Origin of the sequence: Desulfosporosinus sp. HMP52 (genome assembly GCF_000765145.1) — a bacterium.
Classification (GTDB): domain Bacteria; phylum Bacillota; class Desulfitobacteriia; order Desulfitobacteriales; family Desulfitobacteriaceae; genus Desulfosporosinus.
The window spans coordinates 57672-115342 of sequence record NZ_JMGA01000020.1 but is presented as its reverse complement, the minus strand read 5'-3'; the positions used below and the strand labels follow the sequence as shown (position 1 = coordinate 115342).

At 39.7% G+C, this 57671-nt stretch carries 54 protein-coding genes, 2 tRNA genes and 1 other RNA gene (1 of these 57 only partly in view); 10 read left to right on the top strand and 47 right to left on the bottom strand.

Going from position 1 to position 57671, the window contains the following annotated elements; all coding sequences use genetic code 11:
* Positions 1–110: 110 nt before the first annotated feature.
* Positions 111–184, top strand: a tRNA-Trp gene (locus DP73_RS09120).
* A gap of 379 nt (positions 185–563) precedes the next feature.
* Here the strand turns inward: DP73_RS09120 and DP73_RS09115 are convergent.
* The 4 genes from DP73_RS09115 to iadA all read right to left on the bottom strand — a co-directional run bounded on the left by DP73_RS09115 (position 564) and on the right by iadA (position 9129).
* Positions 564–4910 (bottom strand): 2-hydroxyacyl-CoA dehydratase, encoded by a 4347-nt coding sequence (locus DP73_RS09115; protein WP_034599004.1) that lies wholly within the window; start codon positions 4908–4910, stop codon positions 564–566.
* A gap of 57 nt (positions 4911–4967) precedes the next feature.
* Positions 4968–5543, bottom strand: a complete 576-nt coding sequence (locus tag DP73_RS09110) for a TetR/AcrR family transcriptional regulator (RefSeq protein WP_034599003.1) — start codon at positions 5541–5543, stop codon at positions 4968–4970.
* 258 nt (positions 5544–5801) lie between these two features.
* Positions 5802–7820, bottom strand: coding sequence for an elongation factor G (fusA, locus tag DP73_RS09105; RefSeq protein ID WP_034598997.1), 2019 nt, complete (start codon positions 7818–7820; stop codon positions 5802–5804).
* A gap of 142 nt (positions 7821–7962) precedes the next feature.
* Positions 7963–9129 carry a beta-aspartyl-peptidase gene (iadA, locus tag DP73_RS09100; protein ID WP_034598994.1) on the bottom strand — a complete coding sequence of 389 codons (1167 nt, stop codon included), beginning with the start codon at positions 9127–9129 and terminating at the stop codon, positions 7963–7965.
* A 193-nt stretch (positions 9130–9322) separates the two neighbouring features.
* Between iadA and DP73_RS09095 the strand changes: the two genes are divergently transcribed.
* Entirely contained in the window at positions 9323–10867 is a 1545-nt protein-coding gene (locus DP73_RS09095; RefSeq protein WP_034598988.1) for a polysaccharide biosynthesis protein, read from the top strand.
* A gap of 5 nt (positions 10868–10872) precedes the next feature.
* Here the strand turns inward: DP73_RS09095 and DP73_RS09090 are convergent, their stop codons facing one another.
* Complete coding sequence (locus DP73_RS09090; RefSeq protein WP_034598986.1) at positions 10873–11136, bottom strand: hypothetical protein; 264 nt, start codon at positions 11134–11136, stop codon at positions 10873–10875.
* 114 nt (positions 11137–11250) lie between these two features.
* Here DP73_RS09090 and DP73_RS09085 point away from each other — a divergent pair, with 114 nt between their 5' ends.
* Positions 11251–11475, top strand: a complete 225-nt coding sequence (locus tag DP73_RS09085; RefSeq protein WP_034598985.1) for an alpha/beta-type small acid-soluble spore protein — start codon at positions 11251–11253, stop codon at positions 11473–11475.
* Between the two features lie 101 nt (positions 11476–11576).
* Here the strand turns inward: DP73_RS09085 and surE are convergent, their stop codons facing one another.
* The 10 genes from surE to DP73_RS09035 form a co-directional block, all read right to left on the bottom strand.
* Positions 11577–12329 carry a 5'/3'-nucleotidase SurE gene (surE, locus tag DP73_RS09080; protein WP_034598984.1) on the bottom strand — a complete coding sequence of 251 codons (753 nt, stop codon included), beginning with the start codon at positions 12327–12329 and terminating at the stop codon, positions 11577–11579.
* Between the two features lie 13 nt (positions 12330–12342).
* A complete protein-coding gene (locus DP73_RS09075; RefSeq protein WP_034598983.1) occupies positions 12343–12534 on the bottom strand; it encodes a YpmA family protein in 192 nt (63 codons plus the stop codon).
* A 16-nt stretch (positions 12535–12550) separates the two neighbouring features.
* Entirely contained in the window at positions 12551–13123 is a 573-nt protein-coding gene (gene folE, locus DP73_RS09070) for a GTP cyclohydrolase I FolE (protein ID WP_205623376.1), read from the bottom strand.
* Between the two features lie 36 nt (positions 13124–13159).
* Positions 13160–13891 (bottom strand): 7-carboxy-7-deazaguanine synthase QueE, encoded by a 732-nt coding sequence (locus DP73_RS09065; RefSeq protein WP_034598981.1) that lies wholly within the window; start codon positions 13889–13891, stop codon positions 13160–13162.
* Positions 13892–13925: 34 nt separating this feature from the next.
* Positions 13926–14303 carry a 6-carboxytetrahydropterin synthase QueD gene (gene queD / locus DP73_RS09060; protein WP_034598979.1) on the bottom strand — a complete coding sequence of 126 codons (378 nt, stop codon included), beginning with the start codon at positions 14301–14303 and terminating at the stop codon, positions 13926–13928.
* Between the two features lie 185 nt (positions 14304–14488).
* A complete protein-coding gene (locus tag DP73_RS09055; RefSeq protein WP_034598977.1) occupies positions 14489–15655 on the bottom strand; it encodes a tetratricopeptide repeat protein in 1167 nt (388 codons plus the stop codon).
* Positions 15656–15882: 227 nt separating this feature from the next.
* Positions 15883–16332 carry a Fur family transcriptional regulator gene (locus tag DP73_RS09050; protein WP_034598976.1) on the bottom strand — a complete coding sequence of 150 codons (450 nt, stop codon included), beginning with the start codon at positions 16330–16332 and terminating at the stop codon, positions 15883–15885.
* Positions 16333–16396: 64 nt separating this feature from the next.
* A complete protein-coding gene (locus DP73_RS09045) occupies positions 16397–17674 on the bottom strand; it encodes a class I SAM-dependent rRNA methyltransferase (protein WP_034598974.1) in 1278 nt (425 codons plus the stop codon).
* A gap of 208 nt (positions 17675–17882) precedes the next feature.
* On the bottom strand, positions 17883–18122 hold the full coding sequence (locus DP73_RS09040; RefSeq protein WP_034598972.1) for a YkuS family protein: 240 nt from the start codon (positions 18120–18122) through the stop codon (positions 17883–17885).
* 65 nt (positions 18123–18187) lie between these two features.
* Positions 18188–20494, bottom strand: a complete 2307-nt coding sequence (locus DP73_RS09035) for a M28 family peptidase (RefSeq protein WP_034598971.1) — start codon at positions 20492–20494, stop codon at positions 18188–18190.
* Between the two features lie 140 nt (positions 20495–20634).
* On the opposite strand from DP73_RS09035, the gene DP73_RS09030 reads away from it, so the two are divergent.
* A complete protein-coding gene (locus DP73_RS09030) occupies positions 20635–21657 on the top strand; it encodes a phosphatidylserine/phosphatidylglycerophosphate/cardiolipin synthase family protein (protein WP_034598970.1) in 1023 nt (340 codons plus the stop codon).
* A 75-nt stretch (positions 21658–21732) separates the two neighbouring features.
* Here the strand turns inward: DP73_RS09030 and DP73_RS09025 are convergent, their stop codons facing one another.
* The 4 genes from DP73_RS09025 to panB all read right to left on the bottom strand — a co-directional run bounded on the left by DP73_RS09025 (position 21733) and on the right by panB (position 24387).
* Positions 21733–22353, bottom strand: a complete 621-nt coding sequence (locus tag DP73_RS09025) for a histidine phosphatase family protein (RefSeq protein WP_034598968.1) — start codon at positions 22351–22353, stop codon at positions 21733–21735.
* Between the two features lie 296 nt (positions 22354–22649).
* Positions 22650–22831, bottom strand: a non-coding RNA gene (gene ssrS, locus DP73_RS22470) — 6S RNA.
* Between the two features lie 51 nt (positions 22832–22882).
* On the bottom strand, positions 22883–23338 hold the full coding sequence (locus DP73_RS09020; protein WP_034598967.1) for a hypothetical protein: 456 nt from the start codon (positions 23336–23338) through the stop codon (positions 22883–22885).
* A gap of 215 nt (positions 23339–23553) precedes the next feature.
* Positions 23554–24387: a 3-methyl-2-oxobutanoate hydroxymethyltransferase gene (gene panB / locus DP73_RS09015; protein WP_034598966.1), complete on the bottom strand. Its 834-nt coding sequence runs from the start codon at positions 24385–24387 to the stop codon at positions 23554–23556.
* Positions 24388–24536: 149 nt separating this feature from the next.
* On the opposite strand from panB, the gene DP73_RS09010 reads away from it, so the two are divergent.
* Positions 24537–24908: a TIGR04086 family membrane protein gene (locus DP73_RS09010; protein ID WP_034598965.1), complete on the top strand. Its 372-nt coding sequence runs from the start codon at positions 24537–24539 to the stop codon at positions 24906–24908.
* Between the two features lie 199 nt (positions 24909–25107).
* Positions 25108–25548, top strand: coding sequence for a formylmethanofuran dehydrogenase subunit E family protein (locus DP73_RS09005; protein ID WP_034598964.1), 441 nt, complete (start codon positions 25108–25110; stop codon positions 25546–25548).
* Positions 25549–25573: 25 nt separating this feature from the next.
* Here DP73_RS09005 and lgt read toward each other — a convergent pair whose 3' ends face one another.
* The 16 genes from lgt to DP73_RS08925 form a co-directional block, all read right to left on the bottom strand.
* On the bottom strand, positions 25574–26365 hold the full coding sequence (gene lgt, locus DP73_RS09000; protein ID WP_034598963.1) for a prolipoprotein diacylglyceryl transferase: 792 nt from the start codon (positions 26363–26365) through the stop codon (positions 25574–25576).
* A gap of 192 nt (positions 26366–26557) precedes the next feature.
* The gene (locus DP73_RS08995; protein WP_014903445.1) at positions 26558–26758 is read right to left on the bottom strand and encodes a hypothetical protein; all 201 of its coding nucleotides are present in this window, start codon (positions 26756–26758) and stop codon (positions 26558–26560) included.
* A gap of 49 nt (positions 26759–26807) precedes the next feature.
* On the bottom strand, positions 26808–28943 hold the full coding sequence (locus DP73_RS08990) for an ATPase (RefSeq protein WP_034598962.1): 2136 nt from the start codon (positions 28941–28943) through the stop codon (positions 26808–26810).
* A gap of 53 nt (positions 28944–28996) precedes the next feature.
* Positions 28997–30640 carry a sensor domain-containing diguanylate cyclase gene (locus tag DP73_RS22010; protein ID WP_052090509.1) on the bottom strand — a complete coding sequence of 548 codons (1644 nt, stop codon included), beginning with the start codon at positions 30638–30640 and terminating at the stop codon, positions 28997–28999.
* Positions 30641–30902: 262 nt separating this feature from the next.
* On the bottom strand, positions 30903–32318 hold the full coding sequence (locus tag DP73_RS08980; protein WP_034598961.1) for a glucose-6-phosphate isomerase: 1416 nt from the start codon (positions 32316–32318) through the stop codon (positions 30903–30905).
* A 36-nt stretch (positions 32319–32354) separates the two neighbouring features.
* Positions 32355–33323 carry a 6-phosphofructokinase gene (pfkA, locus tag DP73_RS08975; RefSeq protein ID WP_034598959.1) on the bottom strand — a complete coding sequence of 323 codons (969 nt, stop codon included), beginning with the start codon at positions 33321–33323 and terminating at the stop codon, positions 32355–32357.
* A 53-nt stretch (positions 33324–33376) separates the two neighbouring features.
* Entirely contained in the window at positions 33377–34360 is a 984-nt protein-coding gene (locus tag DP73_RS08970; RefSeq protein ID WP_034598957.1) for a DnaA/Hda family protein, read from the bottom strand.
* 16 nt (positions 34361–34376) lie between these two features.
* Positions 34377–35273: a selenium metabolism-associated LysR family transcriptional regulator gene (locus DP73_RS08965; protein WP_034598956.1), complete on the bottom strand. Its 897-nt coding sequence runs from the start codon at positions 35271–35273 to the stop codon at positions 34377–34379.
* Between the two features lie 142 nt (positions 35274–35415).
* A complete protein-coding gene (locus DP73_RS08960; protein WP_034598954.1) occupies positions 35416–35928 on the bottom strand; it encodes a peptidylprolyl isomerase in 513 nt (170 codons plus the stop codon).
* A gap of 86 nt (positions 35929–36014) precedes the next feature.
* Complete coding sequence (locus DP73_RS08955; protein ID WP_034598950.1) at positions 36015–36629, bottom strand: DedA family protein; 615 nt, start codon at positions 36627–36629, stop codon at positions 36015–36017.
* Between the two features lie 337 nt (positions 36630–36966).
* Complete coding sequence (locus DP73_RS08950; RefSeq protein ID WP_034598949.1) at positions 36967–38430, bottom strand: SpoVR family protein; 1464 nt, start codon at positions 38428–38430, stop codon at positions 36967–36969.
* A gap of 59 nt (positions 38431–38489) precedes the next feature.
* Positions 38490–39629, bottom strand: coding sequence for a sporulation protein YhbH (gene yhbH, locus DP73_RS08945; protein WP_034598948.1), 1140 nt, complete (start codon positions 39627–39629; stop codon positions 38490–38492).
* Positions 39630–39646: 17 nt separating this feature from the next.
* Positions 39647–41548 (bottom strand): PrkA family serine protein kinase, encoded by a 1902-nt coding sequence (locus DP73_RS08940; protein ID WP_034598946.1) that lies wholly within the window; start codon positions 41546–41548, stop codon positions 39647–39649.
* Positions 41549–41698: 150 nt separating this feature from the next.
* Entirely contained in the window at positions 41699–42232 is a 534-nt protein-coding gene (gene cobO, locus DP73_RS08935) for a cob(I)yrinic acid a,c-diamide adenosyltransferase (RefSeq protein WP_034598945.1), read from the bottom strand.
* 2 nt (positions 42233–42234) lie between these two features.
* Positions 42235–42762, bottom strand: a complete 528-nt coding sequence (locus tag DP73_RS08930) for a hypothetical protein (RefSeq protein WP_034598944.1) — start codon at positions 42760–42762, stop codon at positions 42235–42237.
* 107 nt (positions 42763–42869) lie between these two features.
* A complete protein-coding gene (locus tag DP73_RS08925; protein WP_034598943.1) occupies positions 42870–44132 on the bottom strand; it encodes a tetratricopeptide repeat protein in 1263 nt (420 codons plus the stop codon).
* A gap of 288 nt (positions 44133–44420) precedes the next feature.
* On the opposite strand from DP73_RS08925, the gene DP73_RS08920 reads away from it, so the two are divergent.
* Both DP73_RS08920 and DP73_RS08915 read left to right on the top strand, forming a co-directional pair.
* Entirely contained in the window at positions 44421–44672 is a 252-nt protein-coding gene (locus DP73_RS08920) for a hypothetical protein (protein ID WP_034598941.1), read from the top strand.
* A gap of 119 nt (positions 44673–44791) precedes the next feature.
* Positions 44792–45580, top strand: coding sequence for a polysaccharide deacetylase family protein (locus tag DP73_RS08915; RefSeq protein WP_034598939.1), 789 nt, complete (start codon positions 44792–44794; stop codon positions 45578–45580).
* On the opposite strand, the gene DP73_RS08910 is transcribed toward DP73_RS08915, so the two are convergent.
* Together DP73_RS08910 and DP73_RS08905 are read right to left on the bottom strand one after the other, a co-directional pair.
* On the bottom strand, positions 45581–46591 hold the full coding sequence (locus tag DP73_RS08910; protein ID WP_034598937.1) for a hypothetical protein: 1011 nt from the start codon (positions 46589–46591) through the stop codon (positions 45581–45583).
* Between the two features lie 88 nt (positions 46592–46679).
* Positions 46680–47546 (bottom strand): YitT family protein, encoded by an 867-nt coding sequence (locus tag DP73_RS08905; RefSeq protein WP_034598934.1) that lies wholly within the window; start codon positions 47544–47546, stop codon positions 46680–46682.
* A gap of 219 nt (positions 47547–47765) precedes the next feature.
* Between DP73_RS08905 and DP73_RS08900 the strand changes: the two genes are divergently transcribed.
* A tRNA-Arg gene (locus DP73_RS08900) sits at positions 47766–47841 on the top strand.
* 54 nt (positions 47842–47895) lie between these two features.
* On the opposite strand, the gene DP73_RS08895 is transcribed toward DP73_RS08900, so the two are convergent.
* The 7 genes from DP73_RS08895 to spo0A all read right to left on the bottom strand — a co-directional run bounded on the left by DP73_RS08895 (position 47896) and on the right by spo0A (position 55209).
* Positions 47896–48927, bottom strand: a complete 1032-nt coding sequence (locus tag DP73_RS08895; protein WP_034598933.1) for a dipeptide ABC transporter ATP-binding protein — start codon at positions 48925–48927, stop codon at positions 47896–47898.
* Positions 48924–49907 (bottom strand): ABC transporter ATP-binding protein, encoded by a 984-nt coding sequence (locus tag DP73_RS08890; protein WP_034598932.1) that lies wholly within the window; start codon positions 49905–49907, stop codon positions 48924–48926. The genes DP73_RS08895 and DP73_RS08890 overlap by 4 nt, the downstream gene beginning before the upstream one ends.
* Positions 49870–50727 carry an ABC transporter permease gene (locus DP73_RS08885; protein ID WP_242865728.1) on the bottom strand — a complete coding sequence of 286 codons (858 nt, stop codon included), beginning with the start codon at positions 50725–50727 and terminating at the stop codon, positions 49870–49872. Before DP73_RS08885 ends, DP73_RS08890 begins: the two co-directional genes overlap by 38 nt.
* 23 nt (positions 50728–50750) lie before the next feature.
* Complete coding sequence (locus DP73_RS08880) at positions 50751–51683, bottom strand: ABC transporter permease (protein WP_034598930.1); 933 nt, start codon at positions 51681–51683, stop codon at positions 50751–50753.
* Between the two features lie 23 nt (positions 51684–51706).
* Positions 51707–53350, bottom strand: a complete 1644-nt coding sequence (locus tag DP73_RS08875; RefSeq protein ID WP_034598929.1) for an ABC transporter substrate-binding protein — start codon at positions 53348–53350, stop codon at positions 51707–51709.
* 29 nt (positions 53351–53379) lie between these two features.
* Positions 53380–54057: a thymidylate kinase gene (locus DP73_RS08870; protein ID WP_034598928.1), complete on the bottom strand. Its 678-nt coding sequence runs from the start codon at positions 54055–54057 to the stop codon at positions 53380–53382.
* Between the two features lie 354 nt (positions 54058–54411).
* Complete coding sequence (gene spo0A / locus DP73_RS08865) at positions 54412–55209, bottom strand: sporulation transcription factor Spo0A (RefSeq protein ID WP_014903470.1); 798 nt, start codon at positions 55207–55209, stop codon at positions 54412–54414.
* Positions 55210–55633: 424 nt separating this feature from the next.
* Here spo0A and DP73_RS08860 point away from each other — a divergent pair, with 424 nt between their 5' ends.
* Positions 55634–55822 carry a ferredoxin gene (locus tag DP73_RS08860; protein ID WP_034598927.1) on the top strand — a complete coding sequence of 63 codons (189 nt, stop codon included), beginning with the start codon at positions 55634–55636 and terminating at the stop codon, positions 55820–55822.
* Positions 55823–55892: 70 nt separating this feature from the next.
* On the opposite strand, the gene DP73_RS08855 is transcribed toward DP73_RS08860, so the two are convergent.
* The 3 genes from DP73_RS08855 to DP73_RS08850 form a co-directional block, all read right to left on the bottom strand.
* Positions 55893–56774, bottom strand: a complete 882-nt coding sequence (locus tag DP73_RS08855; RefSeq protein ID WP_034598926.1) for a DUF1858 domain-containing protein — start codon at positions 56772–56774, stop codon at positions 55893–55895.
* Positions 56775–56785: 11 nt separating this feature from the next.
* Positions 56786–56932 carry a hypothetical protein gene (locus DP73_RS23415; RefSeq protein WP_165574397.1) on the bottom strand — a complete coding sequence of 49 codons (147 nt, stop codon included), beginning with the start codon at positions 56930–56932 and terminating at the stop codon, positions 56786–56788.
* A 331-nt stretch (positions 56933–57263) separates the two neighbouring features.
* Positions 57264–57671, bottom strand: the 3' portion of a protein-coding gene (locus tag DP73_RS08850) for a hypothetical protein (protein WP_034598925.1). The gene runs 75 nt beyond the window's last position; only the last 408 of its 483 coding nucleotides appear in the window; its start codon lies beyond the right edge, outside the window — the gene reads right to left on this strand; its stop codon occupies positions 57264–57266.

Here is a 57671-nt window from a genome sequence, read left to right as displayed (position 1 = left end):
AAAATCCTGCCTACTTGTTCTATATTTAATTAATATATCTTGAAAAAAATCCGAAACGTATTGACACTTTTAACTTTTTCCGATATAATTCATTTCGTTGCAAAAAATATAGGGGATTAGTTTAATGGTAGAACAGCGGTCTCCAAAACCGTCAGTGGGAGTTCGACTCTCTCATCCCCTGCCACAAAAAAAAAGATTGACACCGCAAGTGATTGCGGTGTTTTTTAATTGCCATCACACATGTCAATGTTCAATTGGATCCCAGTTGAACTGACACATCCCAGGACATGCTGAATAGAATATACAAACCTCTCATTCTTATGCGACTCTAAATGAGGGGGTGAACTGAATGCTTTTAGGATTCTTAGGTGTTTTAGTAGCTTTATTAATAATAATCGCTCTATTATTGGTAATAATCAAAAAACTCTAAGTAGCTTAGCCACAAAGTATAGCCTGGGTTTAACCCGGGCTATCAGTCTAAACCATTTAACACAAATTTTGTAAATATCGGGTCAAAAAGCTCAACCTAAAAATAATTAGGCTGAGCTTTACATTTATTTATTTTAGTCTAGTTTACACTCAATTAAGTTTGATTCTCCACTTAAAATAGAGAGCTTAGGTTCGAGTAAATTTTTCTCTATTTCTAAGGCTGAGGGGGGCTCTTCGAGAGCTGCTTTTTTTATATTTTCCGTAGCCACTGCGAGCATAAGTTTAATTCGATTAAGTTGATTGACTTCACTTGCTCCCGGGTCATAATCAATGGCCGCAATGTTGGCCTTCGGGTAGGAGCGTCTAATTTCTCTGATCATGCCTTTGCCGGTAATATGATTGGGCAAGCAAGCAAAGGGTTGTAAACAAACGATATTGTTTACCCCACTGCGAATCAATTCAACCATCTCTCCTGTCAGGAACCATCCTTCACCACACTGATTGGCTAACGAAAGGTGTTTTTCAGCGTACTTAGCAATTTCTTCGATTGGCTTTGGAGGTTCAAAACGTTTGCTGGCTTTAAGCGCCTTCTTCATAACTTTTCGATAAGATTCAATTCGATTCACCGAAAAATAACCTGAAACCATCTGCCAAAAGCTGCCCGATAATTGCTGATATTTTATTCGGTTATCAAAGGCACCATATAATAGAAAGTCCGTTAAGTCGGGAACTACAGCCTCAGCTCCTTCAGCTTCCAACAATTCTATAATATTGTTATTGGCTGTCGGGTGAAACTTAACCAATATTTCACCTACAACACCAACCTTCGGCTTGACCAGGTCCTCATATAGTTCTAAACCATCAAAATCTGCCACAATTTGACGGATGTTCTCGGAGTGTTCTTTGCTATTTCCATTTTTTAGAGATTCTTGACACCGCTTAACCCAATAGTCATACAAGAGATTTGCAGAGCCCGGAAATTTTTCATAAGGACGCACCCTATATAATACCCTCATCAATAAATCTCCGTAAACTAGTCCTCGCATAATCCTATTAAACATTGGAATAGTAAATTTGAACCCCGGATTCGTTTCTAGGCCGGATGAATTTCCTGTATTCAAGGCTATGACTGGGACATGTTCCATGTTCGCATCTTTTAAGGCTTTTCGGATAAAGGAAATATAGTTTGTAGCTCGACAGCCTCCACCCGTTTGAGTCATGATCACCGAAGTGTTGTTTATATCATAGTCTCCGGATTTTAAGGCCTTCATTAACTGACCTACTACAATAATGGCTGGGTAACAAGCGTCATTATGAACATACCTTAAGCCTTCATCAACTGCTGATTTATCGACAGAGGGCAAAAACTCTATGCTATACCCAGAATCTTCAAAGGCCGTCTTAAAGAATTGAAAATGAATAGGCGACATTTGGGGGGCTAAAATAGTGTGTGTCTTTTTCATCTCTTTTGTAAAGACAGCTCTCTTAGGATATTGATGAAGTTTTTTAGGAATGAATTTCCTTTTATCACGTTCTTTAATTGCCGCGATTAACGAGCGCAAACGAATCCTCGCTGCTCCCAGATTATTAATCTCATCAATTTTGAGGACTGTATAAATTTTTCCGTAGGCTTCAAGAATTTCTTTTATCTGATCTGTCGTCACGGCATCTAGTCCACAACCGAATGAGTTTAGCTGAATTAATTCTAAATCTTTTTGCTGAGCTACATAACTTGCTGCATTATATTCTCTGGAATGATAGACCCACTGATCAACAACCCGTAATGGCCTTTCAACGTTACCCAAGTGTTGAATTGAATCTTCAGATAGAACTGCAAAACCATAAGAACTTATCATCTCGGGTATGCCGTGATTTATTTCAGGATCAATGTGATAAGGTCTGCCAACGAGAACAATCCCTTTGATCTTGTTTTCCCGAATATAATTTATAGTTTCTTCACCTTTTAACCTGACATCCTCTTTGTATCGATCTAATTCTGCATAGGCTTTATTAAGAGCTCGAGTAAATTCGGACTTGGGTATTCCCTCAGGTTCTAATTCTACAGAGAGTCGTTTTAGCATTCTGCTGGGCATATCTAATGGTAAGAAAGGATGATAAAAGGTCACCTGTTGCTCTCTCAGACTGTCCATATTAGCATTAATAGTTTCCGGATAAGAGGTAACTATCGGACAATTATAGTGATTGTCTGCCTCTGGATCTTCCTTTCGAGCATAAGGGATACAAGGATAGAATATCTTATTAATCCCTTTTTTAATTAAATCTATTATATGGCCATGGGCAATCTTAGCTGGGTAACAAGCAGAATCAGAAGGAATGGTATCCATCCCCATTTCATAAATCTTATTGGAAGACCGACCAGAAAGGAGAACACGATACCCTAATTCTGTGAAAAAGGTGAACCAAAATGGATAATCCTCATAAATGTTTAAAACTCTGGGAATTCCAATAGTTCCCCTCGTTGCTTCTTCATTGGTTAAAGGTTTATATTTAAAAATTCTTTGGTATTTGTACTCGTAAAGATTAGGAATATCACTTTTGCTAAGGTCTTTTCCCAATCCTCTTTCGCAGCGATTTCCTGATATATATTCATTTCCACCAGAAAAGTGTTTGATGCTTATCAAGCAGTTGTTTCCACATAATCCGCAACGTTTCATTGTGGTCTTTGTCGTGAAGTTCAACAAGTCATGCCCCTGAACCAGAGTCGTTTGACAGCCAAGCTCATGTTGATCTCTAGCGATTAAAGCGGCCCCAAAGGCTCCCATAATCCCAGCAATATCCGGTCTGACAACTTCCCTTTTAGCAATTATTTCAAGGGCCCTGAGGACAGCGTCGTTATAGAATGTTCCTCCCTGGACAACAATTTTCTGCCCCATTTCTTCTACACTTCGCAACCGGATAACTTTAAATAAGGCATTCTTGATGACTGAAATGGATATTCCTGCAGAAATATCACTAATTTCAGCACCTTCCTTTTGCGCTTGCTTTACTTTAGAGTTCATGAAAACTGTACAACGTGTTCCAAGATCCACCGGATGCCTGGATTTCTCACTTAATTGAGCAAATTCCTTAACGTCCATATTCAAGGAGTTTGCAAATGTTTCTACAAACGAACCACAGCCTGAAGAGCACGCTTCATTCAAGGTAATTGACTCAATGACTCCCTCTCGGATAACCAAACTCTTCATATCCTGTCCACCAATGTCAAGAACAAACTCTACTCCCGGTTGAAAAAAGTTTGCTGCTGTGTAATGGGCGACTGTTTCGATCTCTCCGATATCCACTCCGAGAGCTGCTTTAATAAGATGTTCCCCATAGCCAGTAACAGCGGAGTTTAGGATTTTTACACCACTGTGTAGTTTAGTGTATAAGCCTTTCAAAGCCTCTATGGTAGACTCTAAGGGTTTACCCATATTACTTCCGTAATAGGAATATAATAAGCTTCCTTCTTCATCGATAAGGGCAAGCTTAGTAGTTGTTGAGCCCGCATCAATACCCAGATAAGCAGATCCATGATAACTGTCTATAGCCACTCTTGGTACCTTATGCTCATCATGCCTCTTCTTGAAAGCATCATACTCTTCCTTAGTCGCAAATAGAATGTCTAATTCCTGGTTTTCGGAATTGTCGATTTTAAGTATTTCAGGTACTCTGCTAAACAAACTATTAACGGTGAAAGGCACCATTTCACTCGATGATAATGCTGCACCTATGGCCACAAAAAACTGGGAATTATCCGGCAATATAACATTATTTCCTTCTAGTTTAAGGGTGTCAATAAAGCGATTTCTTAGCTCTGACATAAAGTGCAAAGGCCCACCTAATAGGGCGACATTTCCACTAATGGGGCGTCCCTGGGCAAGTCCGCTTATGGTTTGGTTTACAACAGCTTGAAGAACAGAAACAGCAATGTCCTCCTTGGCGGCTCCTTCATTTAGTAAAGGCTGTATGTCTGTCTTGGCAAACACACCACACCTGGAAGCAATTGGATAAATGTGATGATAGTTTTTGGCAAGTTCATTCAATCCGGGTGCATCAGTCTGTAATAAAGATGCCATCTGATCAATAAAAGCCCCAGTACCTCCAGCACAGGTGCCATTCATCCTTTGCTCGATAGAATCTCCCAAAAAGGTTATCTTGGCATCCTCACCGCCAAGTTCAATAGCTGTGTCCGTGTTTGGAATTACAACTTTGATTGCATTCGTACAGGCAATTACTTCCTGGATAAAGGGCTTTTCTAGTTTTTGAGAAATATTATACCCGCCTGATCCTGTGACCATTAGGGTTAGTAAATGTCCATTTACAACACTTTTTGCATCTTCCAGTACGGTTATAACTGTGTTTCGGATATTGGAAAAATGCCGTAAATATCTCTTATAAAGAATGTTTTTATGATTATCTAAAACAACTATCTTAACAGTTGTAGAGCCAACATCCAAACCAATATTCAAAACTTTACTCATTCTCTTCCTCCACAATTTATGGTGAACATTCTAGTTAATAGTGTGCGTGCGACCTCATTACTTTTGAAGGCTTATGCCCTTTGTAAATATTTTAACATAATTTGAAATGCATGTCTGAAGATCCGTGTTAAATGTAAGCTTGCTCATTACTAATGATGTGAAAAATAAGCCAAAGTTAGTTGCTAAAAAGCTAACGGCTAAGGTTTCCGGGTTCTCAACTATGACACCTCTATTCCGCATTTCTTCGAAATAACTGCGCAATAGATTCTTAAACTCACTTGGAAACTTCAATAACATTTTTTCAAATTGAGGATTAAATTCATCATTCTTTAAGTGCATCAAGATGATTTTTTGGTTTTTCTTTAATACATCTTGGTAGGAAGAACATATATTGAATAGGTCTCGTTCTAAATTCCATTCTAGGTTTTCAAAAAGAGCAATAAATTTCGGGGTAAAAACAAATCTATCAAATGCTCTTTCAAATAAATTATGCTTGTTTTCGAAGTGTCTAAAGAGGGTCATTTCACTAACGCCTGCTTCTTTGGCAATTTCTTTAGTGGTTACAGCAGTATAGCCTTTTTGTGAGAAGAGGACAATTGCAGCATCAATTATTTTATCTTCAGTAGTACACATAGTGTCCTCCAATCAATGTAGTATAATGTTAGTTCTTACTAACATGTGTATTTTATCATTCTTCTAAAATAACTTCAATCCATCATCATGATGGAACTGCTTCCTATATTTGTATTCAGTTCTCTAGCTAAAAGATTATTTCCTGTCCAAAATCTTTATAAAAACGAGTATCTAATACATTTCATAAAAAGAGGAACTTCTATTTCCACACAACAATAGGGCTGGAACTTTAATTTCCAGCCCTATTGTATCTTTCTATTAATTGTTGGCGGTTTTTAATTGATTGACTAATGCCTCGCTTATCTTGCTGGGGACTTCTTCATATCTAAGAAAGCTCATGGTGAATGAACCCTTTCCTTGAGTTAAACTTCTTAAATCTATGGCATAGCGCATCATTTCAGCCTGCGGTACATGAGCTCGAATAGAAGGTGTTTTTCCACTGCTATCCATTCCTAACACTCGCCCTCTCTTCCCATTTAGGTCAGCAATTACATCTCCCATGAAAGCTTCAGGAACGCGCACTTCAATTTCAACAACCGGCTCTAGCAAGGTGGGTTTGGCTTGCTCTACACCTTTACGGAAAGCCATAATCGCCGCGAGCTTAAAGGCCATTTCCGAAGAATCTACAGCATGATATGAGCCATCACAAAGGGTAACCTTGATGTCAGTTACAGGATATCCTACCATTGCCCCTTCGGCCATTGCTTCTCTAATTCCTTTTTCTACCGCCGGAATATATTGTTTGGGAACTGCGCCGCCAAAAATCGACTCTGTAAATTCAAAGTCATTTCCTTCTAATGGCTCTAAGTTAATCCATACATGACCATATTGACCATGCCCACCCGTTTGCTTTTTATGCTTTCCTTCAACTTTAACTGCTTTACGAATCGTTTCACGATAGGGAACTCGGGGGACTTTTAACGCAACCTCTACTCCAAACTTCCTGGCAAGTTTTTCTTGGAGAATATCAATTTGCATCTCTCCTAACCCTGTCAAAATCAACTCTTTTGTTTCTGTGTTTTTAGTTTTTATTATCGTCGGATCTTCTTCAAGCAAGCGTGATAATGCACTGCTAAGCTTATCCTCGTCCCCTTTAGTTTTGGGTTGGATAGCTACCGACAGAGTAGGAATGGGAAAATCAATCCCTTCAAGCCTTAGAGGGTGTTCTTTTCCACATAAGGTATCTCCAGTTTTTACCTCTTGCAACTTTGCGATAACTGCAATGTCTCCGGCACACACGGACCCGATAGGCTCTTGGGTTTTACCTCTAAGATAGAACGGCTGTCCAATTTTTTCTTCTACATCACGACTTGAATTATAGACTAAGGACTCGGCTTTGATTTTCCCCCCATAAACACGGAAGTAAGACATCTTCCCAACATACGGATCCGTTAAGGTTTTAAAAACAAGGGCTGATGTTTCCGAGACTACTTCAGGTGCTGGAGCGTATTTTGCCAGGAAGTCCATAAGCTTTGAAATCCCAATATTCCTGCTCACAGAACCGCAGAGCACGGGAATCACAAGGTTTTGTTTTAACCCTAGCTGCAAAGCATTCTGTAAGTCTGCCTCGGTCAACCCCTCTCCTTCCAGATATTTCATTAGTAGTTCATCGTCTGCTTCTGCAACTACTTCTGTCAATTGCTCTCTTAGAAGATCAACTTCCTCCCTGTACTCATCCGGAACTTCTTTAATTGAGCACTTCCCACTGCCGTCCAAGTCATATTCATAGACTTTGTTATCCAGAATGTCTATGAGTCCCGTAAAACCGGATTCTTGCCCTAGGGGAATTTGAACAGGAACAAGTCGGGCCTGAGGATAAGCGTCTTTGAGTTGTTCCAAGACCTTGTGGTAATTAGCATTCTTACGATCTAGTTTATTAATAACAATAATCCTAGGTAATTTTTGTTCTTCCATCAGACCCCAAGCTATTTCAGCTTGAACTTCAAGCCCAGCTGTTCCGCAAAGCACCAGCACTCCACATTCCACCACGCGCAAGGCACTCTTTACTTCACCTAAAAAATCTAAATAACCTGGACTATCAAGGACATTTACTTTAACACCTTGCCACTCAAATGGAATAAGACTCGTACTTATTGACACCTTGTGTTTTACTTCTTCGGGCAGATAATCTGAGATTGTGTTTCCTTCAGAAACTTTGCCAATACGATTGATCGCACCTGAATTAAAGAGAAAGGTTTCCGCCAGGGAAGTCTTTCCTGCTCCGCCGTGCCCAACTAGACAAACATTGCGAAGTTGTTTAGTGTCATAGGTTTTCAAGACGATTCCTCCTTGATTTGTTATTTAAGAAAAAGGTCACAGCCTTTTACTCGCAACAGATAACCGGAGTTTATAATGTCTCAGATCCCAGATTAGTACTAATCTATTGATTAGAGTGGAGCAAGTATTCTCATGTTAGTTATTATAAATTGCTTTGTTCGTAAGTTCCCCATACTTGGGGTTGTTTGTCGAACACCATGCACTTTCCAAGGGCCCAGACAGCTTCAACCTCAAGGTCATTATTTAAAACTACTAGGTCAGCATCATAGCCAACGCGAATCATCCCTTTATTCTTTAGACAAAGTGTATTTGCTACATTTGCTGTAATTGTTCTTAAGGCGACATCTAAAGGAAGGCCTTCTAAAACCGCCGTCCTAATATCCCGCCATAGTACTTCTACTGATCCTACTCCCATGCCAATAAGCGCTCCTGCGTCGTTATAACGAGGCATACTTCCATTACCGTCGGATGTTACAGTGACTCGATCATTGAGCAAATAGCGCTCATGCAGCATTCTTAAAACCGCAGGCACTCGGAGGTCAGTTGAAAAATCGTCGCAGCCTGCCGTAAGATCAATATTTCCTCCCGCTAAGAGAAATTGAATCCCTTGATCTAATAAAGTGCGGGTTCTATTAATATGAGTTGGAACAAATTGAATGATAGGAATATCTGTATGCTCCAGTATCGTCCATATTGGCTTTAAGCCTTGCTTTCCCTCTCCCAGATGTATATGTACAACTCCAGCCTTGCCACCCAGCATGCCACCCACTCGGGCCTCAGCAGCTAAATGTTGGAGTTGGCTGATTTGAGGTTGAGCTGAGCGATGATCCGAAATTGCGATTTCTCCGGCTCCTATAACCTTGGCAATTAATACCAAATCTTGTTCCAGGCTTGGCAATAAAGTTCTCATAGGCACATGATAAGCCCCACTATAGATATAGGTGCTTAACCCTTCTTCCTGAAGGGCATTCGCCTTAACTAACAGTTCAGCCATAGATCGTGATATGGAATCAGTACCCAGACAACCTACGACTGTAGTAGTTCCCGCACGGGTAAGCTGCGAAAGCTGGAGTGCAGGAGTACGGGAGGCCGGCCCCGCTTCTCCTCCTCCTCCGCATATATGTACATGGGCATCGATAAAACCTGGCACTAATGCTTTTCCTTGAAGGTCGATCACTTTTCCATCTACAAAATCAGGAAGGGTTAGATCTTTTCCGATTGCAGCAATACTAGTCCCTACAATTAAGACATCAGTTTCCGCAGAAACGTTAGGACAATAAAGCTTAGCGTTTTTTAAGAGTTTCCACAAATTAATACCCCCTCCCAAGAGGTATAGTGCCCCAATGTTAGATTGATATTCTCTAAGAATTAACATTCATTAACATTTTCTTCATAATATGTTAAATTCCTTTACCTCAGAGAGGTTCTCTAGAAAAAAACCTAAGCATTTCTTTTTTTCTCTAAGCATAGTCATATATATAACTCAGATTTGGGAGGGTCATATGGCGAGAAGGACTTTTGTCTACGGAGCTGCTATTCTTTTAGTAGCCAACTTATTTAACCGCCTGTTGGGCTTCGCTTACCAATATTTGATAATGACCAATATTGGTGGGGAAGCCTATGGTTTATTTAATATGGTTTTTCCTATTTACATGCTTGCTCTTGTTATTACTACTGCAGGTATTCCTTTAGCAATTGCTAAAATGGTTTCTGAGGAAGTTTCCCTTGGTCGTCTCTCCAACGCTCAATCCATTTTACGACTATCTCTTGTACTGCTCAGTTTTTCTGGGGCAATTGTTTCAATTGTCCTCTATTTCCTTTCTCCTTATCTTGCAACAAGAATATTTTCTGATCCAAGAGTAATTAACGCTTTTCTCATCTGTACTCCCGCGATTTTTATTGTCTCTATTTCCTCAGTCTTTCGAGGCTACTTTCAAGGCTTACAGAACATGGTTCCTACAGCTGTGAGCCAGATTTTCGAACAAATTATTCGGGTAGCAATTGGTTATACAGCGGCTTTGCGACTATTACAAAATAGTGTAGAGTGGGCAGCAGCAGGTTTGGCATTAGGGATGCTTGCCGGCGAATTAGTCGGATTGCTTTCTATCGTTTTCCAATATCAACGATCGAAATCTAGAGTTTCACAGGATAACTCATCGCCAACCTATTCATCTCGCGAAATATTAAAGAGTCTCTGGAAATTAGCATACCCAGTAACCCTTGGCCGATTGCTTGCTACAGGCTTATCTTCCCTAGACGCGATTATTATTCCCCTCAGACTTCAAGCAGCCGGATATTCTGCCCGTGAAGCAGTAACCTTATTCGGTCAGCTTGGCGGATCAGCTTTTACATTATTGACCTTTCCGAGTGTTTTTACCTTTGCCTTAGCAACCTCACTAGTACCTGCCATATCAGAAGCCGCAACAAGACGCCAGCTCAATGTTGTGCGAGCTCGCAGCGCTGAAGCTATTCGCTTGACAATCCTTATTGGCATTCCTTGTCTAATTATTTTGTTCTATTTTTCTCATCCACTTACTGCGTTTTTTAAAAGTTCAGCGATAGCACCAATTCTACAGATCTTAGCCTTAGGGGGCATATGCTCCTATATACAGCAAACCACAACGGGAATTCTCCAAGGATTAGGGAAGGTTCAGCTCCCCGTGATCCATTCCATCGTTGCGGCGATTATTCGCATCCCGGCATTAATCTACCTTACAGGTCTTCCCCAATGGGGACTGCGCGGGACGGCTTGGACTTATGTACTTGGTTACTTTATCATGGCGGTTCTTAATCTTTTGGCTATTTCAAGGTATACGGGAATGCCTTTAGACCTTCAACGTTTTGTTCTCCAACCAATTTTTGCAGGAGTAGGAATGCTACTTGTATTTCAATTCTTAGATCCATTTTTCAGGGGAAATGTAATCGGATATCCTTTGGAATTTCTGGTTGGAATAGTGATCTATGGTATAATCTTGCTCTTTAATGGCGGGGTTTCCTTTAACGATCTAAGGCGACTTCCCTGGATAGGCAAATATCTACCTCTCTAGATATTTCACTTCCACCAACGGGCGATTTGAGTTCCCCATTGCCAATATGTCAAAACAAATATCACTAAAAGGGCTATTAAGGCAAAGATCTTATAAATAAAGTATACTTTGATGACCGTTAAAAACACCATACCAAGTCCCAATAGAGCAGGTATAGCTAATAGTTTAAGAACTGATTTAGAATTACAGTTATCCTTCTGTTTTAGTCCCGGATAGGAAAAAATGATTATAAACAGCACAAAGTAGAAAATAAATGTTCCAATTATCATTAAAGCTTCCTCCATTAGTAAAAACGAATTGTCTAACCATTATTTATGTACAATAAACTTCTCAACATCTGTTAATACTAATCTCGAGTTAAGATTTGAGAGGAGATGTAAAATATGAGTCGTAGAAATAATAAAAACAGCGGAATTTTGCCAGAAGCAGTCTTAGATCAATTTAAATGGGAAATTGCCGAAGAATTAGGTTTAAGCAATAAGATAAAAAGTCAAGGATGGGAGAATATGACTTCACGAGAGTGTGGTCATGTAGGAGGCAGAATTGGTGGAAGCATGGTCAAAACTATGATTCGAAGAGCTAAAGAATCTCTCAATAATAATCCTTAAAATAGATTTTATAACAATATAGATAATTAACCATAAATGGTTAAAGGAGTACAGAGAATATATCTGTACTCCTTTATTATACCCTTTTGAAGAGGAAACAGTTAATGGGTAAATAATTTTTTCCAAGACTCAAGACTCTTAAAATCTGTCAAATCGCTATGCATTGGGGTGATAGAAATATAGTTATCTTGAATCGCTCTTAGATCAGTATCTTCTTCAAGATCTCTTATTCTTTCCCCACACTGCCAATAATAAGCTCTTCCTCGAGGATCAATCCTGCGTTCAAAGACATTATCATAGACAGTCTTTCCCAGCCTGGTTACTTTTAAGCCCTGCCACTCAGACGAGGGTTTACCGGGAAAATTAATATTCATTAAACCTGCCCTATTACTCTGAATGAGGGAATCTAAGTGTTGGGCGATATAGATAGCAGAGGGCTCAAAATCTACGAACTCAAAGCTTGCTACAGAAACTGCGAATGATGGAACTCCCAAAATTACCCCTTCCATAGCTGCCGATACTGTTCCAGAATAAAAAATATCTGTTCCTAAATTTGATCCTTGGTTGATACCTGAGATCAATAGATCTGGTTTAGGAATAATCCCACCCTGAATAGCAAGCTTAACACAATCAGAAGGAGTTCCACTAATTGCATACCCTTTTTCATTGCGCTCAAGATCGTATTCCGTAATAAACAAGGGATGAAACAAGGTTATGGAGTGTCCTGTAGCCGAACGCTGACCTTCTGGAGCAACGATAGAGATTTGATGCTCTGTATGGGCGCGTAGTTTGCGATACAATGATTGAATACCATCGGCATGATATCCATCATCATTAGTCAGTAATATATGCATATGGTCCTCCCGGTCACTCAACTTCATAAACAGAAATAACCATTTTATCTTCTTTTTTTGTTAAGCCAAACATTAAACGATATCCTTTAAGGTTTTTATTAAGAAAATCTACTACTTTATAGAGCTCCCCATTGACCCCCAAGCGTTGTGAGGCAATCAGTTCAATTTTGCCTTGACGATCAGACGGGTTATTATTGTCATTCACCCAAAATTACCTCTTTCTAACATCTGTGTCCCTGAATTAATGAAAATGCTTCTGATCTCGTGATCGGGTTTGTCTTGAATATTCCTCGCACAGCAGAGGTTAAGGTTTGCGATCCTGCTTTCTTTACCCCTCTCATAGTCATACACATATGTTCAGCTTCAATGACTACTAAAACACCTAGCGGAGAAAGTTTAGCCACAATAGCGTCAGCAATGTCCGAGGTTAATCGCTCTTGCAATTGAGGTCTGCGGGCAAATCCTTCAACCACACGGGCAAACTTTGACAATCCTGTAATTTTTCCTTTTCTCGGGATATAAGCTACATGAGCCTTGCCATAGAATGGTACTAAATGATGTTCGCACATTGAATAAACAGGTATATCCTTGACAATTACCATTTCTTCATGTTCTTCAGAAAACTGCACATTTAAATGGTGACTTGGATCCTCATGTAATCCACTAAAAACTTCTGCATACATTCTCGCTACACGCTTCGGTGTATCCTTAAGCCCTTCCCGATCAGGATCTTCTCCTATGGCTTCTAGGATCATTTGAACAGCTTGCTCAATCTTATCTAAATCCATCCCCATACTTTTTTCTCCTTTTCTCTATGTGATCGTTTTTCACTATAGTTGTCCCATAAAAACATGTGTTTGAGGAATAACCCTCACATTTCTTAGTTTTTGAAGAAAAAAACTTTGCCAGTTTAGAAGTTGATAGGGTTTTGGAGTTACTATTCCACGTGTTGCTGTTACAGGCTGCAAAATTGTTTGGATTAACGGATCAACCTCCGCAATTAGGTCTCGAGCGTACTCAAGATCGACAAGCTCAGTATCTTCTTGAACAACGATTTTAACAAAGACCTCTTTTTGAAGACTTAAGCGTAAAAAAGATTTATGAACAACCCATAGATTATCATCATTAGATGGCATCTTAATATCCATACTTATTATATCAACCCAAGGCATAACTTGTAGGAGTTGCTCAGGCAAAGTCCCGTTGGTTTCAAGGTATATCTTGATACCTTTCTCTTTCAACAAAGGTAGTAATTCACTCAATTCACGAGCCCACAAAAGAGGCTCACCACCAGTTACACTAATCGAATGATGAAGAGAAAAATTATACTTCTGAAGTAACTGTGATAACGTATCAATAGAAATTGGGTTTTTAGTAACACTAAACTCTCCCGATCCTGGGTTTCTTTCCAGACGAAATTCTTGGTGGGTTGTCGTTACAGTATCACAGTAAGGACACTTTAAATTACAGCCCGGCAAGCGAAGAAAAACTTGTCTGACTCCGACATAAGGGCCCTCACCCTGTATTGAAGAGAACACCTCGGTTACTGGCAACTTTAACATTTAAAACAAACCTCTCTTACCACTGAACAACGAATTAATCTTCTCCAAAAATGGCCCAGGTATCAGGAGACTCAAATACTTTAACCCAAGCTAAGCGCTTTTCCTGAAGTGACAAGGCCTCCTTGAATTTTAAAAACAAGTAACGAGCCAGGTTCTCGGCAGTTGGATTAACTCCACTGGCACCGAAGGGAGTCAAGTCGTTTAATAAACAATGATCAAGTAATTTTACTTCTTTTCGTATTGCTTGCTTAATTTCTTTGAAATCAATCAGCATCCCTAAATGGTCTAACTTTTCACCTGATATACAAACCTCAATATCCCAACGATGACCATGTAAGTTAGAACAATCCCCGTCATAATCTCGAATAAAATGAGCAGCATCAAAGTGCGCCCGAACACATACCTGAAACATTTAGTACTCCTTATTAGACAAATTACATTTTATTTTACCATTATTATTGACAAAAGAAAATGAAATATCAAAAAATCAATTCTTTACTATTATTTATTTCTTCCACTGAAAAAGTTGATAGAACACCCACTTATCCAGTGAGTGTTCTATCTTCTGCTTAAAAGAGAAACTTTACTCCATCTCTTTTAAGCAAGTTTCAATGCCTTATTAAAGCAATCAATTGCAACATCGGACTGATCAATTTGGTCATAAATATTTCCCAGCAAGGCCCAACCTGCAGAATGGTTAGGATCAATCTTTAGTAATTTATTGATCAGTTCAATACTTTCTTGCCAGTTTCCTTTTCGAGTAAGGCAAACACTTAAATTGTAGAGAATCAAAGGATGATCCGGTGTTAGTTCTAATGCTTCTCGATAATACTCAGCCGCTTTTCGGGTACGACCCTGATGAACCAATGTAAAAGCTAGATTATTAAGCAAAATAGGATCCTTTGGGTAAATGTTTTTCGCCCGCTCCAGCAATACTAATGCTTCTTGGGAACGTCCAAGGTTTTGATAAACAGCTGCCAGATTACTTAAACTATCATAATGATCCGGTTCATATTTCAAAGTATATTTATAGTACTGAATCCCTTTTTTAGTCTCACCATTTTGAATGTAACAATAGGCTAATCTAGCCGCTAAATCAGGGGTTCCTCCATAGCGAAGCGCCTTCTCGTAACTACTGCAGGCATCTTTCAGTTGTTCTAAAAGTAAATGCATTTCAGCCTTCATTTCCCAATACAAGGATTCTCGGGGGCGAAGTTGACAACACCCTTGAAAGCATCTTAGAGCTTCATGATACTCTTCATGAAAAGCATAAATCATTCCTAATCGATAATTAGTTTCTGCATTTTGAGGGGCAGCCCTCATGGAATTATCTAAGGCTTTAATAGCATCTCGCCAATCTCCCAGCTCTAAATTACAATCAGCAAGCAAATCCCAATACTTAGCAATCTGTGGTTTTACCTTGATTGCTTGCTCAATCTTATCCTTGGCCTGGGGCAGTAAAGCTTGTCCGATATAACACTTTGCGAGAAGATAATTAATTTCTGCTAATTCTTCATCAGAGTGAATTACCAGTTGTTCTAGGTATTCTCTAGCCTCTTGTAGTGCTTGAATCTCAATTAAATAACCTACTTCTTTTAACCGTGGCTTAGAAGATTCCCGATTTAGTAGCTCCACCCACTTTTGGATGGCATCATCAGTTTTCCCTAAGCGATGATGCCATCGGGCTTGGAGAAAATTCCACAGATATGAACTTTGAAGAGAGGGTCTTTGTTGCTTGTTATTAGAGGCTATAGGTAGAGCCATAGTTTTCTCTCCTTTTTACTTATTTTTCCATATTTAGGTTCTCCTTTCACATTGTTTTCCCCTTTAATTTAGAACAAGAATCGAACGTCAAATGCCAATCAAATACGCGGTAATTCGCATTATCATCTTCCTTAACTTAGCAAACTCGTCACTTTCTGAGGATTCTAACTTCTGTTCTTTAATATATTGCATAACCTTCTCTTATAATAAAAAAATGAGAGGCGCATTTAATGCCCCTCTCCACATTCATGACAATATCCATAAAACTTCAAATCATGGTCCAAGATCTTAAATTGGTTACGCTTAATAATCACAGCTTCCAGCGACTCCAATAAATCATCATCGAATTCTGATACATTTCCACAACCCAAGCAAATTAGATGATGGTGATGATGATGTTCGTCTTTCCGGCTAAACTCATACCTGCTTCGCCCATCGCCGAAATCATTTTTTAGCAGAATTCCTATTTCCGCTAATATGTCTAAGGTGCGATAAACAGTTGCTAGTCCAATCTCTGGATTTTGGTTTTTTACTAACATGTATACCTCTTCAGCACTCAAATGTCGATCAACGTGTTCTAGAAATGTCTGTAAAATTGTTTGACGCTGAGGGGTTAACTTATAGGAGCGGTTGCGTAACAAATTGCATATGTTTTCGAAAGTTTTTACTTCCTCCATTCCCAGCCCTCCTCATACCTATTATATGGTAATAAAAATCCTTTGCAAGGGATTTTCTTGCAAATTATCGGTTAAACACCTCAAAGATTGCAAATTTTAAATAATCCGTTTCTTCGCTGCCGAGTAATACCGGGTGATCTAAACCCGCACGTTTGAATTCTACAAGTCGCAAAACTTTATGGGCATCTGCTGCAGCCTCTTGTAGCATAGAAAAAAATCTAGCTGAACTCAAATGATATGAACAGGATGCTGTTATCAAAATCCCCTGGTTTCGTACTAATTTCATTCCTTGGAGATTTATTTCTTTATATCCTCGTACTGCTCCTTCAATTGCTTGACGGTTTTTGGCGAAAGCAGGTGGATCTAAGATTACAATATCCCATTTTCTTTTGGCATTTACCTGTTCTCGTAAATAATCAAAGGCATTGGCAGCAATGAATTCTGTCCTATGTAAGAAACCGTTAAGTAAAGCATTCCCTTTTGCCATTTCAATTGCCTTGTCCGAGATATCCACACAGGTCACTTTTTTTGCTCCATAAAGACAGGAGTGCAACATAAATGAGCCGGTATGGGAAAAACAATCTAATACCTCAGCACCATTCCAAAAGGGGTTTTTGATTACTTTCCCTTTGGGATCTACAGGAAGACCTTCCTCGTTAAGTTCTATACCGTTCTTAAGTCCCCAGCCAGTAATCAGGGGTTTTAAGGCCGCTCTATTTTCCCTCTGATCGAAGAAATATCCTGTTTTTTGTCCTTCGGCGACATCCACCGAAATCTTTATTCCATTTTCTATCACTGTTGCCGTAGTATCAAAGGGCTCATTAACAAAACCTTCCCGTAATTCCAGTCCTTCAAGTTTCCTGACAGGGACATCACTTCGTTCATAAATCCCGCGTGGCTTAAAAATCTTCATCAAGGCATCATAAACCCATTGCCGCCGGATTTCTATCCCTAAGGAAAGTATTTGTACGACCAGAATATCATCATATTTATCAATAATTAACCCCGGCAGAAAATCAGCTTCGCCATGAACAACTCGACAGGATTTGGCTTCTGGAACTAACCACTGTCGCCGCTTCCATGCTTGCTCAATCTTCTGATAAAACATTTCCTGATCTATTTCTTGCTCCTCCGAGTAACTAACAACTCGAATAATAAGTTGAGACCGTGGATTATAGAACCCCTGGGCCAAAAAATGTCCTACATGATTTACAATATGTACAACATCCCCACCTTTTGGATCCCCTTCTATCTTTTCAATTTCACCTGGGAAAACCCAAGGATGACCATGTTCAAGCCGCTTTTTGCGATTTTTTTTAAGATACGCCTTCGGAACCGACAATATACTCCCTCACTTTCAATCTACCCTATAATATGACATTGGCATCCTTCAAAATATACCTCGAAAATGAAAGAAAAGAAAGCTTTTGCTTTCTTTTCTTTCATTTTAACCCAGAATTCTAATACCATCCGCGATACAGAGAAGGATATGGGGGATACGGATATTGGTACGGAATGAAAATGAGAACCCAGTGGAAATTGGTCAATAACTATGAGAGACGATCTCGAAGAAGATCGACAATTTCGTCGGCGCTTCTGCCTGAAGCATTGATTACAGGCATTTTTTCAGACCATTCACTAGCCAAAATATCCGTTCCATCTCCCTTAACTACAGCTGCCCTAACATTGTTAAAGGGCTGACCTTCTAAAGGAGTTGTTTTAAAACCAGCATTATGAAGAGCCTGAATAACATTTCCCAGACCATCTTCAACAGCAATTGTTGTATACATTTTCTCACCCTCCTCCAAATTATCTTTATAATTCCCAAATAGAATTTACCTATTCATTACTTTTCTTAAAAATCATACTTTTCCTTGAACCATATCTGATAATCTACCGATAATAATTCGTGTTGAATTTGTATTCTTGGAGAGGGGTCGGAAAACATTGCTTCTACAGAGCAACTTATTAACCCCTGGGTTTCGAGGGTCAAATGAATGTGATTTCTCTGTGGGGGGGTTCTCTGTAAAACAATTGAGTACTTACCGCTGACGTGCTGAATACCTTTTAGTTCTAGTTTTCTCGGAAGCTTAGACATTGGCAAGAACTCATCTGTTAGTACTTCAAAGGGTTGATCGCTTTCCAGTCTAATACGAGTTAAGTACGGTTCCCGGGAATAGTTTAACCTTAGAGTGATATCCAAAATTCGCTGGCCATTTTTAATTGTTTCGACCAAGGCAGATTCCATGTTCATTGGCGGCTTTTCATTGAGTATAGGTACATATATACTTTTGGATTCCTGACCCCCGAGATCTTGAATTATTTTTGCAGGTAGGGGGTCATCTGAATATACATGTACCTTTCCCTCACTCTGTCCTGACCATTCCTCCTGAACAACAGCTATCTGCGGATAAGATTTTGTGTAAACAGGAACCATTCCAAGAGCTAAGGTTAATATGGTAATGGCACCTAAAGAAGGCTTACGGACTGCGAACAAAATCTTTTTAAATAGACTTGGCTTGGGAATCCCAAGGTGGAAAAGGGACAGGAAGAAAGGAACTAGCAGAATACTGTAAATTACTAAAAACACCGGAAAATAATTATGAATTGCTTGATAAAAACTGATCCATTGGTGGGAATTGAAAAGCTCCCAGTGCATTGAAATAAGGAAATATGGGCCTATTAATATTAAGATAATGTTGGGATATAAAAACTGAAGGTTCATACACAATAACCAAAATACAAAAGGAAATGCTAAGTCAATACGTGTAAGTGCTAAGATCAAACTAATCCCTAAAAGTAAGCTCACCCCGATAATCCAGTAGAGCTGAGGATCTCGAACAATAGGTAGTTTATGTAAGTAACCAGCAATTAGCAGAAAAACCGCCAGAGCAATACCCAGTCGAGCTATTACAAAGATCAAAGGATAGGCAACATATAGAATTTTCACCTCTTTAACTAGTCCCCACAGTACCTCACCAATTCCGCTTGTAATAACCACAATAGCACTTAGTACTAATGTAACTCCTATTATCGCCAGTACTTTTTGCCAAGCATTCTTTTGCCTTTTATGATTCTTGTAAATTTTAATCAAGAGTAATACAGTTAACAAGAAGGTTAAGATTGTAATAATTCGTATTCCATAGGAGGGGACAATAATTACATGTTTTCCTAATTGAAACGGCAGATAGAATTCATCCCATTCATGGGGGCCTATAGTGTCCATCCCCACTGTAGTCAATAACCGATAGCTGAAGTCTCCGACTTTCTGAAATTCTTCCAAGGATACTTGACCAAGACCATCTTCCGGTCGATGGAAATACCCTTCTGGTCTACCATATATACCTAGACCAACTGCAGGAATGTTTTGGTCTAAAAACGGACTGTAATCACTTGTTCCTCCTTGTGAACTCTCACGAGTCATGATTATCGAATCTCGACTAAGATGAAAAGGAATATCGCTTTCGCCTGCCAAGGATACCACTTGCTTGATTAAATTCGGCGGGGTCGACTTTTTACCGGCAACATCAATTTCCAGAGGGCTTCCAACCATATCTATATTAAGCATCCAACGAACAGCGGATAAATCTGCTTGAGATGTATAGAACTGTGAACCAACAAGACCATACTCTTCAGCTCCGAAGAAGACAAGCTGATAGGTTTCTTCGTGGGACTCTTGACTAAGCACCCTGGCAAGTTCCAATAAAACACCAACACCTGAAGCATTGTCCACTGCACCAGGAGCATTTACAGTTGCCGAGTCGTAATGAGCTCCGACAATAATTGTATCGGGCCGTTTTCCAGGCAATTCAGCGATAATATTCTGACTGCTAATTAGTTCAACTTGTTGTTCACTTTGCAGTACAGAAGCTTCTCGTACAACAATTTTACTAAAGGGCTGCTCCCGTACCTTCCACCCATTTTGTCTTAGAACATAATCAATATATTGAGCGGCCTTTAATTCTGACTTGCTGCCTGCCGGTCGTGGTCCAATTTTTTGTACTAGATGCTTTGTATGTTCATACGCATTATCTGCTGAAAACCCAGGTATTGAATTCTTTAGAACCGAACTCGAATCAGTTTTTGAAGAAACCGACCACGAAAAAGCAGATAATCCTAACGCCAGTATTAAGATAATTACTATAAATCTGTATTTTTTCATAGTTCATGCCCCTTCGAACTTCAAACTCACTTTGCCAATTCTTATGAAAAACTTCTTACGGTTATGCCTACAATGGTTTTAACCAATAAGAGGTCTATGGTATAATGAAGTCATAATATTTTCCAGGGAGAAGTATGCGCATGCCAAAGAGGAATTCCATTATTTCGATTTTCCTTCTACTAACCTTCAACATTCTATTTATAAGCGGATGTACAATTAAAGTACCTGACCTTTTCCCTGAAGAAATAGCAATATCCGACCTGCCAGCTGAAGCCTTATTTATTGACAAAGACTCCATATATAATCAGACAGTTAGACTTATCGAATCGGCTCAATCATCAATCTATGTAGAGCAGGCAGTTTTTGATGACCCAAATCTCATCCAACTGCTCATAGCTAAGTCACGTTCTGGTGTCGATGTACGTATTCTTTTAGATCAGTGGCAAAAGGCCAATCGAACTACCTTGGATCAATTGAAAAGCCAAAATGTCTCAGTTCAGTTTTACCCAGCCCAAAAAGGACAGATTAATCATACTAAATACCTCATTATTGACCATAGGCGAGCTCTCATCTACGGCCCTACCTGGACTGCTGAAGGCTTTCAAGCACACGATCTGGCGGTTGAATTAAACGGAAGATCTGCATGGAAAGCAGCCACACTGTTTTCAAAAGATTGGGCATTCACTACAACCTTACCCTTAGATGTCTCAAAAACGTCCTCACTTCCGGAAGATAATATTATCTTAGCAACCAATGCTAACGTCCGGCAGCAACTTCTTGATCATATTTCCTCCAGCACAAAATCCATTTGGATCGAGACTACTGAAGTTACGGAACCAGACCTGAAGCAAGCATTGATAGACGCCGCAGCTAAAGGATGTGACGTTCGTCTTATTCTTGATCGTTCATTGACTACTAAAACCCCAGTTACTCTGGAAGAGTTGTCATTGAGCGGAGTTAAAATACGTTATTACCCCAGTCAAAGTCAGCTGGGGCTAAACTTAGCACTATTTGATAGTACTGCATTTGTGTTAAGCAGTTCTGGTTGGACACGTTATTCCTTTCTAGCTAATCATGAATTTTCTATTACCGTTCCTTCCCCGGTCGCCACTAACAAACTAGTCACGATGTTTAGTATGGATTGGGAAAAAAGCTCCGAGTAGAAATTCCCGGAGTAAAAATCTAAGGGCAGACGCTTCGGCGTCTGCCCTTAGATTTTTTAAGTTTAAGTAATTTTTCTACTCTAAACCATCCAAATGTTGACAATCTCCAATAATTAAGGGACTCCATTGATCTCCTTCAACTTCTAAGATATTAAGTGCAGTATTATGTTGCCACGGTGTTTTAGCCCATTCGTGAACCGCAAAACCCATTGCTTTAGTCACTATAAGTTTTAGGGTTAGTCCATGAGTCACCAGACATACAGTTTGGCCTTGATGTATTTGAATGATCTGTTGTAAGAAATTCCAGGCTCTGTCTGTCACAAGCTCCATGTTCTCTCCGCCAGGTGTTGTTACCAGATGTGGCTCTGAGTCCCATATCTTAAATATATCAGGATTCCTATCCCTTAACTCTTGCCAAATGCAACCTTCCCAATCTCCAAAGGAAAACTCGCGCAAAGCTGGATCCGATAATATTTTTTCAAGTCCAATTCCCTTTCGAATCTCTTCAGCAGTGTTAATTGCTCGAAGAGAATCACTTGCATAAATATGATTAATTCCCTCGTCCTTTAACCTCAGAGCTAAAGACCTCGCTTGAAGTATTCCTTTTTCAGTGAGGGGAGAATCTAAGCTGCCTTGAACTCGTCCTTCGATGTTCCATAAGGTTTGTCCATGTCGCGTTAGAATTATTCTTGTCATAACTACAACCCCTTATAAGCTATCCAGTATCAAGTGATTCTTAGCTTCAGATGGAGTTTGCCTAAGAGGAATACTTACTCCATCTGAAGCTTAGAAGAACTTATCCAGGGACGTAGCAGCCGTTATCTCATCCTCACCGCTAAAGTTGTTCTGTGTAGTTTGCGGTTCGGCGAAAGCATCCACTGGATGCTTTCGTACTTATAGAAGATGGGAGTCTTACGGCTGGTAGTCATCGGATAAATCTCCTGACAAATAAGTCAGTCTTCAATCTGAAAAGGGCAGGGATTATTTCCCTACCCTTCCCCAACTTGCCGTAAGACTCCAGGTTTCTGACCCTGCTCTCGCAGGTGGGTGCTTAGTTCGAACTTTCCAACTTCCCTTCCTCAAAGAGGGCTTGTTGTAATAATCCGACATTTAGCTCCCTTGTCACATAATAGGATCAAAACCATGGTAGTCTATACGCACCAGCTAGGATATGTACATATTATAACACTACTGTTCAAAAAAATCTCTAGCAAATCCTTGGAAATTAATGTTTACGTATTTTGTCTTCAACTTCAGCTAGACGATCTTGAAGTAGGGCTATGGCCATCTCTTGATTACGAACTCGACGCTTCAGATGATCTACCAGTAACGATAATTCACCTACTTCCTCCGTCATAGATTCGAGTGCTCCTCCACGGTGAGGAATTTCTTCGCTGATATCTTCTGGTTCTGTTGGTGTATTGCTCGGTGGATTTTCCTCAATATCTTGGGTTGCTAATAAATAGCGAAAACGAGCGTATCTAGAATTTCGTCCCGACTGAACTTCAATCACTCCATCTTCAGCTAAAGCCTGAATAGCTCGCTTTAAAGTTACACTTGCTGCTCCAGTTTCACGTTGAATATCTGAATATGCTAATTCAAAATCCTTTCCTTGATACATACTAGAAATCTTCTCGAAAAATTCGACAAATTTTCGATGAGTTTTTTCTTTTAATCTCAATGCAAGTCCATCCTTCCATAACGAGAGTAACATAACTTAAAAATCATTTTTATTATATCAAATTTATGGAAAAAAGCTATACTGAATATTGTTAATATTTAATTTTAATTGAACTATTAACTATAATTATTATTTATCACTCTACCTAACTTCCACTTGTACAATTACAAATTAGAAGTAGCCAGATTAAATCATTTCAATAATCTATTCGGAAATTATTTATCACCATAAAGTTTTCGGATTACCTCGTCTGACAATCCAAAGGTATGTTCATCTGAGGGAAATAGATTTGACTTTACTTCTTCTCCGTATTGCTTTATTGCTAGTACACTTTCAGCTCTTAGTTCCGCATATTGTTTTACAAATTTAGGAGTAAACCGTTTGAAAAGCCCTAAGATATCATGAAAGACAAGAACTTGTCCATCACATTCTGCACCAGCGCCAATACCTATAGTCGGGATTTTTAACTCTTGGGAAATTTGTGCAGCAACTTGCCTTGGTATCGCTTCAAGTACAATCATAAAAGCTCCTGCCCGCTCTATTGCCGAGCCATCTTTGAGTAGCCGAGTTGCACTTTCCAGGTCACGACCTTGAACTTTAAACCCTCCAAGCTGTGAGGCTGTCTGAGGGGTCAAACCAATATGTCCAACAACCGGAATTCCAGCACGAGTAAGAGTTTCAACGATTGGTTGGATATCTACTCCTCCCTCTAGCTTAACAGCATCAGCGCCGCCTTCTTTAATTAGACGTCCAGCATTTAGAATCGCTAGGTCTACCGTAGCGTAGCTCATAAAAGGCATATCAGCAACGACAAAGGTCCGTGGAGCTCCCCTGCGAACTGCTTTAGTATGATGCAGCATTTCTTCCATAGTGACCGGAACAGTCGAATCATACCCTAAAACAACCATCCCCAAAGAATCACCCACAAGAATTATATCGACAGCAGCTTCTTCAACCAACTGCGCTGAAGGATAATCATAGGCTGTCAACATACTAATTTTTTCACCGATTTCTTTCATTTTTTCAAAATCCGGAATGGTTTTTCTCATAGTGCTTACCTCCCTAAATTTATAAATCTGATGTTAAAAACAAATTTTCAGTCATACCCCGCATGACTCTGGCATAGGTAGTTATTAACTAGCTTTCAATAATCAGGCCTTGCCTCTGTCTAGATGTACAAAAGGAGGGATAAAAGCCCATGTCAAAATCCTTTCAAATCAGCTTAGTTTTAAAAGGTATTCTTATAGCCTCGATTTTAGCAATGGTATTCTCTCTCGTTTTTGGTATTCTACTTTCCCTTACATCTCTTCCGGAATCCAATTTGATAATCAACATTATTTTTGGGGCAAGCGTCTTTATTTCAGCCTTTATCACAGCCTACCAAGCAGGCACTAGGGGTTTGTACTACGGAATATCTGTTGGAGTGGGATTTATTCTTTTGGTATTGATCATTTCCTCCGTTTTCTGGTCCGACACCCCAGCATGGCTCAAAATAGCTGAGAAGGCTATTGTGGCACTTCTCACAGGTGGGATTGGTGGAATCGTTGGAGTTCTGTTCCCTCAATCGTAGTTTACTATTTAAAAACTTGCCTTGCGAGAAGAGGGAAATCTCATAGTGAGATTTCCCTCTTCTCTATTGTTTATATTTTTCTACTTATATTCAAAAATTCCTGCCGGATACCCAGAACAATTTCGCTACTAACTTTTCATTTGAACCTTAAGGATATACAATTAGTATATTAAGAATTGTTTGTTTAGGAGGAAAGGCCATGTGCATCGAAAAAACGCCTTGGGAACAAGTCATAGAATTCCATGGACATACCTGTGCCGAAATAGCTTTAGGCTATAGAGTAGCCCAAATTGCTAATCGAGAATTAGGAGTTTCTGAGATAATTGAGCCACTGATTAAAGTTACTGCCTATACCCATTCCTGTGCACTCGATGCTTTTCAAATTATAAACCGAGCTACCTATGGGCGAAACTATCTATTTGTTGTAGAACAGAATATTCATAGCTATGTTTTTCAGACTAAAGACAGTGCTGAAGAGTTACAAATCACTGTAAGATCAGAAATAATTGAGCAGGTAACTGAGGCTGTAGAATCCTTAAGCAGCCGTGAACGCCAAGCTAAGACCCTAGAAGCGATAAAGATAATTCTTGGGACTGAAGAGACACAATTCTGCGAAGTAAAACACAAACCTCAACCCTAAATAATTAAATTAATAGAATTAGACATTAGTCCTTAGGGACTTCTACTTTCTTATCCTTCCATATCCTCCAAGCTAATAGCAGCAGAGCAATAAAAACTGCCGCCATGCTACTCCATTGCGCGGCTGTCCAGTTAAACAAAAACCTAGGACTATCTCCTCTTAAACCTTCCAGGAAAAATCTAGCAAGGTTATACAAAACCATATATAACAAAAATATCATACCTGAAGGCCATTTTCTTAGTTTTAAAATAACAAGCAAGGCAAAAATAATGATGTCAACTTGACCTTCCCACACTTCAGCAGGCCAGAGGGGTTGGTCTCCGAAGGTGTTTCGCGCAATCGTGCCAATGGGATAAAGAATCCCAAAATCTCCGCCCGTTGGCCCTCCAAAAGCGTCTCCATTCATAAGATTGGCATTCCTGCCAACTGATTGAGCCAATATAAGTCCCGGTGCAGCAATATCTGCAAGTTCCCAAAAGGATAGTTTCTTCCGCCAAACATAGATTCCACCAGCTAATAGCGCTCCTGCAACGCCCCCCTGAATAGATAGCCCTCCATGCCAGATGGCGATGATTTCACTGGGATATTTGCTATAATATCCCCAGTCGAAAAAAAACACTTGCCAGAAGCGGGCTCCCAAAATACCGGATAGAAGTAAGATCGGCGCTAAATCCATAAATGTGTCTATTAATTCCGGTCGTCCTTCTGCTTTGGCAAAGTATAGTGTAAGCCCCACCCCAATGATGAACGCTAAAGCAAAAATTGTCCCATAAGCCCGAATAGGAAAATCACCAATAAAAAACCAATACTGATGCATGACTTCCTCCCTATATTCAACCTAATAATTCAAAAAGAAGAACCTGCCCTCACGTAAAAAGTGGGGGCTTAGTTGAAGGTTCACCCTTCTGCGCTTTCCATTATAGCTTGTAGCAGGTGTTATCTCAAGTTTCACTGTAATAGCTCAAAAGAAAGAGACAGACTTATCGTTTTCAAGTCTGTCTTAAAATAATTACAAACTATTTAGTTTAGTGTAAAAAGGATCATATTTATTGGGATTAGGTATCACCGCATCACGTTCAGCTTTCCCAGCTGGCTTCTGGACCCTTTGGAAATAATCTGAATGTTTTTTCTTAGCCGACCCAGCATCAGAATATAAGGTAATTACTAAAGCAGCAAATACTATGAGTGCAACTAACCAATAGAATAACATTTCACAACACCTCCATACTCATTTTATGTCCTACAGCGATATTGTCAAGTTATTTTTCAGCGGTTCTGTCAATTATTAACTTTTTCCAGTTTGCCTTCAAACGATCACCGGGATGTAAAACTGTTGTAAACTCTGCTGCCTGCCCATTAACCATTAGGGTTAATGTTTCACCTGCACGCACTTCATCAGGAAACTTAACATAGGGCAATAACTCTGATAGAATCGGTTTTTGTTTGTATCCATTAACTCTTAGCTCCATACCATCTCTAAGCGGCTCAGATTCTGAAACCGGTTGCCCTTGGGATGTAATAATGATTTCTTGAATAGGATATTCCACTACTTCCCCATTGATGTGAAATATCATTGGCTCGGGCTTAAGCTTTAGATCTCCCACGGTAAGTTCCCTCAGTCGAGTCTCTATCTTATCTCCATCCTGTAAAGGTCTGTTACCCTCTGCCTGGGAATTATTTACCCAAATCTGGCGGTCGAGTTCAAATCTGCGCAGTTCTCCATTAACTTTTATTTCCAAAGTTTCTTTTTGATTTAAGTTATATTTTTTTTGCTTAAGTAAATTATCAAGGTCATCATTATTAAGATATGCTACTTTATATCCATCTAGAATTCCATCTGTTTCACATACTAACTGATCTTCAACAAAAATTTGGGGGACATACTTCTCACTTTGCCCATTCCACAAAATCCATTTTGTATCATATAACGGCAAGACATCTTTAAAACATATCTGAGCATCTTTTCCGGATTCACCAGGGGTAAAGATAATCTCATCTCGCGCATTTAAAGGTTGATCGAGCTTGCTGGGTTTTCCGTTTACGAATAACTGGGCAGGACTTCCCAAGGTTCCCCTTATAACCTGCATTTCGCCATTGAGTTCAAAGGTCAAGGCTGCTCCCGGCTTCCCTAAAAATGAACGCGGCTGTATCCCCGCAGCTAACAAGGCTTCGGCTACCGTTGCTAATTGCAAAGCAAAAATAGGAACTGATGTCCCATTCACTGAGACCGTATAATATTGAAGCCCATTCCCTTCCAAAGCTGCAATTCCAATCCCGATGGGCGTAATGGTTTCCGGGCCCTTTAAAGTTTTCTCACCACTAATTCCCGCTAATCTGTCCCTAACTTGAATTCCAACTCGATTCTGAGGAATTCCTAAAGTCTCTGCCAACAGTTCACTGAGTAAAGGGGTTAAACTTCCGCCCCCAATAAGGATAATGGCGTGAGGGACACCGTTATTTAACTTTAAAATCTCATTGGAAATGTTTTCGGCAAGTTTTACAACCACTGGCTTAATAATATCCAAAATGTCGGACTGTCCTACAACGACTTTAGCTCCCAAAAAATCCGTAAAGCTTAGTTGTTTTTTCTTCTGTAATTCTCGTTTGACCTTTTCTCCAACTTTAAAATCCAAAAGATATTGGGTACAGATCTCCTCAGTGACCTCATCTCCGGCCATGGGAACCATCCCATAGGCGAAAAAGGATCCACCTCGAGTCAGCGCAATATCAGCCGTTCCTGCCCCCACATCGACTAAGGCTAGATTAAGACGTCTCATATTCGGGGGGATAGCTGCCTGACCAGCTGCAATGGGTTCTAACGTCAAACTCGTCATTTCCAGACCAACTCTACCCAGCACTGCCACCAAGCCATCAACGACGGTCCGAGGTAAGAAAGTCGCAATTACCGATACCTTCGCAACTCTCCCCCGCTGTCCGACTAGATTCGCTATTTCCTCTCCCTCATTCCATCTGGCAATGGTATTATACCCAACACAGTGATAGCTTTGTAACTCTTCATTAGCGGAAGACTGGAGCTGACGGAGGGCTTGATGAACAGCTTCAATTTCTAAAGCTAATACTTTTTCTCTCTCCCAGCGCACCGGCAAGAGTTCCTTTTGTTCAACTACAGCAACTTCTGTCCTAAGAGCACGACCGGCAGCAGCTACAGCAACCTGTTTCAACTTGGCATCTATCTTTTTTTCTAATTGTGTTTTAACCTTGTCAACTGCCCTCGCCACTTCATCCACATCATGGACTTGTCCATCATACATGGCACGTTGACGGTGTTCAGTTTGAGCACTAGCTAATATCTCATATGTTTGATCTTCATTCTTTATCATCACAAGTCCCATTACCATTCGGGTTCCAATATCCAGCGCAAAAATCGGTTCCATTGTTTCACCTCTCTATACCTCAATTCGCCCTTATTAGAGCAAAATCCTGCTCGCTATGAGAGTTGCTCTGAGAGCTGATAAGCCTCAACTCGATTCTTCCCCTTACTTTTAGCAAGATATAATGCCTCATCAGCTTGCTTCAGTAAGCTAAGACCTGCTGATTCTAAACCGGAACAATCAAGTTCTTTAAGCAGCTCGGTGCTGGACATTCCAATGCTCACTGTAAACATGATGTTTCCTTTTCTGCTTATAATACTGATCTGGCTTATACTCTCTCGAATTTTTTCTGCCACAATCCTTCCTTTTTCCAGAGAAGTTTCCGGGAGCATGACTAAGAATTCTTCCCCTCCAAACCTGACGGGTAAATCCATTTCTCTAACTGAATCTCTCAGTACTTTGGCCAAGGCTTTCAGAGCTTTGTCCCCTTCTAAGTGGCCAAATTTATCATTAATGGCTTTAAAATTATCCACATCTAGCATTAACAATGTTGAAGGATGTTCTAATCGGCAAGCTCGATCTAATTCAAGGTTGAATTGTTGCTCAAAATACCGTCGGTTTGCCAGACCTGTTAAGTAGTCCTTTAAGGATAACTTCTCCAGTTCTTTATACTGTACTTTTAAATTTGTGGTCATAATATTAAAATTTTGGATGACTCGTTGGAAATCAGGATGTCCTTTAAAGCTAATTTGACGATTCAAATCTCCCGCAGCAACCTGCTCTGTGGCAAGGGTAATTTCTTCTAGGGGCTTAATAATTAGTTGAGCAAAAATTACGCTGACTAATAACCCTAAAGCTATAACCAGGAGCATTGTCCCAACTGTCATATCCATATTAACCTTACTCATAGCATAGATATCCTTATGGCTCATTTCATAGATAACTACCCAGTTATTATTTTTTAATTTACCAAAAGCTACAGACATATCTCCCAGCTCAGTAGAAATATCATCAGCGATTGACCCTTTGTCTTCAGAAATATATGATAAAATTTCCTGATTAGAAATTGCTTTTCCGACCATTTCGCGATTATCGTGGTATATTATGATTCCCGCTCCATCGACAACGTATAGATTACCCTGCTTTTTGGCTTGAAATCCTTGAAATAAGGAATTAAAAATATTGCTGCTGTTCCATAAATTAATGCTTAAGGCCAGAACACCCGCTATTTCTCCATTTTCGGACACTGTATTACTGGCAAAGATCACCGGGGAAGCGTCGCTGGTACTGGTTTTAATGACATCGGATAAATAAGGTTGCTTACTTCTAAGAGGGGCTTGAATATAATCCCGATAACTAATATTAGTCTTTTGTTTTAATTCCAATAAACCTTGAGGAGATGAATAAAATAGTTTTACACTTCCCTCAGTATCAGTCACCACTCCTCCCGTAAATATCGAACTACTCCTTACAAATACATCCATTACCTCTCCGGATTCTTTCAATTTTTCGGGGGTGGATAGTTCAATTTTTTGGGATAAAAACACAATGTCATTAAGACTTTTCGATAAATTCCAATCCAGCCTGGATGCTAAAAAATCCGCATCATTGAGCATTACCTGATGGTATCGTTCTTTGACAAAATGGGGAGTCAAATAGAAAAGATTAAATGCACCTGGGATCCCTATAGCTAGGATAACTAGTATCCCAATTACCCCAATCAGCTGTTTGAATAATTTACTTTTATAAATAAAGTTCATAAACTTATCCTCCCAGAAAGGTTATTGCAACTCAATTTATATCTCATTTGATCATCTCGCACAAGACCTATATCCAACAGTCTTGAGTTACTTTAAAAATTATACAACTGCAAAATCATATCATATAATCCAAAGAATCTCTACGATGTATTTAAACATTTGATAGTTCCAGAAAAAAATATCTCCCCTCCAAAATTCATAAACCCCAAGCATAATCAGTCATATGCTCAGGGTTTAGGTCAATTGTTACCTAGTCAATATTCTACTTTAAGGTATATTTAATTTTGCCAAATTCCTCTATTTCCAGTTTCTTTTTTTCATAACCCTTTCTTCCCATTAAGGCGTAGGTTCCGTTCTTGCCTTCTTCAACTCCAGGTTGATCATAGGCGTTTATATTAAGCAACTCGCCCATGTAGGCTGTTTCCCACTCTAAGAGCAGTAATAGTTGACCAATATTATACGCATCCAAATTGGAAAGAATAATCTTTTGGTGTTGTCGATTGGCAAGGGTGAGTGCATATTCCGTCGCTTTTTGTTCTGCATATAACAACTCTTCTAAGGTGCGTCCCCCTAAAAAGTGAATATCTTCAGGTAATTCGGCATCTAATGGAATTATTCGGGTTTCCTTAAATTTTTCAACGGTTACAAAGGTAAGAACTTTATCATCGGGCCCCTCTACATAGAGCTGTACTTGAGAATGCTGATCAGTCACTCCAAGGGCTTTGACGGGAGTTTGTCCTACGTATACCTCACGCCCCTGCAGATCATAACGTTTCCCCAGGCTTTCTGCCCATAATTGAGCGTACCAATCTGCCATGGTTTTTAAGCCATCAGCATAGGGCATAAACACAGAAATATTTTTTCCTTTTTGCCAAGATAAGTAGGCTAATCCTGCCCGTAGTTGAGCTGGGTTAGCAAGTACACCTTTAGATTCCCAGATCCAATGATCCATGCTTAGGGCACCATCCATAAGCAGATCAATATCAATCCCGCATACCGCCGCTGCCAGCAAGCCTACAGGAGTTAGTTCGGAAAATCGGCCGCCTATCCCCGCAGGTATCACAAAGCGATGAAAGCCTTCTACAAGGGCAATTGGCAAAAGATTTCCTTTTTCTTTATCCGTGGTAACAACAATATGTTCAGAATAGCTGTTTCCACACTCTCTCCGCAATATATCACGAACAATGAGAAACTGCGCCATGGTTTCTGACGTGTTGCCCGATTTGGATATCACATTAAATAGGGTTTTCTTAGGATCAAGTATCTCCATCAGCTCATTAAAGCGAACCGGATCGATATTGTCTACTACATATAAGCGGGGCCGATGCCCGCGCTTTTCTGGAGGAAGTTCATTGTAGTAGTAGTGATTTAAGGCTTGCTGAACAGCTAAGGGTCCGAGGGCTGAGCCTCCGATTCCTAACACGACAAAGTTATCAAACCGGGAAGCAACAGTGTCAGCATACTTAACTATTTCCGGAACCTGTTCCTTTATCGAAATCAAAAGCTTGGTAAAATCTAGCTGACCTGCCTCCCAGCGTATTTCAAGGGAAGTTTTAGCTTGGTCTAGCTTGGTTTGAAGACCCTGGAGCTCTTCATTCCTAAATCCATCTGGGTTTTGTGGACCCTTCATCATCCCAGTATAGTCAATCTGTAATCCTAACTGACCTTGATTACCCATTCACTCAACCTCATCTCCGCGTATGGATTTCCATGGCTAAATTGAAAGCTGATTTGCTAAATCATACAGTTCTCTGTTAAAGGGTGGCATCTCGCCGTAGGCGACATCGAGAGGGATAGAAACCACTTTCTGATTGACATATGCTGTCATTTTATTAGTCTCCTTAGACATAATAATTTCAACAGCTTTTCCTCCCATGGCTGCAGCAATCACAGCATCTAAAGCGCTTGGGTTGCCGCCACGTTGAAGATGTCCCAAAATAGTAATCCTAGTATCAAAGCCTGAACGAGAGTGTAATTCCTCGCCAATTTTATAGGCGCTTCCCGCCCCCTCAGAAACAATGATAATACTGTGATTTTTCCCACGCTGATGACCCCGTTTTAACTTTTCACATATCTCATCGTATTCAAAGGGAATTTCGGGCACTAAAATCGACTCAGCTCCACAAGCAATTCCTGCCTGAAGAGCAATATTTCCACAGTGCCTACCCATAACTTCAACAACAAACGTCCTTTCATGGGAGGTGGCGGTATCTCTAATTTTACCAACGGCATCGATAACCGTATTAACTGCCGTATCAAAGCCTATGGTTAGATCTGTTCCAGGGATGTCATTGTCGATAGTTCCAGGTATCCCAACTATTTGAATTCCTTTGGCCAAGGTCTGAGCTCCTCTGAAAGAACCATCTCCACCAATTACTACCAAAGCATCAATTTCATGCTTATGTAATTGCTCTAAGGCCTTTTGTTGACCCTCAGGAGTCATCATTTCTGCCGAACGAGCTGTTTTCAGGATGGTTCCGCCGCGTAGAACAATATCTGCTACAGAACCTAAGCTCATTTCCGCGAGTTCTCCATGGATTAACCCTTCATATCCTCGACTAATTCCATAGACCCTTAGCCCATGAAAAATCCCTTTTCTGACCACGGCGCGAAGGGCAGCATTCATACCAGGAGCATCCCCTCCACTCGTTAGCACCCCTATGCGTTTAATATCTCTTGACATTGAATCACCTCTTTCTATTGTTTTTCTTAATGTTGCTTTTTAGTCAAATACGGCTACTCTATAGTTTCTTCATGATCAAAGCAATTTAATACTGACTGATAAATTTTAATCAATTCTTTATCTTTAACAAGCTTGTCCTGCATCTTTTGGTACGACAAGATAATGCTATTATGATTACGGTTAAAATAGCGAGCTATTGCCGGAAAAGAAATATGGCAAAGATTTCGTACTGTATAAATAGCCATTTCTCTAACTTCATTAATAGTTTTTTTACGACTTGCACTCTGTAGGTCTTCAACGGAAGTTCCCATAGTTTGAGCAACATTTCGAATAATGTTCATTGGATCAGGGGCCTTAAGCATTTTGCGTTCTTTTTCGTACCAATAGGCATGAAAACAAGCTAGACTTAATTCATCTTCATGGAGCTCGGCAAATTTTATGTAATCCTCAATCGTCTTGACAGCGTCTGCTAAATTATCGATTCTCTCGGAGACCATGCTTAATACGGATTTAGCGATGAAAAGACGTCTTTGATGGACATATTCTTCTAAAAAGGCTTTCAGCTCAAATTCTTGAGGGTGCTCTATTGGAATAGCAACACCACTTAAAAACCGTGAAGCCAGCCTCTCACCTAAAAACCCCAAATCTAATCGATCGGATTCACAGGTAACTACCAACTTGCCGCCATTATTATTGATATATTCATAGGTATAATGTAACTCTTCTATTGTTTTGGCTTTTCCAGACAGACATTGAAGGTCATCAATCAGCAACAGACGAGTTGTACGATACCTCTCACGAAATTGTTTGAGTTTTCTTTCCTGAGCTGCGTAAGCATATTGACGAGCAAAGGCTAAAGCATCGGTGATAACCAGCCCATTTTCAGATTGGTTTTTTTGGTAGAGATAATGAAGCAGAGCAGATTTCCCAACCCCTCGGGGTCCATAAATCAATGTTACATTAGCTGCATTCTCGAATTGGAATTTCTTTACTAATCGGCAGGCTCGAATGTTAAAATCTCTTACAAACCAGTTCAAGCTAGCCTCTCCTTTATTAATCCTTGTCTGGCCTCTGATCCGCTAAATATCTATAGCATTCACCAGCAATAACTGTTAAGGGTTTACTACGGCGGGTTAAAAGATAAAAGCCGCGTTCAATATTCAAGCCTTTAACCTTAGCCCACTTAATCCCTTGTTTTTCGCAAGATTCAAGTGCATGTTTTGAAAGAAATGAATAGCCTATACCCGAACGAACTGCATTTTTAACAGATTCAGTACTTCCAACTTCTAAAGCAATATTGAAGTCATTGAGATCTAAATCTCGTTTAGCCAGAGCTTCTTCAAATGTACGTCGATGTCCCGATCCTGTCTCGCGAATTATCATAGGATCTCCTTTTATGGAATCAAGATCAATGGATTCACTAGTACTTAACGGATGTTGGCAAGATACTACAAAACCCAATTCATCTTTCATCCAAAATTCGGAGGTTAATTTTTCAGTATCAAATATTGCCCCAACTACAGCAAAATCCACTTCATGGGCAAGTACCTTTTCTGCCATCTCCAAGCTGTCCCCTATAGATAGTTTGAATTTGATCTCTGGATAAAGCTTACGAAATTCGGATAAATATACCGGAAGTAAATATTCACCTGGAATGTGAGAAGCCCCAATATGTACTTTTCCACTCATCAGTATTTCTGAATCTCCAATTTCACGCATAAGCTCTGACCATTCATCAAGCATGTGCAAGGTATGACGATATACCGTCTCTCCTTCCGGGGTAAGAGCAAATCCCTTACCTTTTCGATAAAGTAACTTGACACCAAGTTTTTCTTCAAAAGCTCTGATTTGGTTTGAAACAGCAGGTTGACTGATCCCTAATTTTCGCGCTACAACAGTAAAACTCTGTTCTTCGACTACCTGTCCAAACAACCGCATCAAATCTAACATATTGCACCTCTATCCTGAGTGAACTTCAACAAACCTTGAGTATGGCAGCATAGACTGTTAACTTGATTAAATTAGATATAGAAAGAAGAGGGCAAGCCCTCCTCTTATGGTATAGAATCACTCAAAACAATTCACTTTATACTTAAGCTTGAATTGTAACTTTTTTCATCCTTTGATCTTCCAGAGGTTTGTCAGATCTATCTCTCGGGGCGTTGACAATACGATCGACTTCCTCCATACCTTCGATGACTTTCCCAAAAGATGCATATTGTCCATCTAAATGAGTTGCACCCTTAACTACAATAAAGAACTGGGAACTTGCAGAATTAGGAGCTGAAGTACGAGCCATAGATATTACGCCACGATCATGTCTCAAGTCGTTTTTAAAGCCATTACCGGTAAACTCTCCACGAATAGTCTTTTTACTTCCACCCATACCAGTGCCATTCGGGTCTCCTCCTTGAATCATAAAGCCTGGTATACATCGATGGAAAATTAGTCCATCGTAAAAGCCTTCAGAAACAAGGGTTATGAAATTTTCAACAGTTTCAGGCGCTATTGATGGATAAAGTTCAATTTTAATCGTGTTGTTGTTTTCCATTTCGATGATTACTATTGGATTTTCTTTTGCTTGATCTTGAGTTTCGTTTGTCACCCCAGTGACCTCCTTTATGTTTTGGATATTTTCCATTGTATATTATACCACTGGAATTAGAGTTTCCCTAATGTATGGAAAATATTTTAGTTAGTACGGCTTGTCCTCCCACGTTTTTGACTATAGAGATAGATCAAGAACACAATGATTGCTAATACAATTCCGCTCCTTGCCAAGTAATGGTGTAAGATATGGGTGATCTTCTGCCAATGCACGCCAAGAATTCTTCCTAACGAGATAAAGGTTAAAGACCAGATAAAAGCCCCAGTGGCAGCCAAGATAACATACCTTCCAAAATTCAGCTTACTCATCCCTGAGAAGTATGCTGTAAAGTGACGAAATCCAGGAAAGAAGTAGCCAATGACAATTAGCCTGTCACCATAACACTGAAACCATCCCTCAGCTCTAGCAATCTTCTTTTCATTGATATGAAGATAGGGAGCGACTTTATGTAAGAAGGGAATACCTAATCTCCTTCCTATCCAATAACTTAAAATCATTCCGAGAAAACTCCCAAAGGTAGCAACCATAAGTGTTTTTCCAAAATCCATTCTTCCTAGAGAGGTCTGAAAACCACTAAAAGTCATCAGGAATTCGTCTGGGACAGGAACCCCAACTAAACCACAGGTAAGTAAAACAAATAAACCAATATACCGAAAATGATAAATTATGTCAATTAAATTCTGTTCTAACCCTTGCATGCCCTACCTACTTTCCCCACCATATTACCCTAGGTAAATTTTAGGGCATAGTTTATTCTAAACTGTCACGACTATTATGAGCTTAAGACAATTATCACAAATTAGCTTATTTAAATAATACTTATGTCCGTGGGTATTTTACCATATACCTTAACTCTTAGCCATCTAATCTTATCATGAATAACACTTGCTTTCTTCAGACATTTTTTTCCTCAAGGCTAAGAGAATTTATCTAAGTAAATTCTACCTTAGGTGGTTAAAATCCTTTATTTATGAATAAAAACAGACGCTATTTCTAGCATCTGTTTCAATTTGATTAAGTTTCTCCTTTTTATAGCTATTTACCGTTATTTTCTTCACTTTTTGATGCTAAACGACGGCTTACCATCCCGTTGGATGATTCATAAATGAATTTCTTGTTATCGACTACAGTTTCAAGGGCGACTGATTTTCCCCAGAGAAATTGTACTAACGCTAAAGTTTTCTCGAGATAAATTATATCTAAATCAACCCCTTCATGACAGTGTTTTAGCAATAGCCCCCCTTTACCTTCAAAATCTCTTTCAATAACAACAATCCGAGGATGTCCTCCGTTAACTAATTGTTTGACAAGATTATCACGAACCTTCTCCCATTCGTTTTCAGTAACCTGCCAATGAGCACCAACTTTACGATAGTTGAATAGATTCAGATCCTCGACTAATTCTTTGCTGAGGTGATTTCTAATGAAAGAAAGGTCGTTTTCGATCTCACGTAGTTCAAAAAGTTCAGAGATAGATCTCTTTTCGGCTAAATGTTCCCAAATCTTGACTCCCAAGTAGTAAGGATTTAAGCCTAAGCGCGAAGGCTGAACAACCTGACTATGCATTAACGCAAATTCAATTGCTTCAGAGTCTGTAAGACTGAGTTCTCGCATGATTCTTGCGTGCCAGAAAGTTGCCCAACCTTCATTCATTATTTTAGTCTCAATTTGCGGATAAAAATAAAGTGATTCTTCTCGAATAATACTTACGATATCTTTTTGCCAATGCTCAAGACCTGGGGCAAATTTAATCAAGTATAACAGTAAGTCTTCAAATTCATGAGGCGAATCAACACCAGAGTCATCTCTTGACAGGTCTTCCCACAAATCTTCATAAGGTGAGGCAACGCCCTTCTTAGTCTGCTTAACAGAATTTCCCTTCCCAAGACTTTTAACAACTCCTTTGTCACAGTTGCCTTGACACCCCATTTGATTAAAAAGCTGCCTCTCACTCATTCGCTCAAGCTTACCTAGATTCTCAAATTCTTGTAGCGGGCCGATATGGGCTCGATAATCTACATGCTCTTGAATTGCCAAGACTGCATCCATGAACTTCTCAACTTTGTCTCTACCATACTTTATCTCATAGTCGTGGATTCTCTCTGCATGAGCACTCATACGTTCAACCATATCCTTAGGGGTTCTTGAAAAATAGTGATTATGCTTAAAGAAATCGACATGAGCATAAACGTGCCCAATAACAAGTTTATTCTGTACGAATCGATTTCCCTCTAACAAGAAGGCATAGGCTGGATTGGTATTAACAACTAATTCATAGATTCGGCTAAGGTTCAAATCATACTGCATTTTCATTTTATAAAAGGCTTTACCAAAACTCCAATGAGTAAAACGAACGGGCATCCCATAAGCTCCAAATGTATACAATGCTTCCGCTGGAACGATTTCAAAATTCACCGAGTAGAAATCAAGCCCCATGCCTCGTGCCACTTGGGCAATCTCTTGTGCTGCCTTACTTAAGGCTTCCATCTCACTGTCCATGACTCCCCCCCTCGTATACTGTCATTAGACTAAATCAACTTTACCTGAGCGGAGCTAATTTAAGAGAAAACTGTTTTGAGTGCATCATATACTTCGTTACGATCCCTAATCGTTACTAAACGCAGTTTCGGGTCTGATATACGCTTTAAGGTGGACATAAGTGTACTTGAATAATGGGTTCTTAAGATCTCTCCATATCCGACAACCTGACTTACTTCAACCAAATTCTTCATCAGTGTCAATGCTCTGGAATTATCTGAGCCAATGTTATCCCCATCCGTAAAATGAACCGGATAAATATTGTAGTGAGCTGGAGGATAATCCTTTTCAATTAGATCCAGTGCAAACTTATAGACGGATGAGCAACGAGTACCACCGCTTTCACCCCGAGTAAAAAACTCTTCCTCGGTAACTTCTTTTGCTTCAGTATGATGTGCCAGAAAACGCATTTCTACGTTTTCATATTTTAAGCGAAGAAAACGCACCATCCAGAAAAAGAAGGTTCTGGAAATATACTTTTCAAACTGGCCCATTGATCCGGATGTATCCATCATTGCTAAGATAACTGCATTGGTCTCAAAATTCGGGCGAGTCTCCCAAGTCTTAAACCTCAGATCTTCTGGAGTAATCTTTATTTTCTTATCTTTATCCAGCTTCTTAGAAAAGGCCTGCCTCTTGATACTTTCAAGTAAGGTACGTTTTTTATCAACGTTAGCCATCAATCCTTTTTTACGTACATCATTGAATTCCGGACGATCATGAGCAATGAGTGGCCGTTTCTTATCATCAAGATTAGGCAGTCTTAATTCTTCAAATAATATATTTGCCAGATCTTCATAGGAAACTTCTGCTTCATAAATATCCTGTCCTGGTTCTTCGCCTGCTCCACTGCCCTTACCCCTTCCTTTGCCGGCAGCTTGTTCCCGTCCTAAGATATCCCCCGGAGCCATCTTTTTACTGCCTTGTCCGGTGTGGTTTTGCTTATTAAAGTCATACCTAAAGCGAAATTCTTCTAATGACCGCATGGGAATCTTTGTGTTCTTTTTTCCATCAGATAGAATTATGCTTTCATCGACAATCAAATCTCCCATTTGTTGCTTAATGACTTCCTCCACTTTCTCCTTATGCCTTGATTGATCCAGATGTCCTTTGCGATGCAAACTCCAGTCATCTCGGCTTATAATAATGTCATCCGCCATACAAATCCCTATCCTCTCTACCGGTTAAGGAGGGCTCCAACATATTTGACAATCTCATTGGCACAGATAGAACAGTATCCATGTTCTTTAACAAGTCTATCCATAACATTGTTAATTCTCCTCAGCTGTTCCTGATCAGGATGAGATACTGAAGTGGTAATTTTCACTATATCCTTAAGGTCGGCAAATAATTTCTTTTCGATAGCTTCTTTCAGACGCTCATGAGATTCATACCCAAAGGTTCTGCCTTTTCTGGCATACATTGAAATGCGAATTAGTATTTCTTCTCTAAAGGTTTTCTTAGCATTTTCTGATACGCCTATTTGTTCTTCAATACTGCGCATAAGTTGTTCATCAGGTGCCATTTCTTCCCCGGTAATGGTATCGTATATTTTTGTAGAATTACAGAAGGCTTCAACATTATCCAGATAATTATTCAAAAGTGATTTGGCTGATTCTTCATAAGCATATACAAAAGCCTTCTGAACTTCCTTTTTAGCCATTTCATCATATTCACGCCTTGCTACAGCAATGAGATTCAAAAGGTTTTCTTTTTCTTCCTTCATAATTGAAGTATGCTGAGATAACCCATCTTTCAAAGCTCGTAATATATCTAGGGCATTAATACACTTATGCTCATCACGAATTAAAGCAGTTGATATTCGGTTAATAACATAACGCGGATCTACACCGCTCATACCTTCGGCCAGTTCTTCCCCTTCCATAGTCAGTTCTTTAATATCTTTTTGATTAAATCCCTCAACATCCTCACCATCATAAATACGCAGCTTCTTTACCAAATCCATACCCTGCTTCTTTGAAGGTTTTAACCTTGAAAGAACACTAAACACAGACGTGGCCCATAGACTGTGTGGTGCCAGATGTACGTTTCTGATATCACTTTGGCTAATTAATTTTTCATAAATTTTTACTTCATCACTCACCCGCAGATTGTATGGAATTGGCATAACAATTATCCGTGATTGTAAAGCTTCATTTTTCTTGTTTCCAATAAACGCACGATATTCATTCTCATTCGTATGCGCGATTACCAGCTCATCCGCGGAAATCAAGGCAAAACGACCTGCTTTGAAATTTCCTTCTTGGGAAAGACTTAAAAGATTCCAAAGAAACTTCTCGTCTGACTTTAGCATTTCTTGAAACTCCATAAGCCCTCTGTTGGCCTTATTAAGCTCACCATCGAATCGATAGGCACGAGGATCAGACTCTGACCCATATTCTGTGATCGAAGAAAAGTCAATGCTTCCTGTCAAGTCTGCGATATCTTGAGATTTAGGATCGGAGGGAGTAAAGGTTCCTACACCGACCCGTTGCTCCTCCGAAAACAAGATTCTCTTTATTGGAAAGCCTTCGACCTCCCCGGCAAACTCTTCATCCAGACGCAGGCGGCAAACGGGGCATAGATTTCCTTCAATACGTATCCCGTAGGTATCTTCAAATTGTTGACGTAAAGATACTGGCAACAAATGCAAGGGATCTTCATGCATAGGACACCCATCGATGGCATAGACCGCTCCTTCCTCTGTTCTCGTGTATTCTTCAAGTCCTCTTTTCAATAAGCTGACAATAGTCGATTTCCCACCGCTTACAGGCCCCATTAACAGTAAAATCCGTTTACGAACATCTAAGCGCTTCGCTGCACTATGAAAATACTCCTCAATCAGCTTCTCTAACGTCTTATCCAGTCCAAAAAGCTCTTTGTCAAAGAATTTATACGTCTTCTGATCCCCAATCGTTTCAACCCCGGCGGCTTTGATCATCTCATAGATTCGAGCATGGGCATGCAGGGCCAATTTTGGGTTTTTTGTGACCATTTGCAAGTAATCAGCAAACGTACCACTCCAGGCCAGTGCAGCCTCTACTTCGCGATATTCACGCAACCATTTAATGACTTCCATAGTAGCCCTCCCTTCACTAACAATCAACAAGACTTGTCGGGATAATATCTATGTATATGCTTTGTCGAAGAATATAAGTCATTGAACCACTGTGTATACTTAATTAAAAAAGACATCTCAAGAGATGACTTTATCTCAAGAGATGTCCTTTTAATATTCTATTCCTTTACGGGATCTAATTCCTTTTTCATAGGGATGTTTTAGGGGCACCATTTCTGTTACCAAATCCGCCTTTTCTATCAGAGACTGGGAAGCGTTTCTTCCTGTCAAGATCAGTTCCATATTAGCTGGTTTCTTATCAATTAGTTCAGCAACTTCTTCTTCCGGAATAAGTTCAAACCAAATTGCATTGAGTATTTCGTCTAGAATGACAATATCCCAATCCTCGGAAATTACTATTTCTTGAGCTCTTTGAAGTGCCTTCTTAGCCTCAAGGATATTTTCCGCAAGATTTTCTCCCTTGTGCACCCACCCGGATCCTCCATAATGCTCGAGTTGACATTCAGGACTTAACCGTTTAATTCCCTCTAACTCACCGTAACTGTTGCTCCCCTTCATAAACTGTAAAATGAAAACTCGAAAACCATGCCCGACTGCCCGGACTGCTAAGCCAAAAGCTGCTGTAGTCTTCCCTTTCCCATTTCCAGTATATATTTGGACTAATCCTTGAGATAGATTCGACATTTTTACACCTTCCGTATCCATTTTTCGAGTTGAGGATGGATATAGACAACATTTGGAGAAATAAGGATTTCAGGGAACCGTTCCAGGGTTTGACGGTTAAACGATATGGAAAAAAACAACTTAATCGATGATTTCTCATCCGTTGCTCTCAATTCTACTTTGTCTGGATAAAGATAATAAGAATAGTTTCCATCTCTCCAAGAAACTTCTAACTCTCCGATTTTAGTGGATATTATTCCGAATTCCTCGACTTTGACATAGGCAACACTGGCAAAGGATTGTTTTAGCCGCTCAGCTTCTATAGCAACCTGTCCTACCTTAAATTGGGACTCTAGAAGTTGCTCAACAACAAGTCGAGCTGGAATCGATATATCTTCAAAGATCCGCCTCTCACTGCTTATCTCAACAAGGAGTTGTTCAAATTTTTGGACATGAATCGAACGAACCTGATGAGCCTTCTTTAAGGCCTTTTCAAAGGTGTGATACACATCTTCTAAGCATTCCAGAAGTATCAAATCTTCTTCACGCATGTTGATTACCCCCCTGTCTCCTCTTTGCAACTATCCATTACTATTCTAACTGAATTTGCTTGATTAATAAAGCTAGTTTTATAAGAATATGGAAACAGGCTTGTTTTTTACCTCTTATTGCGCAGACGTTTGGATACTTGCTGAACTCTATACTCTATCCAATCCGTTTCACTCTCTGTATCACGCCCCCTTTTCAAAGCTTTCCAATAGCATTCCAAAGCAGCACGGAAGTTATAACGTTTCTCATAAAACTCAGCCAAATATATCAAGGCTGTCAAGGTAAATTCTCCATGCAATTTATTCTTGTCATCTTTTTTACTTTGGAAGACTGGAAGACCTTCTTTTTGCTCTTGCATTTCTTTTATAAGAGCTAATGATTCATGAACTTCGTTAATACGTTGTTCATCCTGGAACAATTCAAAAAGATTTAGAGCTTTTAAATAGTACAACTCGGATCTTGAAAAATCCATCAAAAGAAAAAGCAGGTTTCCTAGACTTTGATAACGCAAAGCCAGATCTATATTTTGTTCTGGATAAAAGAGAACCGATAGTTCTAAATAATAACGAGCTTCTTTAAAATTATCCAAATTCTGTTCGATTTTACTCAAGAAAAAGCACGCTTCACTAAAAACCTCTTTAGAATCATACTTTAAACTTAGGGCGACTGCCCTATGTTGACTTTCAAAAGCCAATAATGTTTTGTTTTGGTCAAAATATAATAAAGCTAAATACTGAAGTGTCGTTGCTAATGCGACCATATCGTCTATTTGAGTGAAAAGTTGACAGGCATGCTTCAAGTATCTTAAAGCTTCATTTTTCTGGCCCAGACGAAAACACAATTCACCGGAAAGAACATTTAATTCAGCTTCCCCTTTAGGGAATCCATGTATACGGCAGAGGTTGAGGGCTTGAGTATACGATTGCTTTGCTTGAGCCCAATCTTCAAGGGTTGTGTAGACTTGCCCTAGGTCAGCAAAAAGCATCCCAAGCCTTAGCTGAGGAGATGATTTTGGGTAAACGGCAATTGCCTGTTCATACTCGTTAACAGCTTCCTTAAGCCTCTTCTTTCTGACGGATATACTTGCTAAACCCGCCCAGGCTTCAGCCATTCCTTTGTCGTTCTCAATCTCTTGACAAATTCGTAGAGCTTCTTTAAAGCCCGCTTCGGCAAATTCGTAATCTCCCAGCCGCACTCTTACCGTTGCCAGAAGTCTTAGAGTAAATGCCACAATTTCCGGAACGGATAACTCGTACGCTTTTAGTAAGCCCTGAATATAGTATTTCTCCGCTTTTAGATACTGCTCATCTCCCAGAAACTGAGTTCCATCTTCCATAAGATTTCGCCAGATATATAAATCTCCGTCGTGCATATTTATCCCCTCCGTGTCTGCTCCATCATATGCACGAGTTGATTTATTGGGCATATTATAAAGATATAAGTTTCAAATAAAGCACTGCTGATTTTCTGTACATAACGTTTTAACTTGCCCCTGCTACAGGGTAGTGAGATATTTTGCTTACTTACTAACGTTTAAAGACATTATTTGATGTCTCAAATTGAACATGTGCTTTATAAAGTAGTTCTGATCGAACTAACTTGCAATCTAGACATAAAAGTCGAAATATGATAATCTTAAGCTCAGAAGGGAGTGTTTGGCTTGAATGCTTATCGTCCTACACAGTCTTCAAATTATTGGCTATTTGCACTTAAAATCCTTATTCTTGTTCTCGGACTATATCTTTCTGCCCTAATCCTAAGTAAGGTCTTTTCCTTGGTATTTGCTGTTACTTTTTTCTTAATTCGAATACTCGTCTTTATTGCCGTGACTTTTATTGTCTTACATTTTTTCCTAAAGCTGTTGTTCAAAGTAGATTTAATTCAGACAAGCAAAGGATTTATCCATCGTTAAGGTAAACAAAAATTTTAAAAACAACATATTAAAAACGCCTTTTTTAGGCGTTTTTTTGTTTAGTCTTACATCATCCGGCTATTGTGTGAATATCCTTTAGTCGAAGGAGGAGTGCCAAAATGCGGATAATTATTTTCAAACGTCCCTCATGGCGAAATCTAGCTTTATGGGGAATCCTTTTATTCGTCATGCTTGCTTATCGTGAAAATGTCACTTCAGTTTTCTCTGGAAAATTAAAGCCTATCTACTCTGTGAACATTGACAGTAAAGCTATTGGTCTGACCTTCGATATTAGTTGGGGGGAAAAGACAGCAGAACCCATCCTAGATATTCTTAAGCAAGAAGACATTCGAGCTACGTTTTTTTTATCGAGTCCCTGGGCCGACAAACATCAGGAGTTAGTGCGCAGAATGGTGGCAGAGGGGCACGAGATCGGTTCCCACGGAAACCGTCACATTGATCTTAATACACTGGCCTCGGAAGAAATTGAAAAAGAAATTATTACAGCCCAGCAAGTTCTCGAACCGTTAACCAATCAAAAAATCAGACTACTTCGTCCCCCCAACGGTGCCTATAATAACAAAGTAATTGCCGCAGCCGATAAATTAGGTTATCGGGTGATCCAATGGAGTGTTGATTCTCTAGACTGGAAACGTCCTGGTCCAAGTGCTGTTATTAACAATGTACTTAATGGTTCCCGGGCGGGAAGCGGAGCTAAGGCAGGAGATATAATCTTATTTCACGCTTCTGATTCTGCTCCGGATACCGTCGAAGCCCTGCCCACCGTCATTAAAAGCCTTAGACTTCAAGGAAATGCGTTAATTCCTGTAGGACAATTGCTATCAAAAGCAAGCAGCACCTGGCCTCCCGAGAGCAATCTAAAAGAAGACCCTCTCACAGCCAGATAACTACCATTTTTCGTTCATTTCGGCCACCACTTTCTGAAGACTTCTATCTGCTTTCAGACGCTCAACAATCTGATTCAGACTTTTTTGTGCATCAACTCCCAATTCACCCTCTAACCCTTCTTTTTGAGCTTGATCAAGTAATTTCTTTCCTTCGTCTAAGTCCCCTTCTGTCACTGCTTTAATTCCATTCACATACTTAATTAAGGCATCCCCTTGATGGAACCCTTCTATAGTAGAAAGGCTTTTAGACAGACTTATAGTATCGCCTTCACGAACTGCTAAGATAGCCTTTTTAGTCTCATACAACAAATTAGTCGGACGCCATGTTTGAGCATCAATCATCCGGCTAAGTTCTATAGCTCTTGCCCATTGCCCATCAGCAACAGCCTCATCAAAGGCTAGTGAGAGAACTGCAGGGTTGTTGGGATTTAGTTGTTGGGCAGTTTGAAGCTCAGCCTGGGCAGTCTGACGGTCTCCCCTAATCAAAGCTGCTTGAGCCATGATTAGATGCCTTAGGGTCTGTTCATCAATTGATAGCTCTTTCCATTCTAGATTGCTCCCAGAGAGTAATTCTTGAGACTCCTCTGGCTTGCCGTTAGAGATTGACATTAATGCTTTAGCCAATTGTTTAAGATTACCTTCACTCATTTTGTCCAAAACATCTTGCGCAGTCAGTCTGTCCTTTGGCAAATAATATAGGTATAACCAAAAATGATGCTTTTCATCTTGGTATGAGGCTAACTCTGTTACATCTAGGCTTGCACTACCTGTATTAAGAGCAACCCAAAGTTTTGTTTCTTTAACGTAAGGCAGCTTATTTAACCATCCTTTATTCTCAATCCACTGTAAATCTTCTTGTACTATAGAAACATCGTATACACTTCTTGCCTGCTTCATATGTTTAATTCGCCAAATTGACGGCCCGAAAATAAATATTAAGAAAATAACCAAAAAAAACAAAATTGAAATCTTCCATGGATTTCTCGAACCACGTTTACGCCGCGCAAACAATTCAATCCCTCGTTTCAAGCTAGCTTTATAACTCTAAAGAAGTTCTTCTTTTGCAACAATCAATGAGATCTTGAACCAAAGAATCTTCTTAATGTCCTTTCCATGATGAAAAGCCTTCTCCAACCACTTCTGGCACTTCAGAAATCGCAACAAAGGCTTGAGGGTCAAAATTACGTACGATTTCTTTAATCTGAGAAAGTTCTGACCGATTAATAACACAATAAACAACTTGCTTTGCTTCACCCGAGAAAGCACCAGTCGCTTGGAAAAGCGTAACCCCTCTCTCAAGTTTGGCTATAATCTCTTCGGCAATTCTTTGAGGTTGGGATGTTACCACCAGAACTGACTTAGATACACTTAACCCCTCCTGAACAAGATCCACAACTCGGGTAGCGATAAACATATAAATCATAGCATACATTGCTACCTCGGGCCCAAATAAAAGGGCAGCACATAAAAATATTATTGCATCAATTCCAAGCAATATTTGACCAACACTAAATGCAGTCGTTCTTGCAAGCAGTACCGCTAAAATATCAGTGCCGCCAAGTGATCCTCTAGATCGAAAAATTATCCCCATCCCTATCCCTGTGAGAACCCCTCCGGAAATTGAAGCCAGAAGAGTATCATGAGTTAGAGCTGGCAGATGCGCAGTCAGTGATAAGGTTGCCGACAGTACTGTAACACCGACTATACTGAATACTAGAAAATCTCTGCCCACCATTCGAAGTCCTAGAAAGAATAGGGGCAGATTTAAAAAGAGAACAGCCCAACTTACCGGCCAATTAAACAAGTAATGCAAAAGTATTGCTATACCTGTAACTCCGCCATCAGCGATTTCATTAGGTATAATTAATGTGTTAATACTCACACTTACTACAGTTGAACCGATTATAATTCCAAAAAAGTGCTTAAACAACTGCCAAGTGAAGTAATCTTGAATCCGTCTTATCAATAGAAACCTCCATTTCTGCACAATTGTGCTTAACATTTTAAACTTAAATTATACAGTAGAGCCTTTTAAGAGACAAATCATATGTTTACAGATACAACTTCGATCTAGTATACCTCAATCTAGTATATAGCAACAAATATTGACCCGCTCATTGTATTCGCTAATTTTTAACTTGACAAACTACATATAATTGGATAAAGTATTGAAGTGCCTCAATTAGCGCTCGTAGCTCAGTGGATAGAGTGACGGTTTCCGAAGCCGGAGGTCGCAGGTTCAAATCCCGCCGGGCGCACCATGAGAAATACGCCACAACCATTGTTGTGGCTTTATAATTTTATTTAAGAATTAATTATTGATGGTTGGTAACAGAGTTGCCAACCTTTTTCTTTTCATCAGTATGCAAGTGGCAAGCTACAAAATGCTTATTACCTATATCGATTAACTCTGGATCCATTACTTTACAAATATCTTGCATTTCCGGGCAACGGGTATGAAAACGACATCCTGAAGGAGGATTAACCGAACTTGGAGCATCTCCCTTTAGGATTATTCGACCCTTTTTCTGATTAGGATATGGAAGGGGAATTGCAGATAATAAGGCAATAGTATAAGGATGTCGAGGATGCAGATATAATTCTTCTGAGCTTGTAAGTTCTACTAATTTCCCCAAATACATAACTGCTACGCGATTACTTAAGTGTTTAACCATAGCCAAATCATGGGCAATGAAGAGATAGGTTAAATTAAACTCTGCTTGCAAATCCTCCAGCAGGTTAATTATTTGAGCTTGAAGTGACACATCTAAAGCAGAAATCGGTTCATCACAAATGATTAACTTGGGATTGACAGCCAACGCCCGGGCAATCCCCAGCCGTTGACGTTGTCCTCCTGAAAATTCATGAGGATAGCGTTCTCCATGATTAGGGCTCAGTCCTACGATATTTAGAAGCTTAGAAACACGTTTTTCCCGCTCAACTCGGTTTAGAACTTCGTGGATTAAAATAGGTTCGCCGATAATATCTCGTACCTTCATTCGAGGATTTAACGAGGCCAAAGGGTCTTGGAAAATCATTTGCATTTGACTGCGGATTTTGCGCATTTCTTCGCGAGATAGCTCAGTAAGAGACTGTCCTTGGAAAATCACCTTACCCTGAGTAGGTTCAAGTAATCTCAGAATAGTCCGCCCAAGGGTTGATTTTCCACACCCGCTTTCTCCAACCATACCCAGGGTCTCCCCAGGATAAATCTCGAAGGAAACTCCGTCAACTGCTTTAACATCACCAACGTGCCTTTGAATAACCAGTCCCTTTTTAACTGGAAAGTATTTCTTCAGATTTTCAACTTTCAGAAGTGTCTCCGTTGCCTTATTAGTCCCAATCATATTTTTACCCTTTCGTATAAAAAGCAACTTACAAAATGACCAGGCTCGATTTCAGACAAGGTAGGCTTCTCTCGCTCACAAACGGGCATTTTTCGCCGGCATCTCTGAGCAAAATTACACCCTTGAGGCAAACGATATGGATCAGGGGGATGACCTTCTATAGGATCCAACCGTTGTTTTCGCAGCTCAAGTTTAGGGGATGATTCCAACATTCCAGAAGTATAAGGATGCATAGGCTTAGCAAACAAAGTATTGACATCTGTATATTCAACCGTATTCCCGGCATACATAACTAATACTTTTTGACATAATTCTGCAATCACACCTAAGTTGTGGGTAATTAGCATAATAGCAGTGCCCAAATCTTGCTGTAGCTTGTTCATTAAATCCAAAATTTGAGCCTGAATCGTAACATCAAGGGCTGTTGTTGGCTCGTCAGCTATAAGAAGCTTAGGGTTACAAGATAACGCCATGGCAATCATAACTCGTTGGCACATGCCTCCACTAAATTGATGCGGATAATTATTAACCTGACCTTTCGCCTCAGGAATACCCACCTTTTCCAGCATCTCAATGGCCCTTGTCTTAGCCATAGAGCGACTCACTTTCTGATGAAGAACTATGGTCTCAATCATCTGCTCCCCAACCGTAAGCACAGGATTTAAGGATGTCATAGGGTCCTGGAAGATCATCGCTATCTCATTGCCCCGGATTTTCATCATTTCTTTTTCGGTCAATTTGAGCAGGTCTTTCCCATAAAAAAGCACTTCTCCACCCTCTATTCTTCCTGGCGGGTGGGGGATTAACCGCATCATAGACATGGCGGTAATACTTTTTCCTGAACCCGATTCTCCGACTATCCCTAGGGTTTCCCCTATTCCAATCTCTAGGTTAACACCATCAACAGCCTTAACTACTCCAACATCGGTATAGAAGTAAGTTCTAAGATCTTTGACATGAATTAACAAGTCTCGACCCATTACTTTCTCCTCCTTGCTTATAACGGGGATCTAACCTATCACGCATGCCATTTCCCAATAAATTATAACCTATTACCGAGAATAAAAGGGCTGCACCCGGCCAAAAAATAAGCCAAGGTGCATTAAAAATAAAGTCTTTGCCTTCGGATAGCATTACTCCCCAGCTCGGAGTAGGTGGTTGTACACCCAAGCCTAAGAAACTTAATCCAGCTTCAGCTAAAATAACCCCCGGGATATTCATTGTCGTATAGACAATCAGTGGAGATAATATATTTGGGAAGACATGATGTACTATGATTCGCCCATCCTTTGCACCAATTGAACGAGCAGCTTCAACATATGAGCTAACCTTAACTAAGATAACTTGTCCTCGAACAAGTCGGGCATAATTTGTCCATCCTGCTATACCTAATACAAAAAATACTGAGATCATGCTTGGTTCAAAGAAAGTCATTATAATAATTGCCATCAGAAAATATGGAAATGCCGAAAAAATATCTGTTAATCTCATGATTAAGGAATCAACCCATCCTCCATAATATCCTGAAACAGAGCCGACGATTAACCCAATAAGCAAAGAAATACTTGTTGCAGTAACCCCAATTATTAACGAAGCTCTAGCTCCATAAATAATTCTGCTCAAGATGTCTCTCCCTAGCAAATCTGTTCCCATGAAATGTTTGAAATTGGGCCCTTGCAAAGAATCTTTCAAGACAACTTGCAGAGGATCGTAGGGTGCAATAGTCTCAGCAAGAATAGCAACGAGGGTCATCAAAGCAACAATGTAAAGTCCAAATTGCGACCCCTTTGATAATTTCAAGTTTGCCAGCTCCTCCAAAAGGATTAATCATATCTTATGCGCGGGTCTAAAACTGCATATAAAATATCTGCAAGCAGGTTTACCAATACGAATACAAGGGCTAAAAAGAGAGTAACACCTTGTACAACTGGATAATCTCGTCGGGAGACTGCATTAATAAGCATAGTTCCAATCCCAGGGAGAGAAAAAATCATCTCTGTTAAAACAGTTCCTCCCATCAGGCTTGCAAAGTCCATACCTGCATGGGTTGTAACGGGGATAAGTGCATTTTTTAATCCGTGCTTTAAAACTACCACAGGCTTAGAAAGTCCTTTGGCACGAGCTGTTCGAATATAATCCTGTCCCAAGACATCCAACATACCGGAACGAGTTAATCCTGCATATATTGCCATCGAGGCAAATCCCAAGGTAAACCCGGGAAGAATATAGTATTGTAGTTGAAATCCCTCACCACCGGAGCCACTAACCGGCAATATACGAAGTATAACTCCAAATATCAGTTGAAGTATCATTCCTAACCAAAAGCTTGGTACGGATATACCTAGCAGAGTAAAACCCGTAGTAAAAGTATCCCAAGGACTGCCCTGCTTAACTGCAGACAATACACCAATAAGCACACCTGCTGTAATTGCGAAGGTCATTGCTACTAATGTCAGATTAAAGGTAATAGGAATTTTGTCTAGGAGCATCGTAGTTACTTCTTGGTGCTGAATATAGGACCGGCCAAGATCCCCGTGAAGGATATTCCAGACATATTGTAGATAACGACTAAAAAAAGGTAGATCTAATCCTAATTCCTGGCGAACATTGTTCATAATCTGAGGAGAAGCGTGTTGGCCCAGCATTAAGGTTACTGGATCCCCCGGTACAAGTGACAACATCAAAAAGGTCAGCATTGATATCCCTAAACCAACAGGGACGCATTGAAGAATACGCCAAATGATAAAACGTATCATAAACTTACCTTCTTCCTAGTAGTCTATGATAGCCACACACTACGCATATCTTTTTGATCAAGAGCATTAATCTTTAAATTATGAACCTTATCTCCATATATACGGAGATAGTTTGTACTAAACGTCCAAATTGCTGGTTGATCTTCTACAATTAACTCTTGTATCTTTTTATAGATCTCCATTCGCTTTGTTATGTCAGTTTCCTCTAAGCCCTGTGTCAGCAACCCCTCAACCTCCGGATTAGAATAAAAAGTAACATTGTTCATTCCCCACTGAGACTTGGAATAAAGCATTCGCAGGAGATTGTCTGGATCGGGATAATCCGCAACACAGGCCACCCGGAACATTTGAAGTTCACCGGACTGCATAGCATTTATGTAGGAACCCCATTCCATATTCTTTAAATGAATTTGAATCCCCACCTCTTTAAGCTGGGCTTGAAAGGCTTCCGCAACTCTCTGGTTTTCTTGCGTGTAGTTATAAGCGTATTGAATGGGCCCGAGTCCCTGACCATCAGGGTACCCTGCTAAAGCTAAGTACTCTTTAGCTTTTTTCTTATCAAAGGTTGGTGCTTTAAGGTCAATATTATAACCTGGCATTGTATCAGGTAATGGACCATTTGACACCGTAGAACTACCCTCTAATACAGTATCGGCGATGCTCTGGATATCAAGAGCGCAAGCAATGGCTTTACGGATATTTATATTATCCTTAAAAGGATCCTTAGTCAGGTTAAATCCAATATACTGAGTTGTTAGTGTAGTTGTTTCTAGAATTTGATCCGGGATTTCTTTAAGAATAGATTGTCTTTGACCCGGAGGTACCATATCAACATAATCCAAATTTCCTGCACGGAACTCATTAAAGGCTGTAGACTCATCTTTAAAGATTTTATAAATGATTTTATCCACATGGGCCTTAGTTCCATAGTAATCAGGAAATTTTTCTAAGATTATGTCTTGATCAGCATTCCACTTAACAAACTTAAAGGCCCCTGTTCCAATTAATGTCTCGGGCCTTGCCGCCGGCGTGCCGAAATCTTTCCCAGCTTTTTTCGCAGCCTCGAGCTTATAAATACTTACCGCAGGGTGCCCTAAAGAGGTCAGAAAAACCGCATTTTTTTCTTTCAAGGTCACTTCCAGGGTATAATCATCAGTGGTTTTTAATCCAGAAATTGTTTCAAGTTCTCCACTGTTCACTTGAGCGAACCCAACAATAGGTTCAAGTAGGAAGGCTAAAGGGGATAGTGTATCTTTAGCGGCTAAACGATTCCAGACATCTATTATATCCTGGGCTTTCAAAATCGTTCCGTCATGAAACTTTACATCTTTCCTAATATGAAACGTGATAACTTTCTTGTCTTCTGAATAATCCCAGCTTTCAGCAATTGCAGGTTTTATCTCTAGGGTATTTGGGTCATATCTTATCAATCCATCATTGAGTTCTTTGCAAATTTCAATACCATTAATTTCTTCTAAAAAAGCTGGTTCAAGAGCAGAGGGACTTGAAATCATTCCGAAACGGAAAACCCCACCATCTACAGGGGTTAATCTGGTCATTTTTTCTTGCTTTTTTAAGGCAGTATTTAATCCACAACCAGATAAGATTATAGTTCCTATCAATAAAACAGCGATAGTTATCACCCATTTTTTCTTACCCTCAAACATCCTCTTCCCTCCTCCGTTATGAATAATACTCAATTTTTGATAACTTTGGTTACAATTCTATAAATATCCTTATGTATATCCTCCCTACTTCGCAGCTTTCCGTTGTCTACACAATTGACCTTTTCCCATCCGTATGATTCTCTTAACTGTGAGGCATTGTTGTAGGAGTGAACTAAATAGTCATGATTCCTTTCATGGATATCCTTTTCACCATTATCAGTTTCCATGGCCCTGCTGTTGATAAGTATTTGACTTACTTTTGGAGGCATATCCAGGAAGATAACGCAGTCTGGGATTGGGAGCTTAAACTTTACAAACTCCAAATCCCATAACCAGTCGAGAAACAACTTCCGCTCAATTGGGTCTGTTATTTTGGCCGCTTGATGAACCATGTTTGAAGTGGTGTATCGATCTGCTAATATAATACCTCCATCCTGATAGAACTGTCCCCATGCTTTTTTATAAGATGCAAATCTGTCTGCAGCATAGAAACTTGACGCTGCGTAGGCATTAACATCGTTAGGGTCATTACCAAATTCCCCATTTAAATACATTTTGATTAAAGCAGAAGAATCACTGCCGTAATCAGGAAATGTCACCTGTCTAACTTTATAATTATCAGAAGATAGTTTATCAAACAGCAATTTAGTTTGAGTTGCCTTACCGCTTCCATCCCCTGCTTCAATTACAATTAGTTTACCATTCAAGAAATACCGACTCCTTTGTTGGCTATTTTTAAATTTGGAATTATTAGCGATTAACGTGGCTTTATGGTAATTAGTCTATCAATAAAAACACTTTTCAACAACACTTTTAATGTTGAAAGTTGATATTTCACACTATAAATCAAAAAGCAGTATTTCCTATCTAATTTGTGGTACCCTGTATTAATAATTAATTCTAGTATAAAAAATATTATTAGCGCCAAAAATGGCGGAATGAAAAACCAGCTCAAAACTCAAAGTGTGTTTTAAGCTGGTTTTATATCATTAGACATTTTCAATCATATATTAAGTAACTTTTCGGCTTCAAAACCTTATTAGGCTATGTTCTTGATCTATTTATGAAACCTTACTCATAACACGTAATTTATCCGCAAGTAAGGCGATAAATTCGGAATTAGTCGGTTTCTGCCGTTCAATATTCATAGAATACCCGAAAATTCTTTTTAAAGTATCTGTATGCCCTCGTTCCCAAGCCAGCTCAATAGCGTGTCGAATCCCACGTTCTACCCGGCTCGGAGCAGTGTCGAATTTCTTGGCGATACTTGGATATAGCTCTTTGGTTACGGCACCTAGTAGAGAAACATCTTCAACTACCATTAAAATAGCATCTCTAATATACTGATACCCTTTCACATGTGCCGGAATCCCAATTTGGTGCATCATTGTCGTAACTTCAACATGTAAATTCAAACCGCTTCCGACATTTGTTACAACTGGAGCAACTGAACTATTCTGAGCTGGTTGAGAAGATGGGATATCCTGAGTCAATGAGCGAATGCGTTTACTCAGAATATCTAAATCAAAGGGTTTAAGTATAAAATAGTCGACTCCCAGCATCATTGCTTGATGAGTTAAGGATTCTTGTCCAAAGGCTGTGAGCATTATAATTTTAGGACGATTTAAAGTTGTTCGTGAGTTAATTCTTTCTAATACGCCTAAACCATCCAAATTAGGCATTACTAAATCAAGAATAATCAAGTCTGGTTCTTGATTCTGAATGAGTTCCCAAGCTTCTAACCCATTATTTGCAACTCCAACAACGATTAAGTCTTCTTGGCCTTGGAGATAGTTTTGTAGCATTTGACATAAATTCCGATTATCATCCGCGACAATTATTTTTATTTTCTTACTCATTATACAATTCATCCCGCCTTAATTGTATTCCGGTTCAATTATAGTATTGATTAGCATTTGCATCTTTCCGGTGCTCTTATTATACGCTAAGGCAGATGTCGAAATCGCAAATAATAAGGCAACAGGCCTATCCTGTTAAAAATGCTGTGATTCCTTCACACAATGGGGTTATATGGATATTTATGGAATTTATATTTATCGCAAAATAGTCCAATATTTTTCATTTAGAATTATACTCCCTATATAATTAGCGAATTAATGTGAACACAATCGAGATTTATCTAACTTATGACCTGAGTGCATAAAGATTCTAACATGAAACGGTGAATTATAGTGAAAACTTTCAAAATAAGCCCCTTTGATGTTAAGTTTATTGTCATTATGGACATACTATTCTCGAATGATCTTAAAAGGAGGAAATATTATGATAGCTGCAGTCGATAAAGACGCATGTATTGGATGTGGAGCTTGCCCCGAATTTTGTCCTGAGGTCTTTAAAATGGAAGATGACGGATTAGCTGTAGCGTATACAAATCCAGTACCTAGTGAAGTTGAGGGCGCTGCTAAAGATGCAGCTGACGGCTGTCCAACAGATGCGATCCATGTCAATTAGGGAAAATTGATTAGGTTAGTAAGAAACAGTAAAAGCGGATGATTTCATCCGCTTTTACTGTTTCTTACTCTTATTGTTTTGCCTGCTCAGCAAATTCCCGTAGTCCTTCAATACCAACACGGTCAATTAAGCGCCCAATTCTTTCCTGGGGTTTTGCATTTTCTTTATAGTATGAAATGACAGCATCCATGATTGGTAATATTTCTTCCTTTTTTAAGTTTTCTAAAAGAATATTCCCCTGTCGTGGCTTAACTCCACCATTTCCTCCTACGTACAAGTGGTATCCTTTACTAGTACCCATTAATCCCAGATCTACTGAAGCGGAATCAGTGCATTTATTGGGGCAGCCTGCAACACCAATTTTAAATTTAGATGGCAATTGCATACCATGATAGCGTTTGTCTATCTCCATACCCAAAGCCAAAGTTTCTTGCAGACCTCGTTTACAGAAGGTATCACCAGGGCATACCTTAACACTTCGCACGCATAATCCCACTGCATGACCCGGATCCATTCCTAGCTCGTCCCATATCTTAGGAACATCTTCCGGCTTTAATCCAACAATAGCAATACGTTGAGCTGAAGTCACCTTAATTGCCTGAGCATTGTATTTTTCCGAAACATCTGCAATCTTTCTCAAGATTTCCGGAGTCACGACACCTGCCGGTATATGAGGTGCAATTGAATAAGTTTTCTTATCCATCTGCAATATTCCTCCGGGTGGTTGGGCTTTGGCCGCAGCCTCTGCAGACATTTCCCCCTGTTCCACAGAATTAACCTTTTTCAGCAGAACATTTGGGTCAATATTATGCATCTGGGCAGCATTAGCTAATGTTTCATTAACCGAAAACGCGCACCCCAAACAGTGTAATCCCAATTCTTGCATAGCTTCCGCTGTCTTGGGATTCGAAGACATGATATCTTTTAATTTCATATCAAGTGTAAATCGCATTTACTCATCTCCTAACCATGAATGAGCATTGGCAAACAACGCGTACACACATGTTTCTCTTCACCTTGATGAACATATGTCATCACTGGGGTTAATTCACTTGTTGTTCCACAGTTAGCACATTCTAACTCAGGAGCTTCTTTTTTTACCTCTGCCATATTAAAACGACCTCCTTTTATGGTTATATCTTATCAGGAAGAAAACCTTTTAAGTGTGATCTAAAACACGATTCAGAGTGTCTTTGAGCACGCTCTAAGTAAACTATTATCAACCTCAGTTTAAACCAATAGAAGATAAACTATTCAGAAGCTCAAAATTCTTTATCAAAAGAAAAAAACCACGGTTTTACCCTTCTGGTATACCGTGGTTTAGCTCTCTATAGTTCATCTAGTAGACAGATACAAAACCAATCCAATAGTTAAGTAGATAAAACCCACGTACAAGCGCATTGGTGCTTTTCTTTTGCTTGAACTCTTAGAACTGTAAGGTCTATACTGACCTTCCATGATCTTCCCCTCCAATATACGAGAGGTCGTTAATACGCTTAATCCCTTGAATTTTCCAACCCTTTTCGGTTTTCACCAAATTCATAGAAAAGACAAATTGTTGAACTTTTTCTACAGTTGACGTCCATGAAACCCGTACAACGATCCCTTGTGAATCATTGGCCTCTGAATTCAAAAACTCAACCTTTTGTAAAGATAGTAGCGGATCTTTGTTTACAAGAGATTCCCAGGTCTTGAATTCTTTTTCATCCATAGAGCCTTTGGGTAGATCTAACAGTTCACGAGCTAAATCAGTTTGCCTTAGGTCCATAAACTTCCAAAATTGTTGAATGGTTTCCCTCGATGAATCACCGTATTGCGGATCTGCCAGAGTCGATATCACTGCTTGAGG

Coding starts and splice junctions, on each gene's coding strand:
- DP73_RS22010 (WP_052090509.1), bottom strand. CDS start 30,640: ATGAACTTTATTTATAAAAGTAAATTATTCAAACAGCTGATTGGGGTA.
- DP73_RS09040 (WP_034598972.1), bottom strand. CDS start 18,122: ATGTATACAACAATTGCTGTTGAAGATGGTCTGGGAAATGTTATTCAG.
- DP73_RS08940 (WP_034598946.1), bottom strand. CDS start 41,548: ATGGAAGTCATTAAATGGTTGCGTGAATATCGCGAAGTAGAGGCTGCA.
- DP73_RS09055 (WP_034598977.1), bottom strand. CDS start 15,655: ATGGCTCTACCTATAGCCTCTAATAACAAGCAACAAAGACCCTCTCTT.
- DP73_RS08925 (WP_034598943.1), bottom strand. CDS start 44,132: ATGCACGACGGAGATTTATATATCTGGCGAAATCTTATGGAAGATGGA.
- DP73_RS08875 (WP_034598929.1), bottom strand. CDS start 53,350: ATGTTTGAGGGTAAGAAAAAATGGGTGATAACTATCGCTGTTTTATTG.
- DP73_RS08915 (WP_034598939.1), top strand. CDS start 44,792: ATGCGGATAATTATTTTCAAACGTCCCTCATGGCGAAATCTAGCTTTA.
- DP73_RS08930 (WP_034598944.1), bottom strand. CDS start 42,762: ATGCGTGAAGAAGATTTGATACTTCTGGAATGCTTAGAAGATGTGTAT.
- DP73_RS08890 (WP_034598932.1), bottom strand. CDS start 49,907: ATGGGTCGAGACTTGTTAATTCATGTCAAAGATCTTAGAACTTACTTC.
- DP73_RS09115 (WP_034599004.1), bottom strand. CDS start 4,910: ATGAGTAAAGTTTTGAATATTGGTTTGGATGTTGGCTCTACAACTGTT.
- DP73_RS08995 (WP_014903445.1), bottom strand. CDS start 26,758: ATGTTATTCTATTGGTTAGTTGCACTCATAGTATTTGCTGCTTTAGTA.
- DP73_RS09050 (WP_034598976.1), bottom strand. CDS start 16,332: ATGGAGGAAGTAAAAACTTTCGAAAACATATGCAATTTGTTACGCAAC.
- DP73_RS08980 (WP_034598961.1), bottom strand. CDS start 32,318: ATGGGTAATCAAGGTCAGTTAGGATTACAGATTGACTATACTGGGATG.
- DP73_RS09085 (WP_034598985.1), top strand. CDS start 11,251: ATGAGTCGTAGAAATAATAAAAACAGCGGAATTTTGCCAGAAGCAGTC.
- cobO (WP_034598945.1), bottom strand. CDS start 42,232: ATGTCGAATCTATCTCAAGGATTAGTCCAAATATATACTGGAAATGGG.
- DP73_RS08880 (WP_034598930.1), bottom strand. CDS start 51,683: ATGATACGTTTTATCATTTGGCGTATTCTTCAATGCGTCCCTGTTGGT.
- DP73_RS09110 (WP_034599003.1), bottom strand. CDS start 5,543: ATGTGTACTACTGAAGATAAAATAATTGATGCTGCAATTGTCCTCTTC.
- lgt (WP_034598963.1), bottom strand. CDS start 26,365: ATGCATCAGTATTGGTTTTTTATTGGTGATTTTCCTATTCGGGCTTAT.
- DP73_RS08895 (WP_034598933.1), bottom strand. CDS start 48,927: ATGATTGGGACTAATAAGGCAACGGAGACACTTCTGAAAGTTGAAAAT.
- DP73_RS09025 (WP_034598968.1), bottom strand. CDS start 22,353: ATGACAAGAATAATTCTAACGCGACATGGACAAACCTTATGGAACATC.
- DP73_RS09005 (WP_034598964.1), top strand. CDS start 25,108: ATGTGCATCGAAAAAACGCCTTGGGAACAAGTCATAGAATTCCATGGA.
- yhbH (WP_034598948.1), bottom strand. CDS start 39,629: ATGGCGGATGACATTATTATAAGCCGAGATGACTGGAGTTTGCATCGC.
- DP73_RS08860 (WP_034598927.1), top strand. CDS start 55,634: ATGATAGCTGCAGTCGATAAAGACGCATGTATTGGATGTGGAGCTTGC.
- DP73_RS09030 (WP_034598970.1), top strand. CDS start 20,635: ATGCCAAAGAGGAATTCCATTATTTCGATTTTCCTTCTACTAACCTTC.
- DP73_RS08955 (WP_034598950.1), bottom strand. CDS start 36,629: ATGCAAGGGTTAGAACAGAATTTAATTGACATAATTTATCATTTTCGG.
- DP73_RS08855 (WP_034598926.1), bottom strand. CDS start 56,774: ATGCGATTTACACTTGATATGAAATTAAAAGATATCATGTCTTCGAAT.
- spo0A (WP_014903470.1), bottom strand. CDS start 55,209: ATGAGTAAGAAAATAAAAATAATTGTCGCGGATGATAATCGGAATTTA.
- DP73_RS08965 (WP_034598956.1), bottom strand. CDS start 35,273: ATGTTAGATTTGATGCGGTTGTTTGGACAGGTAGTCGAAGAACAGAGT.
- DP73_RS09095 (WP_034598988.1), top strand. CDS start 9,323: ATGGCGAGAAGGACTTTTGTCTACGGAGCTGCTATTCTTTTAGTAGCC.
- DP73_RS08950 (WP_034598949.1), bottom strand. CDS start 38,430: ATGGACAGTGAGATGGAAGCCTTAAGTAAGGCAGCACAAGAGATTGCC.
- DP73_RS09090 (WP_034598986.1), bottom strand. CDS start 11,136: ATGATAATTGGAACATTTATTTTCTACTTTGTGCTGTTTATAATCATT.
- DP73_RS09035 (WP_034598971.1), bottom strand. CDS start 20,494: ATGAAAAAATACAGATTTATAGTAATTATCTTAATACTGGCGTTAGGA.
- DP73_RS09010 (WP_034598965.1), top strand. CDS start 24,537: ATGTCAAAATCCTTTCAAATCAGCTTAGTTTTAAAAGGTATTCTTATA.
- folE (WP_205623376.1), bottom strand. CDS start 13,123: ATGGGGATGGATTTAGATAAGATTGAGCAAGCTGTTCAAATGATCCTA.
- surE (WP_034598984.1), bottom strand. CDS start 12,329: ATGCATATATTACTGACTAATGATGATGGATATCATGCCGATGGTATT.
- DP73_RS09065 (WP_034598981.1), bottom strand. CDS start 13,891: ATGTTAAAGTTGCCAGTAACCGAGGTGTTCTCTTCAATACAGGGTGAG.
- queD (WP_034598979.1), bottom strand. CDS start 14,303: ATGTTTCAGGTATGTGTTCGGGCGCACTTTGATGCTGCTCATTTTATT.
- DP73_RS08990 (WP_034598962.1), bottom strand. CDS start 28,943: ATGGAACCGATTTTTGCGCTGGATATTGGAACCCGAATGGTAATGGGA.
- panB (WP_034598966.1), bottom strand. CDS start 24,387: ATGAGAAAAACCATTCCGGATTTTGAAAAAATGAAAGAAATCGGTGAA.
- DP73_RS23415 (WP_165574397.1), bottom strand. CDS start 56,932: ATGGCAGAGGTAAAAAAAGAAGCTCCTGAGTTAGAATGTGCTAACTGT.
- pfkA (WP_034598959.1), bottom strand. CDS start 33,323: ATGTCAAGAGATATTAAACGCATAGGGGTGCTAACGAGTGGAGGGGAT.